Source organism: Aeromonas veronii (assembly GCA_041319085.1).
Taxonomy (GTDB): domain Bacteria; phylum Pseudomonadota; class Gammaproteobacteria; order Enterobacterales; family Aeromonadaceae; genus Aeromonas; species Aeromonas veronii_F.
Genome location: CP101033.1, coordinates 3,418,431 through 3,474,952 on the forward strand (window position 1 = coordinate 3,418,431; position 56,522 = coordinate 3,474,952).

Genomic DNA, 56,522 nt, shown 5'->3' on the forward strand with positions numbered 1-56,522 from the left:
TCCCAAAGAGCCGCTGATGGCGATCCTGCCGGGTGCCGCCCTGCAGGAGCTGTGGAGCCTGATGAGCGTGGCGGAAACGGCCCTCTCGGTCATCGCCGGTTTCGTGGTGGTGGCGGGCCTTATCGGCATGCTGACCACATTGCTGGCGGGACTTAACGAGCGGCGCCGGGAGCTCGCTATTTTGCGCTCCCTCGGCGCGGGCCCTGCCCACCTGTTCCTGCTGCTGGCACTGGAGGCGATGGCACTGACCACGGTCGGCATCGCCCTCGGCATCGCCGTGCTCTATCTGGGGCAGGGGCTTGCCTCGCCCTGGCTGCTCAGCCACTATGGCCTGCAATTAAGCTTGGGGCTGCCGAGCGCCTACGAGTGGCAGTTGCTGGGAGTGGTGTGGCTGGCGGGCATGGTGATTGGCCTGCTCCCTGCCGCCCGCGCTTACCGCTACAGCCTGAGCGATGGCATGAGCATTCGTGTCTAGCGAGACGCCCTAAATAGAAACAGAAGGACAGATGATGAAGTGGAAAATTGTGGCGCTGCTCGCCAGCCTGCTGGTGCTGCCCGCCTTGGCCGCCGATTACAAGACCATCGACTGGGATGTGCTGATCCCGGAAGGGGAAAAACTGCTGCCACCGCCGCAGGTGAGCCACGATGGGGATCTCGCCTCCGTGCCGCAACCGGTGGGCGGGGTGAACCAGAAGCTGGACAACCAGGATGTGCGCATTCCGGGCTTTGTAGTGCCGCTGGAAGGGGATGCCAAGAAGATCACCGCCTTCCTGCTGGTGCCCTACTTCGGTGCCTGCATCCACGTCCCGCCGCCCCCCACCAATCAGGTGGTCTATGTGAGCTACCCCAAGGGGGCGCCGGTGGATGATCTGTGGGATGCCATCTGGGTGAAGGGCAAGATGCGCACGGTCAGCTCCAGCCACGAGATGGCCACCGCCTCCTATTCGATGGAAGCGGTCGAAGTGAGCGTCTACGAGGAGTAATCCTCCCGTTGCAAAAAAAGCGGCCTCCACGGAGGCCGTTTTGTTATCTTGGCATCCCGGTTGGAGTAACATTCAGCTCCAGAACCTGTGCGAATGGAGTCAGCATGGCAGACCTCCCCCCCCCGAAAAAAGAGAGTTCGATCCTGAGCAGCCAGGAGCAGACCCTGCGTCTGGCCCGCAGTCGCGGCATCGACGGCATGCTCACCCGCAACAGCGACAGCACCTTCGAACAGCGCGCCACCTTTCGCCATCTGGCGGATCAGGCCGCACGCCAGCGCAATCTGGAAGCCATCATGGTGATGGCCTCCCGCCACTGCGAAGAGACCGCGGCTGGCGGCGAGATGGACAGCGACTGGCTGACCCGCTTCCTGCAACTGGCGGAAGATATCAGCATGGTGCCGATGCAGCAGCTGTGGGGGCGGATCTTCGCGCTGGAAGTCGCCACCCCGGGCCGCTTCTCCATCCGGGCGCTCGCCACCCTCAAGGAGATGACCCAGCGCGAGGCCCAGCTGTTCCAGCGCATCTGTTCACTGACCTGCCACTACACCGGCAGCGACGAGCAGCGACTGCTGCTGGGGCTGCACAAGGGAGCCAGCTTGCTGAGCCGCGCTAAGGCGACGCGCCTCGGCCTTGGCAAATACCGGCTGCCCTACAACGCCCTGCTGCAACTGTTTGAACTGGGGCTGCTGCATCGCGCGGAGCTGGAATCCGGCCCGCTGCCCGCCGATGGGGTCGAGCTGGAGTTTGGCAACCAGCGCTGGCGGCTGCAGTGCAAGCAGCACAACATCACCCTGCTCTACTACCGCCTCACCCCTGTGGGCAACGAGCTCGCCCAGCTGCTGCAAGAGTCACCGCTGGAGGAGTACCTGCAGGATCTGAAAACCGTGCTGGTGCAGGGGATCCAGATCGAGGTGCAGCTGACCGCCACCGAACCGACCGCAACCGTCGGGGAACAGACCCCCTGACGCACCGGCAAGATGGGCTCACGGGCCCATCTTGGTTATTCCCTCCCTTGCTCCCACCCTGCCCAACATTCCCTTTCACAATCGTCCGAATACGCTGCGCTATGCGAACCTACGAGATGGTTGAATAATTTGTTGATCTTGCTCAGTAAACGACTCGCTTGCGCTTTTCACCGCAACCCCGTTCGGTAACATAGCCGCTTGGCAACCTCTCGCAGGAGTCAGCCATGAGCCAAGCCAGTGCCAAAACGCCGGTAAAAAGCAGCAGACTGGAGGCTGACATTCAGGGGCGGTAGCGTGGTTTTTGCAGGTGGGCACAGCGCGTAGCGAAGCCCAACAGACGAGCATTATTACGCCAACCAGAGCGGGATAATCATGGATTGGGTCGTTCGGTAAAAAGATTTTCAGATACGTTTCTCGGTAAACGTTGGGCTTCACTGCGTTCAGCACCAACCTACGATTTTTAGCCCAACATACGAGATATATATTATTTAATGTCTTAGCAGCCGCTTTATGCTTTGGTGTTGTTGCATTTTTAATTAACATTGCTCTTATATTTTTCACAGAACGGGGTGGAGTGTTTGGTGATTTCCTTGGGGGCGTTTTAAACCCAATCTTTACGTTCCTAACATTATTTGGTTTGATTACTACCATTGTGATTCAACGGAGGGAGTTGAAGCTAGCTAGGGAAGAGTACGAGAAAACTGCCGATGCGTTAGAAATGCAAGCCATTGAAGGTGCTTTTTTTAACATTATAAACCTTCATCATAAAATAGCAGACTCCATTAAACTTGATATTCAAGAGTTTAAGAATGGCACTGATATAAACAATACTATCAAGTTGGCAGTTAAGGCTATTAAAAACCCTTATTTACCACAATTAGCTTCCCCTGTAACAACTTATGAATGCCGTGAAGCCTTCGAGGGCTTACTAAAGTATTTAACACAAGAACTACCAAGCCCCGATGAAATCGTCGAGAAATATAAGCATGTACAGAACAAACACAACCACATATTCGGACATTATTTCCGTAATTTATATCAAGCCCTCAAGTTAATTCATAGTTATGATGACAAAATTTTGCCTCAGGAGCGCAAACGTAAATATGCAAGTATATTACGTGCTCAACTATCTACAATGGAGTTGGCATTGCTTTTTATCAACTGCCTTGATGGTGTTTCAGATGACGGGAAATTCAAAAACCTACTCATCGAGTACCAAATGCTAGAACACCTTCCCATTAAAGAAGTGGATGGTGGTTTTGCCCTGTCTGGTTTCAATTGTTCTATGGCAACTGATGAAATGTTTTTGCAGTACAAAAAACATAAAAATATCGAGGTCAGCATACGTAAATATTTTAGAGGAGCATTTGGTGAAAATGAAAATGTTCCTTACAATTTGAAAGTACTACCTTAACATGGCGTTATATTTATATTCTACCAATTAGTATATGAGTAGATTAAAAATACGTCACCTCTAACTGAGATTTAGTTGTAAAATAAATGAATGATGCACTAATTATAATCAAGCGTCTTAACGAATGGGCGAAAAAGAACCAAGTTCCTATTATTGGCGAACTAAATAAGATTGAATGTAAGCTATCGGAATTTTATCGTAAGTCAGTTGCTGACCAAATTAAAAAACCGACTATAAAAAAGAAACCAAAAAAGGAAAAATTAAACAATGTATCTGTGACTCATTCTGATGTTAAATTCACTGAGCAGATAAACTTTAATGTTAAAAAAATTGTAATTCCCGTCAAAGGTACATGCCATTTTTGTACTCTCAAGGGTATATCCCAAGATGTTTATAAATTGTCCAATAACAAAGAGGTTATTGTTTGTGCGAAATGCGTAAAAAAACAGCGCAAACAGAGCCAAATTAAAAACAAAGTTTTATATGTTGATGCCATGGAGCGTGTAGTTTCTGGAAGTTATGGAAGTGGAAAAAAATCACGCTAAATGAACATAACAAACACCTCAAGAGGGACTGCCAACGTGTGGCGTTTCCAAACTCACGGAGGTTACGATTGTTGTGTTTGAGTTTAGTGTTAATCCATTGCCAGCCCGTAAGTTCGAATAGCGCAGCGTATTCGGACAATCGCGAATAACCCCGCCGCGATATAGGCAAGGAGCGGAAGATCCTTTTGCGGGGTTGCTATTGACCGCCTTGGGGCGGCTCAAGGCTCATCGGTGCCACTATAAGCTGGATTTATGGGTTTTCCGATAATGACCCAATTTTTGCTTATAGTTGCTTCCGCCATCTCACAAGCGCCTGTTATGATGGTCAACTAAATCCGTCAGTTTTCTCTGACTTGGCGAAGGCGTCATTGCCAATGGTGGCACTGTCTTGTGACCTCCATTCGGCTTATACGAGCCAACAATGGCTGGCAGCAAAAAGCCCATCTGAATGAAAATAGTGACAGCCTGAACTTACTACGGATCCAATAACATTAATTATTTATCATGGAACAGATATGATAATTGAATGCCCAAAGTGTTTTAAAAAAAATGATTTACATATAGAGGCAAAAGTAAAATGTGGCCATTGCCAAGAGGAACTAACAGGGCACACTTTCAAAAAAAAGATTATGTCAGGCGGCACGATATTAGCGATTGGAATTATAAGTGGGCAAGTTGCTGACTATGCTTTACTTGATAATCGCTACCCTATGTCAGTCGAGTATTCTATTGTTGATGCATGCACGAATGCAGATCCGGAGTTGGTAAGTAAAACCATTTACCTTCACAGAAAAGATGTTTGTTTATGCGCAATGAAAGATACCATGAATGAAATTTCATACATTAGATACAATGTTGATAAAAAAAGTTTTTTATCAGCTTTTCAAAAAAATACTAATGAGTGTATAAGGCGGGAAGGCTAGCTTCACCGCCCATTTTTATTTTAGAGTTATTTGCCACCTGTTGAAGGGGCGTTTCCTCTTCCTCCCCCAGAGGGGTTCCCAGTCGTTGACGGCCAGTTACCACCGGTCCCAGTGTGTGAAGAAGGACCTCGACTACTACCGCCCTTACCTGAATTACTTGAATTCGAAGCACTACCTTTTGCCATTTTCAACACTCCATATATTAGTTAACATATCCAGAATCAGTCTGGACATGTAAAGGTTAGCGATAATTGGGGGGACATTTGGGGACAAAAATGAAACCAGATAATTTTGCCATAACAATCAAGACGGAAATGTCAAAAATCGGCTGGAGCCTTAATGATTTCGTTATAGAGTACGATAAGTATCACTCATATAAATCAAAGCTGACGGCTGAGTCACTAAAAAAGCAGTTATCAAGAAAAACAACCAACCAGGCTTTACTTAAAAATTATCTTGACTTCATCTACAAACATGAGGCATGGAGGAAATTAGATAATATCAAACCCTCGTTTGTAAATGATTTTCTTGAGACAGAATTTGTATTTGAAATGACTGAGATATCTCAAAGCATTACAAAAAAACTCAAAAAATAACTGATTTTCGCCCCATAGTCCTGGGCGCAATATAGCCCGTAGGTTCGAATAGCGCAGCGTATTCGGACAATCGCGAATAACCCCGCCGAAATATAAGCAGGGATCGGAAGATCCCTTTGTGGGGTTGCTATCGACCGCCTTGGGGTGGCTCAAGACTCGCCGGTGCCACTATAAGCTGGATTAATGGGTTTTCCGACAATCCCCCAACTTTTGCTTATAGTGGCTGCCGCCAGCTAATAAGCGCCTGTGGTGGCCAACTGGCCGGCTGCCGGGCGCTTGTTATAGGTTCTTCCGCTCCAATTACAGATAGTTCCCCTGCCGCAAGGCGGTCAGCAGCTCATCCACCAGCGCAGCGACCGGCTTGCCGGCGTTAAGCAGATGGATTTCCGGCTGCTCCGGTGCCTCATAGGCGGAGTCGATACCGGTAAAATTCGTGATCTCCCCTGCCCGCGCCTTTTTATAGAGCCCCTTGGGGTCGCGCTCTTCACAGATGGCAAGCGGCGCATCGACAAAGACCTCGACAAACTCCCCTTCACCCAAGAGGCTGCGCACCAGCGCCCGCTCGGCACGAAACGGCGAGATAAAGGCGGTGAGCACGATCAGGCCCGCATCCACCATCAGCTTTGCCACCTCGCCGACCCGGCGGATATTCTCCTGCCGCGCGGCATCATCGAAGCCAAGATCGCCACAGAGACCGTGGCGCACATTGTCCCCATCCAGCAGATAGGTGTGCTTGCCTTGTGCCGCCAGCGCCTGCTCCAGCGCCCCCGCCAGGGTCGATTTGCCCGCCCCGGAGAGCCCGGTAAACCAGATCACCAGCGGCTTTTGCCCTTTAAGCTCGGCCCGGCTCTGTTTGTCCACGGCATGTTTGTGCCACACGATATTGCTCATCCAACACTCCTTGCTTGGCGCTCACGCCTCAAAACTTAAACTGTCCGGAACCACGGGGAGCCGCCTCGGGCTATCAGCCGACAACGTGCTGATGCCATGGCATTGCTCACCCAACACGCCTTGATTGGCACTTACGCCTTAAAACGGAAACAGCAGGGGCACCATCACAATCACCCCGATGCTATAGGCCAGCGAGACCGGCAGGGCCAGCTTGAGGTAGTCCGGCATCTTGTAGTTGCCCGCGGCATAGACCATCAGGTTGGTCTGGTAGCCGTAGGGCAGGATAAAGCTGGAGCTGGCCCCGAACAGCACCGCCAGAATAAACGGCATGGTCGAGACATCCATGCTGAGCGCCAGCTGGTAACCCATGGGGAAGGCCAGCGCGGCGGCGGCGTTGTTGCTCATCAGCTCGGTCAGCACCAACGTAAACAGATAGATACCGATAAAGGCGATGATGGGGCTGGCACCATTGAACTCCCCCATCAGCCAGTCGGCGATAAGCTTGGCCAGCCCGCTCTTTTCCAGCTGATCGGCGATGGCGAGCGCCCCGCCCACCACCAGCCAGATATCGAGCGGAAAGCGGCGGCGGATCTCGTCCAGGGTCAGAATACGGGTGAGCAGCAGTGCCACCAGCATCAGCAGCAAGCCCTTGAACAGCGGCACCAGATCGAATACCGAGAGCGCCAGCACCCCGAGAAAGCCCAGCACCACGGCGGCGCTGCGCTTGCCATCGAGACGGGTGGAGGCTTCCAGCCCGCTCACCACCACAAACTCCCGCCCCAGCGACTTGTTGCGGGCAAACTGGGGGCCGGGGGCCAGCAGCAGGGTATCACCGGCGTGCAGCTCAATCTGGCCAAGGCCACCGGTAAGCTGGGTTTCGCCGCGGCGCACCGCCAGTACCACCGCATCGAAGTGGGTGCGAAATTCGGCATCCTTGATGGTCTGACCCACCAGCCGCGAGCTGTGGCTGACGATCACCTCCACCAGATGCTGGCCGTTGAGGCGGTGCTGGCCGTAGAGATCCAGCCCCTTGAGCTCCTGCAACACGCCGACGCTCTCCACATCGCCGCAAAACAGCAGCACGTCCCCTTCGTGCAGCTCGTGTTCCGGCTGCACCGGGCAGATCACCTGCTCGCCGCGAATGATTTCCGCCAGATAGAGGCTTTTCAGGCTGCGCAGGCCGTTCTCCTTGACGCTGCGCCCCGCCAGCGGCGAACCGGCGCCCACCTTGGCTTCGAGAAAATAGCCGGATTCGCGGCTCATCTCGGTATCCTGCTCCGGCAGGTGACGGGCAAACAGCAGCACGGCCACCAGACCGGTCAGCAAGGTGCCCGCCCCCACCATAAAGAAGTCGAACATGCCGAGCGGCGGCGCCCCCATCTTGATCAGGAAGCTGTTGACGATCAGGTTGGTGGAGGTGCCGATCAGCGTCAGCACACCGCCAAAGGTCGCGGCGAAGCACATGGGCAGCAGCAGCCGCGACGGGGAGTGGTTGGGATTGCGTTTGACCGCCCCCAGCATGGAGGCCACCACGGCGGTGTTGTTGACGAAGGCTGACAGGAAGGCAGTGGAGAACCACACCTTCACCAGCACCTTGTTGAATGAACCCGTGCCCACCAGATTGGCGAACCAGCTCATGATGCGGGTCTTCTCCACCGCCAGCGACACCAGCAGCAACAGCACCAGCGTCAGCAGGGCACTGTTGGTGTAGCCCGCCACCACGGCGTTGATATCCGCCAGCCCGCTCAGGTAGGTAATGAGCACGGCGCCCGAGAAGAGCAGCGCCGGGCGGAGTTTGCCCTGGATCAGCAGGGCCACGAGAGCAGCCAGCAGACCCAGCACCAGGGATTGTTGCCAGGTCATGGGCTTACTCCTTGCTTGTGTCGTTACCGATGGCAAGGGCTTGCCAGTGCGGGAAGTGCTTGCGCACCAGCGCGTTGAGCTCGATTTCGAACTCGCTGTAGTGCCCTGCTCTACCCGCAAGATTTGCCACTTTCGCGGCCAAGCCTTCCACTATCATGCCGGCGCCGACGGTGACGTTGCTCAGCCGGTCGATCAGGATAAAGCTGCCGGTATCGCGGATCTCCTGATACGGGTCGAACGCCACCGGGTCGGTGAGGCTCAGCTCGCACAGGCCGATCTCGTTGAGCTTGAGCTCGCTGGCTGGCAGCTCGTCCAGCTTGTTGATCTCGATGCGGTGGCGGATGGCCTCCACCTGACCGCGACTCTTCTTGGTGGCCAGTTTTACGTCGTAGACCCGGCCCGGTTGCAGGGACTCCTCCCCCATCCAGACGATATGGGCCAGCAGGTTCTGGGTCACTTGCGGACGGTTGGCGGCATCCACCAGCAGGTCGCCACGACTGATGTCGATCTCGTCGGCGAAGGTGACCGTGATGGCCTGACCCGGCAGGGCGTACTCCAGATCCCCGTCGAAGGTGACGATGCGGGTCACTGTGCTCTCCTTGCCAGACGGCAACACCGCCAGCTTGTCGCCCACCCGCAGGATGCCGGAGGCCAGCGTGCCCGCGAAGCCGCGAAAATCGAGGTTGGGGCGGTTCACATACTGCACCGGCAGGCGCACCGGGTGGCGCTCCAGCTCGCGCTCAACCTCGGCAGACTCCAGCAGCGCAAGCAGGGTTTCCCCCTGATACCAGGCCAGCTTGTCGCTCTGGTTAACCACGTTGTCACCGTCCAGCGCCGAGACCGGCACGATCTGGATGGTGTCGACACTGAGCTTTTTGGCGAATTCGCGGTACTCGGCACTGATGCGCTCGAACACCTCCTGACTGAACTCCACCAGATCCATCTTGTTGACCGCCACCACGAACTGCTTGATGCCAAGCAGGCTGGCAATAAAGCTGTGGCGGCGAGTCTGATCCAGCACCCCTTTGCGGGCGTCGATCAGAATGATGGCCAGATCGCAGGTGGAGGCGCCGGTCGCCATGTTGCGGGTGTACTGCTCGTGGCCCGGGGTATCCGAGATGATAAATTTGCGCTTGGCGGTGGAGAAATAGCGGTAGGCTACGTCGATGGTGATGCCCTGCTCGCGCTCCGCCTGCAGGCCGTCTACCAGCAGCGCCAGGTCCAGCTTCTCGCCGGTGGTGCCAAGCTTCTGGCTGTCGGACTCCAGCGCTTTGAGCTGATCTTCATAAATCTGCTGGGAGTCGTGCAGCAGGCGACCGATAAGGGTGCTCTTGCCGTCATCCACGCTGCCGCAGGTGAGAAAACGCAGCAGACTCTTGTGCTGCTGGGCGTGCAGATAGGCTTCGATGCCCTGTTCGGTGATGGCGGTCTGAATATGGCTGTTCATGCTGACGACTCCTTAGAAATATCCCTGACGCTTCTTCTGCTCCATGGAGCCGGCCTGATCGTGGTCAATCAGCCGCCCTTGCCGCTCGCTCGAAGTGGTGAGCAACATCTCTTCAATAATTTCCGGCAAGGTGGTGGCATCGGATTCGATGGCCCCGGTCAGCGGGTAGCAGCCGAGGGTGCGGAAGCGCACCAGCTCCTGCTTCACCTCATCCTCGGCGGTCAGCGGCATGCGATCGTCATCCACCATGATCTTGATGCCGTTGCGCTCAACCACCGGACGCATGGCCGCGAAGTAGAGCGGCACTATGTCGATCTTTTCCAGATAGATGTATTGCCAGATATCCAGCTCGGTCCAGTTGGAGAGCGGGAACACCCGGATGCTCTCCCCCTTGTTGACCTGGCTGTTGTAGACGCGCCACAGCTCGGGGCGCTGATTCTTCGGATCCCAGCGGTGAGACTTGTCACGGAAGGAGTAGACCCGCTCCTTGGCGCGGGACTTCTCCTCGTCGCGACGGGCGCCACCGAAGGCGGCATCGAAGCCGTATTTGTTGAGTGCCTGCTTGAGCCCCTCGGTCTTCATGATGTCGGTGTGCTTGCCGCTGCCGTGCACGAAGGGGTTGATGCCCATGGCGAGCCCTTCCGGGTTCTTGTGGACGATGAGATCCAGCCCGTACTTCTTGGCGGTCTCGTCGCGGAACTTGATCATCTCCTTGAACTTCCAGTCGGTATCGACGTGGAGCAAGGGGAACGGGATCTTGCCCGGATAGAAGGCCTTGCGGGCAAGGTGCAGCATGACGGAGGAGTCCTTGCCGATGGAGTACATCATCACCGGGTTTTCAAATTCGGCAGCCACCTCGCGGATGATATGGATGCTCTCGGCTTCCAGCTGCTGCAAGTGCGTCAATCTTTCACGGTCCATGTTGGTCCTCGGGTCATTGCTTATGCGCCTGCTCGGGGCGCTGGGTGGTTCAGTGCGCGGCCGCACCGGCAGCCGCATCAAATATCTCTTTCTCGGTCAGGCCAGCTGCACCAGCTTGAGGTCGCAGCCATCGAGATCCGGGTTAGCGCGCTGCTGCTCGCCGCTTTTTTCTCCAAACCAGGCCAGCCGCTCGCGCAGGGCGACCACTTCGCCGATGACGATAAGCGACGGGCTCACCGCCTGTTTGGCCAGCTCCGCCAAGTCGGCCAGCGTGCCGGTCAGCACTCGCTGGCGGGATGTGGTGCCGCGCTCGATGATGGCGATGGGGGTAGCTTGGCTTCGGCCGTGATCCACCAGCTGCTGCTGGATATGCTCGGAGCGCATCAGCCCCATGTAGATGACCAGGGTCTGACTGGTGGCGGCGAGCTGCTGCCAGTCGGGCTCCTTGCCCTCTTTCTGGCCATTTTGCTTGCAATGGCCAGTGATAAAGACGGCGCTCTGGGCGTAATCACGGTGAGTGAGCGGGATACCGGCATAGGCGGTGGCACCGGCGGCGGCCGTGATGCCGGGCACCACCGAGAAGGGGATACCTTCGTCGGCCAGCACTTCCAGCTCCTCGCCACCCCGGCCAAACATAAAGGGATCGCCCCCTTTCAGCCGCACCACCCGATTGCCCGCCTTGGCGTACTCAACCAGCAGGCGATTGGTCTCCTCCTGCGGCACGCTGTGGGCGCCCGCCTTCTTGCCAACCGACACCAGAGTGGCATCACGGCGCACCAGATCGAGGATCTCAGGCGAGACCAGCTGGTCGTAGAGCACCACTTCAGCCTGTTGAATCTGTTGCAGCGCCTTGAGGGTCAAGAGGCCCGGATCACCGGGGCCCGCACCGACCAATACCACCTCGCCCACTTCGCTTTTCGCCTGGTCGAGCCCATCACTCAGCCACTGCTCGGCTCCTTGCCAATCCTCTTTTTCAATCAGGCTGGCGAGGGTGTTGGAGGCAAAGGCGCGCTCCCAAAAGCGGCGACGATCGGAAATCGATGAGAGCACCCGTTTGGCCTTGTCACGGACCCGGCCGGAGAGCTCGGTCAGCCCGCCAAGATGGCGCGGCAGCAGGCTCTCCAGCCGCTCGCGCAACAGGCGCACCAGCACCGGCGCCTTGCCACCGCTGGAGACCGCCACCATCAGCGGCGAGCGATCGATGATCGAGGGGAAGATAAAACTGGAGCGTTTGGGGTCATCCACCACATTGACGAACAGACCCAGCTGGTTGGCACTTTGATAAACGAGGGCGTTGACTTCGAGATTGTCGGTCGCCGCCACCACCAAAATCTGGCCTGCCAGATGGGCCGGAGTGAAGCACTCCGCCAGATGGGTAAAACGACCGGCAAATTCCGTGAATTCCGGTTCAAGCTCCGGGGAGACCAGGGTCAGCCGGGCACCGGCGGCCAGCAGCAGGCGCGCCTTGCGCAGGGCAACCTCGCCCCCGCCCACCAGCAGTACCGGGCGGCCTTCCAACTTGGCAAACATAGGTAAATAATCCATTTCGGCCCATCCCTCGGAACACGACTAATATGGGGCGACTATAGGCAGGGCAGCTTATCCCTCAAAATAATAAAAAATGCTTTTTAATGCGTTTTGGTAATTAGCAAAGCCCATTCATGACAAAGGCGTACGAAGTCACTTGTGGTACCTGACGCCAGACCATAGGCTAGGGACTGTGTTTCATAAGGAGCTTAATGATGAACGAATCATTGATTGTGCTAGGGATTTTTGTATTTCTGGTCATCGCCACCCTGAGTGCCGGTATCAAGATAGTGCCACAGGGCTTCAACTGGACCGTGGAGCGCTTCGGCCGCTACACCCGCACCCTGACCCCGGGCCTCAACCTGTTGATCCCCTATGTGGATCGGGTCGGCCACAAGATCATCATGATGGAGCAGGTACTGGACATCCCGGCACAAGAGGTGATCTCCCGCGATAACGCCAACGTCACCATCGACGCCATCAGCTTTGTGCAGGTGGTGGATGCTCGCAAAGCGGGTTACGAGGTCAACGATCTCACCAGCGCTATCCGCAACCTCACCATGACCAATATGCGGACCGTGCTCGGCGCCATGGAGCTGGACGAGATGCTCTCCCAGCGTGACACCATCAACGAGAAGCTGCTGCGCACCATGGATGCCGCCACCGCCCCCTGGGGCATCAAGGTGACCCGCATCGAGATTAAAGATGTGCGCCCGCCGCTGGCACTGGTCGAAGCGATGAACGCCCAGATGAAGGCCGAGCGCCAGAAACGGGCCGAGGTTCTGGAAGCCGAAGGGGTGCGCCAGTCCAAGATCCTCAAAGCCGAGGGTGAGAAGCAGTCCCAGATCCTCAAAGCCGAAGGTGAGCGCCAAGCCGCCTTCCTCGCCGCCGAAGCGCGGGAGCGGGCTGCCGAGGCGGAAGCCAAGGCGACCCATATGGTCTCCCAGGCCATCGCCGCCGGGGATCTGCAGGCCATCAACTACTTCGTGGCCCAGAAATACACCGAAGCGCTGGCCCGCATCGGTGAAGGGCCCAACAGCAAGATCATCATGATGCCGCTGGAAGCGGGCAGCCTGATTGGCTCGGTGGCTGGCATGGCCGAGCTGTTCAACAAAGATGGCAAGGGCAGCAAGTCATGACAGCCCTGTTCGAGGGGCTGACCCACTGGCACTGGTTGGGGCTCGGCTTCATTCTGCTGGCCATCGAGGTGCTCGGCTCGGTGGGCTTCTTGCTCTGGACCGGCATCGCCGCGCTGGAAGTGGGCCTGCTGCTGCTGGTTTGGCCCTTTGGCTGGCAGGCGCAGCTGCTGCTGTTTGCGGTGCAATCCCTGCTCACCACCTGGGCCTGGTGGCGCTGGCAGCACCAGCGCGACAACTCGGGTCAGGATGCCGCCAGTACCATCAACGAGCGGATGCAGAGTTATATGGGCCGCGAGCTGACCCTGCTGGATGATGTCGTGCAAGGCACCAGCCGGGTGCATCTGGACGACACGGTCTGGACGGTGCGCTGCGACGAGTCGCTACCAGCGGGCAGCAAGGTCAGGGTGGTGGGAGCCGACTCCCATATCCTGCTGGTTGAACCCCGTCACTGACGCCGCGCTGCCATCGAACCATCAAAAAGCCCGCGATCGCTCGCGGGCTTTTGTCTCTCTGGCTACCACTCAGGTGCGCATCAGGTTGAGCTGGCTGACCAGCCCGGTCAGCAGAAACAGCCCCATGGTCAGGCACAACAACTTGAACTTGAGGAAACGTCGCTTCATGCGACAACGCCTTATGGCCGCGTGACAACGAATGACTGGAGTATATTCGCCCACTTGCACCTCACCGGATTTGTGATGGGTTTGTCGTCGGCTTCTGGTTATAATTTTGGCCTTCCCCAGCGTTGATGGAACAGTCGCAATGAGCAATGCACTGAGCAGTGTCCCGCCGGTAGTCGCGATGGACTACCCCTTTCCGGCCAAACCGCTTCCCCTGAGTGCCGAACAGAGAACGACCTTGACCACAGAAATCAAGGCGCTGCTCAAGGAGCGCAAGGCGGTACTGATTGCCCACTACTACACGGATCCCGAGATCCAGGCACTGGCCGAAGCCACCGGCGGTTTCGTTGGTGACTCACTGGAGATGGCCCGCTTTGGCCGCGATCACGAGGCGCAGACCCTGATCGTTGCCGGGGTGCGCTTCATGGGCGAAACCTCCAAGATCCTGAGCCCTTACAAGCGGGTACTGATGCCGACCCTGGAGGCCGAATGCTCCCTAGATCTGGGCTGCCCCATCGAGCAGTTCTCTGCCTTCTGCGATGCCAACCCGGATCATACCGTGGTGGTCTATGCCAATACCTCGGCCGCGGTCAAAGCGCGGGCTGACTGGGTGGTGACCTCCAGCATCGCGCTGGAGATCGTCGAGCACCTCGACAGCCAGGGTCACAAGATCATCTGGGGCCCGGACCGTCACCTCGGGGCCTATATCGAGAAGAAGACCGGTGCCGAGATGCTGCGCTGGCAGGGCCACTGCATCGTCCACGACGAGTTCAAGGCCCGCGCCCTGCGCGAGCTGAAAGAGCAGAATCCGGATGCCGCTGTGCTAGTTCATCCGGAATCCCCCGCCTCGGTGATCGAGCTGGCCGATGCGGTGGGCTCCACCAGTCAGCTGATCAAAGCGGCCAAGGAGTTGCCCCAACAGAAGCTGATCGTGGCGACCGATCGGGGCATCTTCTACAAGATGCAGCAGGCCTGTCCGGAGAAAGAGATGGTGGAAGCACCGACCGGTGGCGATGGCGCCACCTGCCGCAGCTGCGCCCACTGCCCCTGGATGGCGATGAACGGTCTGGTGGCGATCAAGGAGGCCCTCACCGACGGAGCCGAACGCCACGAGATCCATGTCGACGAAGATCTGCGAGTCAAGGCCCTCATCCCGCTCGACCGGATGCTCAACTTCGCCGCCGAGCTCAAGCTCAAGACCCAGGGCAATGCCTGATTACCGCAGTCACAAGATGCAAAGAGGGCTCCCGCGGGAGCCCTCTTTATTTATCTGAACCGGATCCGGCTCAGATGATCACGGTGGAGAGGCTGTGCTCCTCATCCGGCGCAACGGTCACACCCGCATCACCGGCGATGGCGGCCTCGACGCAGAGCATGGTGCGATAGCCATCGTCGCTCATGTCGGCCATGGCGGTGGCCCCTTCCAGCCAGGGGGTCCAGACCACAGTGCTGTCATGATTGCCGCTCACCACCCGGATCTCGCGCTCGCCATCCTTGATGATTACCAGCGCTTCAGGCTGCCAGTAGATCCGATCCAGCGGCCCGTTCAGGGTCAAAGCACCCTGCTGCTGGCCATTCAGACCGGTCAGCTTGTCGGCATAGGGCTCGCCCAGACCGGTCACGCTCACCGCTTCCGGTGCGCTTATCTGCAAATAGGTATGCAGCGCACCGCTATAAGTCAGCGGCTGGGCGCCGGTGTTGCGAGTGGTCAGCACCAGCGAAAGCTCCTTGCCAACCAGCACATCCAGCTCCAACTCGAAGGGGTGATCCCACAGGGTACGGGTCGCATCGCTGTCGCGCAGAGAGAGATGGACCAGGGTGCCATCGGCGTGATCGGAGACCCCATCCAGCATCCAGAGCGTGGTGCGGGCAAAACCGTGAGCGGGCTTACCGCTACCGACACGGGCTGGCGCCGGGCCAAACCAGGGCCAGCAGATCGGGATACCGCCGCGAACAGGCTTGCTGCCATCCAGCACCGCCTTGTCACTCAACCAGATGGAGGCTGGCTCGCCATGACGCTGATAGCTCAGCACATGGGCGCCAAACAGGCTGATCTCGGCCTTGGCATAGTCGTTGTTGATGGTGATAACCGGCAGACCGGCCGCATTGTTGGCAAGCTTGCAGTTGGCTGTCAGGGGACGAATGGATTGCATGTGGACTCCTGTCATCAGGGGAAACCGAAAAACAAAAAGGCGGCCAATGGCCGCCTTTTTTAAGCTACGCGATTGCGCATCCCAAATTACTTGGAGATGTGAGCGATCAGGTCCAGAACTTTGCTGGAGTAGCCCATTTCGTTGTCGTACCAGGATACAACTTTAACGAATTTGTCGTTCAGCTGGATACCAGCCTTGGCGTCGAATACGGAGGTCTGACGCTCACCCAGGAAGTCGGTAGATACAACTTCGTCTTCGGTGTAGCCCAGAACGCCTTTCATAGCGCCTTGGGAAGCCGCTTTCATCGCTTCGCAGATTTCTGCGTAGGTGGCAGCTTTCTTCAGGTTAACGGTCAGGTCAACAACAGACACGTCCGGAGTCGGAACACGGAATGCCATACCGGTCAGCAGGCCTTTCAGTTCCGGGATAACTACGCCAACAGCTTTGGCTGCACCGGTAGAGGACGGGATGATGTTCTGAGCCGCACCGCGGCCACCGCGCCAGTCTTTGGCAGACGGACCATCAACGGTCTTCTGGGTAGCAGTGGTAGCGTGAACGGTGGTCATCAGGCCAGACTCGATACCGAAGGTATCGTTCAGAACCTTGGCGATCGGTGCCAGGCAGTTGGTGGTGCAGGAAGCGTTGGAAACGATGTCCTGGCCAGCGTAGGTAGCGTCGTTAACACCCATTACGAACATCGGGGTAGCGTCTTTGGACGGGCCAGTCAGAACAACTTTCTTGGCACCAGCAGCGATGTGCTTACGAGCAGTCTCGTCGGTCAGGAACAGACCAGTCGCTTCAGCAACAACGTCAACACCGATTTCGCCCCACTTCAGGTTGGCCGGGTCACGCTCAGCGGTAACACGTACGGTTTTGCCGTTTACAACCAGGTTGCCGTCTTTAACTTCAACGGTACCGTTGAAACGACCGTGAGTTGAATCGTACTTCAGCATGTAAGCCATGTAGTCAACATCGATCAGGTCGTTGATACCAACAACTTCGATGTCAGCGCGCTCAGCAGCCAGACGGAATACGAAACGACCGATACGGCCAAAACCGTTAATACCTACTTTGATAGTCATATTTAGTTACCTAACTGTTCAGTAGTCAAAGAAAATTCCGCTTGTAAATTTACTAGAACTCTCCGGTGAGTCAACCAACATTCTGTCTGAAATTGCGCTATATCATGAAAATCTGTGAAATTAATTTTCTGTTTATGTAACTGATTACCACGTTTTGACGAAAAAAGTGCCAGATCGTGGCATCGCGCAGATATCAACAATAGTGCCTACTCGGTCACACAACCATTCACAGAGATATGTAAAAATGTGCGCGGTTTAGCATGGCCAAAGAGCCACTGTTCAAGTACCACCCCATAAAAAACAAACAAAGAATAGTACAGATAGAATCCACAGCGGGAATTCTCAAACTATGACCACCCTGATTGAACAGCTGGCTGCCGCAAAAGGTATCGCCAGCGAGTATGTCGATGCCTGGGGCCACCCGGCCCAGGTATCTGAAGAGAGCAAGGCCGCCATGCTGGGCGCCATGGGCTACCGCGTCGATGATGAGGCCGCACTGGTGCAGCAACTGGAAGAGGAGCATCGCCAGCACTGGCTGCGGGCGCTGGATCCTGTGATGGTGGTTCGCACCGGCGATGCCGTTACCCTTGAGGTTCGCCTCCCCATCGAATTCGTCAACGATGCCCTCACCTGGCAGCTCCAGCAGGAGCAGGGTGCGGTGCTGTCCGGTCAATTCACCCCCATCGAGGGTGAGCTGGTCGGGGTGGCCGAATTTGAGGAGATGGAGTGCCAGGCCTATCGCGTCACCCTGGAGATGGCCCCGGAGCTGGGTTATCACCAGCTGGTGCTGCTGGAAGAGGGCAATGACGAGCCACTGGCCACCATGCGCCTCATCGTCGCCCCAAAGGCCTGCTACAAACAGCCACCGATTGCCGATGGCCGCAAGGTATGGGGCCCGAGCGTGCAGCTCTACTGCCTGCGCAGCCGCCACAACTGGGGCATCGGTGATTTCAGCGATCTGGGCCAACTGGTCGAGAACGCCGCCGCCTGGGGCGCCCACTTCGTCGGCCTCAACCCCATCCACGCCCTCTATCCGGCCAATCCGGAGAGCGCCAGCCCCTACAGCCCCTCTTCCCGTCGCTGGCTCAACGTGGCCTATATCAATGTGGAAGCGGTGCCCGAATTCCAGCAGAGCGATCGCCTGAAAGCGGACGTGGCGAGCCCTGCCTTCCAGCAACATCTGGCCGATCTCCGCGCCAAGGAGAACGTCGATTACACCGGCGTGATCCAGACCAAACTCGGTATACTGCGTCAGGTGTTCGACGAAGCAAGCCTTGGCGCCGAGCGTCAGGCCGCCTTTGATGCCTTCGTGGCCGCCGGTGGCGACAGCCTGCAACAGCAGGCGGCATTTGATGCCCTGCAGGCCCACTTCTACGCCAAGGGCGAAAACGCCTGGGGCTGGCCGGTATGGCCGCAGGAGCTGCGCGATTACCACAACCCTGCCGTTGCCGCCTGGATGGCCGAGCACCCGCAAGATGTCAACTTCTACCTCTATCTGCAGTTCCTGGCTGACGAGCAGCTGGCGCACGCCGATGCCCGCGCCAAGGCCTCCGGCATGGTGATGGGGATCTACCGCGATCTGGCAGTGGGCGTCTCCGAAGGCTCCACCGAGATCTGGGCCAACCAGGATCTCTACTGCCCGAAAGCCTCGGTCGGTGCGCCGCCCGATATCCTTGGCCCGCTCGGTCAGAATTGGGGCCTGCCCCCGATGAACCCGAACAAGCTGTTTGAAGCGGCCTACCAGCCGATGGTGGACTTGTTCCGTGCCAACATGCGCTCATGCGGCGCACTGCGTATCGACCACGTGATGGCCTTGCTGCGCCTGTGGTGGGTACCGCCAGGAGCCTCCGCCGCCAAGGGCGCCTACATCTACTATCCGGTCAACGATCTGCTGGGCATTCTGGCCCTCGAATCCCACCGTAATCAATGCCTGCTGATCGGCGAGGATCTGGGCACCGTGCCGGAGGGGATCGACGTGACCCTGAAAGAGAACGGCGTCCACTCCTACAAGGTGTTCTTCTTCGAGCGATCCAAGGCGGATGGCGGCTTTATCTCCCCGGCGCACTACACCGAGCAGGCGATGTCGGCCCTGACCACCCACGACATGCCGACCCTCAAGGGCTTCTGGCACTGCGACGATCTGGCGCTCGGCCGTCAACTGGGTCTGTATCCGGATGAAGATGTATTGAAGACTCTGTATGCTGATCGTCACCAGGCTAAACAGCGGATCCTCGACAGCTTGCATGCCCACAAGGTCATCTCTGACAACATCAGTCATGACGTGAACTGGGTCGGCATGAACACCGAACTCAACCACGGTCTGCAGATCCACATGTCCCGCGGCAGCTGCGCCCTGTTCAGTACCCAGCTGGAAGACTGGCTGGAGATGGACAAGCCGGTCAACGTACCGGGAACCAGTTACGAATACCCCAACTGGCGCCGCAAGCTCTCCGCTGATCTGGAAGATATTTTTGCCAATGAGGCACTCAAGGCACTGGCTGGCAAGATGAGCCAGGCCCGTGATGAGGCCAGTCGTTGAGACGCTGTCTCTCACCGCGCTCTCACCTCAATCCACTCCGGCTTCGGCCGGAGTGGATGCTCTGTCATGAAAGGAAATCTCGATGCTCGTTGAACGTTTGGTTGCTGCCCGCTGTTCCGATCCCTTCTCTCACTTAGGCCTCTCGGCCAATCCGGATGGGCCCGGCCTCAAACTGACCGCCTGGTTGCCTGATGCCCTCGAAGTTCGCGTCAAGGATCTCAAGTCGGGCAAAGTCGTTGCCACCCTGGCGCCCACCGATGAATCGGGTCTTTTTGAAACTGTTTTCACCCGCCGTAAAAACACCTTCCCCTACCAGCTGATCGCCAGCTACCGAGATGCCACCACCGAGGTCATCGACCCCTATCAGTTTCAGGATGCCGCCTGGGCAGGCCTGGCCGAACTGACCGCCCAGCCGGAAAACCTCTACCACACCCTTGGCGCCCAGCTGCGCACCGTGGCGTATCTCGGCCAACAGGTGGAAGGGGTGCGTTTTGCGGTCTATGCACCGAGCGCCACCGCCGTGAGCCTCATCGGTGATTTCAACTTCTGGGATGGCCGTCGCCACCCGATGCAGCGCAGCCTCTGCGGCCACTGGGTACTGTTTGTGCCGGGCCTCAAGGCCGGGGATCGCTACAAGTTCGAGCTCAAGGATCTCATGGGCAACCGGCTGCCCCACAAGAGCGATCCGGTCGGCTTCTACTGCGAGCAGTACCCGTCGTTCGCCTCCGTGGTCTATGACCACGCCCAGTACCAGTGGCAGGATGCCGAGTGGATCGCCAGCCAGCACAACGACAAACGCGAGCAGCCGCTCTCCATCTATGAGCTGCACGTCGGATCCTGGAAGCGTCACCCCAATGGCGACAGCCTGAGCTGGCGCGAGCTGGCGCTGGAGCTGGTCGCCTACGTCAAGGAGATGGAGTACACCCACATCGAGCTACTGCCGGTCTCCGAGCACCCGTTCAGCGGCTCCTGGGGCTACCAGCCGGTGGGCATGTTCTCCCCCACCAGCCGCTACGGCACGGCCGATGATTTCAAATACTTCGTCGACCAGTGTCACCAGGCCGGCATCGGCATCATTCTGGACTGGGTCCCCGCCCACTTCCCGTCCGATGCCCACGGGCTGGCACGTTTCGACGGCACCCCGCTCTACGAATATGAAGATCCGCGCCGTGGCTGGCACCCGGACTGGAACTCCTACATCTACGACTTCGGCCGCGACACAGTGCGCCAGTTCCTGGTGGCTAGCGCCCTGTTCTGGCTCGACAAGTTCCACATCGACGGCCTGCGGGTGGATGCGGTCGCCTCCATGCTCTATCTGGATTACTCCCGCAACGCCGGTGAGTGGGTACCGAACGTCGATGGCGGCAACCACAACTACGAGGCGATCAGCCTGCTCAAGTGGACCAACGAGGAGGTCTACGGCAAGTATCCCCACGCCATGACCATCGCCGAAGAGTCCACCGCCTTTGCCGGTGTCTCCCGCCCCACCTTCCTCGGTGGCCTCGGCTTTGGCTTCAAGTGGAATATGGGCTGGATGCACGACACCCTCACCTATATGCAGAAAGAGCCGATCCACCGCCGCTACCACCACAACGACATGACCTTCTCCATGGTTTACCACTATGACGAGAACTTCATCCTGTCGCTCTCTCACGACGAGGTGGTGCACGGCAAGCACTCCATGCTCTACAAGATGCCGGGCGACGAGTGGCAGCAAGCCGCCAACCTGCGCGCCTACATGGGCTTCATGTACGCCCACCCGGGCAAGAAGCTCAACTTCATGGGCACCGAGATCGCTCAGAGCAACGAGTGGAACCACGACGCCCAGCTGCCGTGGCATCTGCTGCAATATCCCAAGCATGCCGGTCAGCAGCGCCTGATCCACGATCTCAACCACCTCTACCGTCATGAGCCAGCCTTGTATCAGGCCGATTATGAGCAGACCGGCTTCCGCTGGCTGGATCACAACGATGCCGACAACAGCATCTTTGCCTGGCTGCGGGCGGACAAAGAGGGCAAGCAGGCCATTGTGGTGGCTTGCAACTTCACCCCGGTGCCCCGTCTCGAGTATCGAGTCGGCGTCCCTGCGGCGGGCCACTATCGGGTGGTGCTCAACACCGACAGCGAGTATTACTGGGGAAGCAACTATGATGTGGGTCTGGTGTTCGCTGCCGAGCCGACCCCCTGGCAGGGGATGGCACACAGCATAGTGCTGGATCTGCCGCCGCTGGCGACCTTGTTCATCAAACAGGAGTCTTGATGCTTGTAATGGAAAAAGGGGTGGGCCACCCGCTGGGGGCCCGCCTTGACGAGAACGGTTGCCACTTCTGTGTCTGGGCCCCCCAGTCGGACAAGGTGGAGCTCTGCCTGTACGACGAGCAGGAGCAGGAGCTGATGCGGCTGGAGTTGCCCGGCCGCCGTGGCCAGTATCGCTTTGGCTATGTGCGCGGCATGCAGGCAGGTCAGCGCTACGGCTATCGGGTCTATGGCGCCCCGCAGGAGGGAATGCTGTTCAGTCCGCAAAAACTGCTGATCGACCCCTACGCCAAGGCGCTCAGCCGTCCCACCTACTGGGATGAAGCCCTCTATCAGGGGGACAGTGCCGGGATGATTGCCAAGTCGGTGGTGGTTGATGACCGTTTTGACTGGCAAGGGGTTGGCAAACCCGGGATCAGCCCGGCCCGCACCATTATCTACGAGACTCACGTCAAGGGCTTTACCAAGCAGCACCCGGGGATCCCCAACGCGCTGCAAGGCACCTACCTTGGCATCTGCCACCCGCTTGTCATCGAGCATATGAAGAGCCTCGGCATCACCTCGGTGCAGCTGATGCCGGTGGCCGCCTTCATGTCGGAACCTCGACTGGAGCAGCTGGGACTGACCAACTACTGGGGCTACAACCCCATCGCCTTCTTCGCCCCGGAGCCACGCTACAGCACCAGGGCGGACGAGGCGGTGACCGAGTTCAAGACCATGGTGCGCGAGTTGCACCGGGCCGGGCTCGAGGTGATTCTGGATGTGGTCTACAACCACACTGCCGCCTCTGGCTTCGACGGTCCCACCCTCTCGTTCAAGGGCTTTGACAACGCCGGTTACTACGCCTTCGAAGCGGGCCCCCACGGCCCGGACTACACCCGTCACGCCAACGTGACCGGCTGTGGCAACAGCGTCAATTTGGATCACCCCAATACCCTGCGGCTGGTGCTTGATGCCCTGCGCTACTGGGTCACCGAGATGCAGGTGGATGGCTTCCGTTTCGATCTGGCGGTGACGCTGGCGCGAGAGGCTGGCGAGTTCGAGCCGATGGGCGCCTTCTTCAAGGCGGTGATGGCCGACCCTGTGCTGTCACAGGTCAAGCTCATCGCCGAACCCTGGGATATCGGCCCCTTCGGCTACCGGCTGGGTCAATTCCCGAGCCAGTGGCAGGAGATCAACGACCGCTACCGCGACACAGTGCGCGCCTTCTGGCGTGGCGATGCGGGCAAGATGGGGGACTTTGCCACCCGGCTGGTGGGGTCGCGGGATATCTTCCCGAAGAACTGGCGCTCCCCCCACACCAGCGTCAACTACCTCTGCTATCACGACGGTTTCACCCTGGAGGATCTGGTCTCTTACAACCAGCGCCACAATCAGGCCAACGGTGAAGACAATCGGGACGGCCACGGCAACAACCTCTCCTATAACCACGGGGTAGAGGGGCCGACTCTGGATCCGCGGGTCAACAGCCTGCGCCAGCAGCAGAAGCGCAATCTGATTGCCACCCTGCTGCTCTCGCAAGGCACTCCCCACTTCCTCGCCGGCGACGAGATGGGCCGCAGCCAGCTTGGCAATAACAATGCCTACTGTCAGGACAACCAGATCAGCTGGGTCAACTGGCAGTGGCGGCCGGAGGACGAGCGGCTGTTCGCCTTCACCCAGCAGATGATGGCGCTGCGGGCGGAGTCGTGCGTCTTCTCCAACCTGCAACTGAGCGACGACAGTTGGAATGGCACCCCGTCCAGCTGCCATCAGGTCAACTGGTATCACCCGGACGGCCACCAGCTCACCGATCAGGATTGGCACGCCCCCATGGGGCAGGCGTTCGCCATGGATATCGGCATGATCAACTGTGTCGGCGAGCGCTGGTACGTGCTGTTCAACGCCAGCGACTACGACATCCAGTTCCGCCTGCCACCGCCGGGTGAAGGGCTGGAATGGATCCAGACCATCGACACCGCGACCAACGATGGCCTCCCCTTCCTGCCCGATGACATCAAGCGGCAGGTGGCAGTCGGCCGGGCCCACTCCCTCAAGCTGCTGGAGCGGGTGGCGCTGGCCAGCACGGCGCAGGATGCCCAACCACCGCAGCAGGCGCTTCTCCCAGCATCCGAAGCGGACATGGTTGCCACCTCGATCACAGATGCGGGCAAAGCATAAGAGGCATGCTGGAGTCCGCTTTACGGAGCCGCTATGCTGGGCCCCGTGATTGATGGCAAGGAGTCGGTATGAGCAGTAACAATCCAGAACAGTGGCGCAGCAAACTGACCGCCGAGCAGTTTCACGTCTGCTGGGAGAAGGGCACCGAGCGCCCCTACAGCGGTGCTCTGCTCCACAATCGCAAGAGCGGTGACTACCTTTGTGTCTGCTGTAAGAGCGTACTGTTTCACTCAGGAGCAAAGTTTGATTCCGGCTGCGGCTGGCCCTCGTTCGACAAGGCCATCGAGGGGACGGTGAACTACACCGAAGACAGCAGCCACGGCATGAAGCGGGTGGAGATCACCTGCCGCCAGTGCGGCTCTCACCTCGGCCACGTCTTCCCCGACGGCCCGACCGAGACTGGCCAGCGCTACTGCGTCAACAGCCTGAGTCTGGATTTCGATCCCGACGCTTAAGCGGCTGACCCATCGCAATAAAAACGGCGCCTCCATCACGGAGGCGCCGTTTTTTATCGGGTTTTCACCGGCATCACGCCAACAAGATGGTGGCCATCACCAGCAGGGCCGCGATGGCCGGCACCGGCAACTTCACCACCCGCAGCAGATAAAAGCCGATGGCCGCTAGCGCCAGATCGGTCGGCACCAGCACCGCGCTCTGCCACACCGGCTGATAGAGCGCCGCCAGCAACAAGCCCACCACGGCGGCATTGATACCGGTGACGGCCCCCGCCAGACGGGGCCGTGCCAGCCACTGTTGCCAGCAGGGGCCCACCGCCCAGAGCAGCAGAAAGCCGGGCGCAAAGAGCGCCAGGGTCGCCAGCAAGGCACCGATCAGCGGCATTTCGGGCAGCAGCTGGGCGCCAAGATAGGTGGCAAGGGTAAACATCGGGCCCGGCACCAACTGGGCCAGACTGTAACCGGTCAGAAACTGCTGCTCGTTGAGGGTGTGGCCCACGCTCTCTTGCAGCAGCGGCAGCACCACATGGCCGCCGCCAAACACCAGGCTACCGGCGCGATAGAAGTCGGCAACCAGCTGGCCAAGCGGGCTGCCGAGCAGCGGCAGGCCAACAAACAGCGCGGCAAACAGCAGCAGGGTTGGCCAGTGAGGATGACGGGTAGAAGCTACAGACGGCTCGGCGCTGGCAACCTCGCGTTGGCTGCGGGCGCAGATCAGCGCCGCTCCCACCAGCATCAGCAGTTGGGTCAGCAAGCCGGGCTGCCACCAAAGCGCGGCCGCGGTCGCCACCATGATCCCTTGCGTCAGCGGCGTGGCGCAGAACTGGCGACTCATGATGAGCACCGCATCGGCCACCACAATAAGCGCCAGCAGCTTGAGGCCGTGCAAGGCTGCATCGAGCCACAGGTTGTTGCCCAGCAAGCCCACTCCGACGGCTGCCGCCAGCAACAACAGAAAGGAGGGCAAGGTAAAGCCGATAAAGGCACAAAGCGCACCGCCCAGACCGGCGCGATGGCGACCGATGGCAAAGCCGAGCTGACTGGAGGCGGGCCCCGGCAGCAATTGGCACAGCGCCAGCAGCCGGGCAAACTCGGCCTGCGTCAGCCAGCCGAGCCGCTCGACGAAGGTGCGCTGGAAAAAGCCGATATGGGCAGCCGGGCCACCAAAACTGATGCATCCCAACCACAAAAACTGAATAAATACCTGCCCCACGCTCTGCTCCCTCACCCCTCTTCCCCCGATGGAGAGGAGATATTATGACAGCACGATGATCGTTTTATGACAGTCAGGCTGATTCGGCCAACACCATTGGCACATCACTCGGCAAGTAGCAGCGTCCCGCCAGCCAGCAGGCGATGGACTGGCGGCTGGCATCGAAGTGGGGCTCGGGCAACTCGCGCGGATCGCACCAGACCCAGCCTTCGCACTTCTCCGGCTCCAGCAGTTGCGGCTCGCCCTCAGCCTGTGCCAGCAAGGTGACCGAGATATAGTGCAGCCCGCTCTCGCGCCAGGTCTCCAGATTATTGGTCACCGCCACCACCTCGGGCGCGCTGATCGCCAGCCCCGTCTCCTCGGCCACCTCGCGGATCGCCGCCGATTCGAAACTCTCCCCCAACTCCAGATGACCACCCGGGATCGACCAGTAGGGGGCATGGCTCCCTTTGCGTTTGCCAAGCAGCACCTGGCCTTGGGTGTTGGTCAGAATGACGCCGACCCCGACGCGGGGATAAGGAGTAGACATAAGAAGAGCTCCTTGCTGGGATGAACTGGCCACTGAAACGGCGGATTGCACCATGAAAAACGGACCCACCTTAGGGCGGATGGGCCCGTCATGCAAGCAGTCTGCGGCATCAGGCGCCAGTGCTGCGGATCACCCCAGCTTGACCAACATCTTGCCGGTGTTGCGCCCCTCGAACAGCCCGATGAAGGCCAGCGGCATACTGGCGAGCCCTTGATAGACTGTCTCCTCGGCCTGCAGAGTGCCGGCGTCAAAGGCCGGGGTCACTTCGGCCAGAAACTCGCCGTAATGCTGCCAGTGATCGAACACAATCAGCCCCTGCATGGTGAGGCGCTTGCGGATCACCTGGGAGAGGTTGCGCGGACCGCTCGCCTCGCTCTGACCGTTGTACTGCTCGATGAGACCGCACATCACGATGCGACCGTGCACCACCATGTGGTTAAGGGCTGCGTCCAGCATGGCGCCCCCCACGTTCTCGAAGTAGACGTGGATCCCGTCCGGCGCCAGCCGGGCCAACTCGGCATCGAGATCCGGGGTTGTACGGTAGTTGATCACTTCGTCGGCCCCCAGGCTCTTGAGGTAGGCCACCTTGTCGGTCGACCCGGTGGAACCGATGACGCGGGCCCCCGCCCGTTTGGCGAGCTGCACCACCATGGAGCCGACGGCGCCGGAGGCGGCCGACACCAGTACGGTTTCCCCGGCCTGCAGTTTGGCGATGCGTTTGAGCCCGGTCCAGGCGGTCATACCCGGCATGCCGAGGGCGCCGAGAAAGAGTTGGGGCGGCAAGCGGGTATCGGGCAGTCTGGTCAGCTGAACTCCGTTGGCGACGAAGCGATCGCGCCATCCCAGCATGCTGCTCACCCGATCGCCCACCGCGAAGTCCGGGTGACGCGAGGCCTCCACCACGCCGATGGCGCCACCATCGAGTGGGCCGTTGAGGGGGAAGGGGGGCACATAGCTCTTGGCTTCGCTCATGCGACCGCGCATGTAGGGATCCACCGACAGCCACTGGTTGGCGACCTGCACCTCTCCTTCTTGCAGCTCGGGCAGAGCCACCTCGGTCAAGGTGAAATCGGCCAGACTGGGCAGGCCGACCGGGCGACGTAGCAGTTGGATCTGATGGCTGGGCTGATTCATGGTTTTTTCTCCACGTTGAGGGGGGTTGGCAACCTGCGAGTCGCCAGCATGGCTATTCCCAAGGGGTTGAGACTGAACTCGTTCACGCTGTCTCATCCAGCGGGGTGCCGTTGAGCAGCAGCCGGGTGACGACATTGCCCCGCATGGCGTTGGAGAAAGGGCAGGTCTGGTGGGCCAGCCGCACTATCTGCTCGGCCTGCGCCGCCTGTTCAGGTTGGGTCGCGGCGAGCGCTACGTCCAGCGTGATGGCGAAGTTGAAGCGGCCATCGTCCAGCGCCAGCAATTCGACCCCGGCGGTGACGGGAGCACTGGAGAGGGGCGCGCCAAGCTTGTGAGCCACGTGGATCAGCGCATTGGAGAAGCAGGCGGCATAACCGGCGGCCAGCAGTTGCTCCGGGTTATTGCCCTTGCCGTTGCCACCGAGGGCGGTCGGCAGGGCCAGTGCCAGCTGCAGGCTGTTGTCGAGGGTGTGAACCTCACCGTTGCGGCCGGCCTGGGCGATGGCTTGAGTGCGATAGAGCGTCTTCATGTCGGGGCCTCTGATTTTGTTTGTGTGCAAACTAAATCCAGACTAATCCCGAAAATGCGGACTGACAACTATTTTGTGTGCAAATTATTCGTCCCCCGTTTTCCTGGGGTATACTGGCCCCAGTCGTCAGCGAGGTGCCCCATGAGTGAATTGAAAAAGCAGGTCTGTTTTGCTCTCTACAGCGCCTCCAACGCGGTGATGCGAGCCTATCGGCCGCTGCTGGACAAGCTGGATCTCACCTACACCCAATATCTGGTGATGCTGTCGCTGTGGGCGCGGGACGAGGTCAGCCTCAAGGAGATCGGTCAGGAGACCGGGCTGGATGCGGGCACCCTGACCCCCATCGTCAAGCGGCTGGAGAGCAAGGGCTGGTTGACCCGTACCGTCTCCAGCGAGGATGAGCGGCAAAAATGCATCGGCCTGACCGAGGCAGGGCGTCAGCTGCAGCAGGAGGTCAAGGAGTGTTGTCTGGCGGACAACTTGCGCAATCAGGTGGATCTGGCCGATGCTGAACTGGCCCAGCTCAAGCAGCTCTGCGATCGCATCTCGGCGCAGCTGGGGCGCTGAGTGCGGCCCATCCACCAGGCTGAGGATCCACCCCATGAAACTCCTGTTGCCCTTGTTTGTCCTGTTGCTGACCGCCTGCAGTTCCGGCTCCCATGCCCCCTCGATGGCCATCGATGATGCCGATGCCTGGCAGGCCATTTGTAAAGATGGCACCCGGGTGCGCGCCGTGGTGGCCGAGGGGCTCTGCCAGGATCATCGCGGGGTAGCAATGTGGACGAATAAACCAAGAGCTGAACGGATAGCAGAAGAAGCCGCCAAATAGTGTTATTCAAACGTCATAAAGTGACACAGCAGGCCGACTGGCCGGTTTTTTTTCGCGATCCCGTCGGCACTTTGCCATCTTGTTCATAGTGCGCTCAGTTTTTTCTTCTCATACTGGCCCTGCAGTTCCAAAAGAGGAGAGAAGAGATGCAATCATCGTTGGTTGGGCTCTCCATTCTGTGGGGGCTAGCCAGTTTTGGTGTACAGGGGGATTTCATCGAGAGCCGTGATTCCATTGCGCCATCCTGGCTAGCCGAGTCCAGAGTGGAGATGGAAGGTTATCTGATTGAATCGCTGGGTGAAGATCGCTGGCTGTTCGATAACGGCAGCGAGAGCCTGCTGGTCTCCCTGCCCGAGGGGCAGTGGGTGCCGACCGGCGAGCGGCTGCGGGTCAGCGGTGAACCGCAGCAAGAACAGGCGGGCTGGCTGCTGCAGGTGGAAGACATCAGCCAGGTCAGCGTCTGACCACGGCTGTTGCCATCCCCCATCACCGCGACAGGTAATCCAGACCGGATAACCACTACCGGATAATAAATACCGCATCACAGAAAGAGGAGGCCACTGGCCTCCTCTTTCTGTTTATATGAGTGGTTTGCGCAGCCTCACCCCAGATGGTTAAGCGGCAGCGCAGTCTTGTGCTTGATGCGGCGCAGCACGAAGCTGGAGCGTACCCCGGTCACCCCCGGAATATGAGTCAGCTTGTCCAGCAGGAAGTGCTGGTAGTGCTCCATGTCGCGCACCACCACCTTAAGCTGGTAATCGGCATCGTTGCCGGTGATGAGGTCACACTCCAGCACTTCCGGCAGCTCGCTGATGGCACGGTCGAAGTTTTCGAACCGCTCCGGCGTGTGTCGGTCCATGGAGATGTGAATGTAGGCGGTGAGAGTGAGACCAAGCTGGCGGGCGTTGAGCAAGGTAACGTGGGTGTCGATGAGACCGGCATCCTCCAGCGCCTTGACCCGGCGGGAGCAGGGGGACGGCGAGAGCCCGACCAGCTCGGCCAGCTCCAGATTGCTGATGCGACCATTCTCCTGCATCAGTTCGAGAATATGTCTGTCTATGCGATCAAGTTTCAGCATTTACCCTTCCTCGTTGCAATGACTAATCCACTTTTCCTAGATTAAGGGTGAACTATTGCAAAAACAACCGAAATAAGTGGTTACTTTGCAACCACTCACCGGCACAGGAGGGATACTATGGTTACATCTTCCGGTGGCAAAGCAGATACCTGACCGGGTCTCTGCGGTGAAGGACCTTACCGGGTCAAGAGCCCCATCAGCCGTCTTACCTTATCGGGAAATGACGGGCTGGAACGAGAGAACCCCCTCCCCGAAGGCAACAAAGCAGGCATCCCGGCGCCTGCTTTGTTGTTTTTGGGCGTTTGGCGCAATCAGAGCGCGGGCGGCGTGATGCGATAGAGGCAGCGATGTGCCCCTCCAGCAGCTTCTGAGCCACGAAGGGATCACAGTTCGGCGCTCCGACCGCGGGCAAGACTTGCATCGGGGCGCCGGGTCTGGGACGGTAAAGCTCTTTGCGGATTTGTTCGATGCTGGAGGAGCTATGAGTGAGTACAAGGCCATCGCGCTCGATATGGATGGTACCCTGCTGACCCGGGATCACCAGATCTCGTCGGCCACCCGGGCAGCCCTGGCGCAGGCCCGCGCCCACGGCATCAAGGTGCTGCTGGTCACGGGGCGCCACTACATGACAGCGCGTCCCTTCCACCACGAGCTGGCCCTCGATACCCCCCTCATCTGCAGCAACGGCGCCTATCTCTATGATCCGGTGCAGAACCGGATCCTCAGCGGTGATCCGCTGGCTGTCGCTCCGCTCAGCGAGCTGCTGGCCGCGGTCGAGGCGCAGCAGATGGGGGCCCTGTTCCACCTGAGCGAGGGGATCGGCTACATCGGCTGCGAGGAGCATGTCACCCGCATCCGCCATTGGTCGGCCAATCAGCCAGCGCATCTCAAGATTGCGATCTACCCGGTCGAGGAGCTGACTGGCTGGCTCGACAACCCGGTCTGGAAGCTGGAGTTGTTCAATCAGGATCCGGCGCGCCTGCACGCCTTTATGGGCGAGGTGGTCGAGCAGATGCCCTTTACCCGCGACTGGGCGGCCCCTTATGCGGTAGAGCTGGTGCAGCCCGGCTGCAGCAAGGGCAACCGACTGGCCCAGTGGGCGGCCAGCGAAGGGATTGCCATGGAGCAGGTGGTGGCGTTTGGTGACAACAATAACGACATCAGCATGTTCGAACAGGTGGGGCTGGCGGTAGCGATGGGCAATGCGGCACCGCAGATCCAGAGTCATGCCGACAAGGTCACCGCCGACCACAACGAAGATGGCATCGCACTGGCGTTGCAGCGCTGGGTACTGCCCTGATCTGACAAGATGCAACATGGCCAGCGCGCTGGCTGGCCATGGAGGGACTTAACCGCCGAAGGAGAACTGGATTACCCGATCCGGGTAACGCAGACGGTTGTATTCGTAGCGCAGGGATTCGTAGTGGCGAATGGCGCGGTTGCGCTTGGCGCGGTAGTAGTCGCGCTGTTCCGTGTTGGTTTCGTTGCGGATGCTGCGTTCAAGCGCATCGATATCCCGCTCGGTACGCTCCAGCTCGTCGCCGATCTCCTGCAGGCGGGCGGCCAGCTTGTACTCTTCATAGCCGCGCTGGTACTGCTTGAGGAAGCTGGCATCATTGGGGCATACTCCCAGATAGTCCTTCCCCTCCTTGCCCTTGCTGTAGGCCAGCTCGGGGATGCAGTAGAGCTCCAGCCCCTTGTCGTAACCCCGTTTCCACTCGGCCTCGTCCACCTTGAGGCCATACTCGCTGCAAGACGACACGTAGTCGCGGGTCGCCTGACGGGGTTTGCCCTCCGATCCATCCTGATAACCCAGGTTGTACCAGCTCATGGTGCGGCACTCATCTTCTGACAGGGCACTGCATCCCGCCAGCAATACCGGCAGGGTCAGCAACAGGATTTTGGGGGACATGAACAGACTCCGGAAAATACAGTGACCGTCATTCTAGAGAGGATAAAAGGCCTTCACAAGGGATGCGATCCCCGCGCGGCATGGCGCTGCCTTTTGGCATCTTTATCACTATCTGAGACCGAGCCAGACGGGGCGACCAACCCGCTTTCCTTGTTATCAGGCGCAAGGTAAACTGCGCCATCTTTTAACTGGCGCGCAACAAAAACAATGAAAGTCCTGACCGTCGATTACCGCTCACCCGATGCGGCCCAACGCTTCACCGAATCCCTGCGAACCACCGGCTTTGGCGTGCTGACCCACCACCCCATCCCGAAAGAGCTGGTGCAATCCATCTACGACAACTGGTATCGCTTCTTCATGAGCGAGCAGAAGCTGGATTTCCTGTTCAACCGCAAGACTCAAGATGGCTACTTCCCGCAGTCGGTGTCCGAGGTGGCCAAGGGCCATAGCCAGAAAGACATCAAGGAGTACTTCCACCTCTACCCCTGGGGCCAGATGCCAGAAGAGCTAAAAGAGCAGGCGATGGAGTACTACCACCTGGCCAACGGTCTGGCCGCCGAGCTGCTGGGCTGGGTCGAGCAGTACACCCCTAGCGACATCTCAGCCCACTACAGCTGCCCCCTCTCCTCAATGATCGAAGAGAGCCAGAAGACCCTGCTGCGGGTGCTGCACTACCCGCCGTTCAACGGCACCGAGGAGCCGGGCGCCATCCGTGCCGCCGCCCACGAAGACATCAACCTGCTCACCATTCTGCCCGCCGCCAACGAGCCGGGGCTGCAGGTGAAGGGTTCCGATGGCGAGTGGATGGACGTGCCGTGCGACTTTGGCACCCTCATCATCAATATCGGCGACATGCTGCAGGAAGCCTCTCGCGGCTACTACCCCTCCACCACCCACCGCGTCATCAACCCGACCGGTGGCAGTGCCAGCAAGTCACGTATCTCCCTGCCGCTGTTCCTCCATCCGCGCCCGGATGTGGTGCTCTCCGAGCGTCATACCGCCCACAGCTACCTGATGGAACGGCTGCGGGAGCTCGGGGTGATCTAGTCCGCCGACGAGCAGTTGTCAGAGACCAAACCGGAGCAATCTCGCTCCGGTTTTTATTTGGTGGCAGGATTGGGCAAAAAACAGAATTAAATTAGCCAATCATGCCAATAAATCGCATTTACACCTGATAACCGTCGTAGTGATTGCGCCGTGACCTCCGTAACATGAGCGCCATTCTGCCCCTGCCCAGGGGCGCTCGATTGGAGTTCTTATGAAGCAGTCCCAATGGTCATCCCGACTCGGCTACATCCTCGCCGCAGCGGGTTCCGCGGTCGGTATCGGCGCAATCTGGAAATTCCCCTACGTCACCGCCGTCAACGGCGGCGGCGCCTTCCTGCTGGTCTTTCTGCTGTTCAGCTTCACCCTGGGGGTTGCGGTACTGATGGGGGAAACCCTGCTCGGCAGCATGAGTCGCCGCGGGGTAGTCGGTGCCTTCTCCGATCTGCTCGGCAAACAGTGGCGATGGGTTGGGGTCATGGGGGTGATCTCTACCCTGCTCATCTACTGCTTCTACAGCGTGGTGGGCGGCTGGACCCTGGGTTATACCGGTATGGCTATCTCCGGTCAGCTCAATCATGGGGATGCGGCCGCCCTCACCGCCCGCTTCAATGACTATGTCAGCGGCGACGTCTGGCCCATTCTCACCCATCTGCTGTTTGCCGCCCTCACCTGGATGGTGGTGCAAGGAGGCATTCAGAAAGGGGTGGAGCGCACCCTGCGCTGGATGATGCCGGCCCTGTTCCTGATGATCCTGATGCTGGTCGCCTTTGGCCTCACACTGCCCAATGCGATGGAGGGGGTGCGTCACTTCCTGATGCCCGACTTCAGCAAGCTGGGGATGTCCGGCGTGCTCGATGCCATGGGACTGGCCTTCTTCTCCCTCTCCATCGGTCTGGGCATCCACACCACCTACGGCGCCTATCTGCCGACCAGCGAAGGGGTTGGTCGCTCCAGCCTCTGGGTGGTGCTGCTGGCCAGCATGGTGGCAGTGCTGGCGGGTTTGATGATCTTCCCGGTGCTGGCCTCGACCGGTATCGACCCGGCCTCCGGCCCCGGTCTCACCTTTATGACCATGCCAGCGGTATTTCAGCTGCTGCCCTTCGGTCAGGTGCTTGAGGTGATCTTCTTCGCCCTGCTGGTCTTTGCGGCGCTCTCCTCGGCCATCTCCCTGCTGGAGCATTTGCAGTGCTTCCTGTGCGAGACCCGGGGTTGGTCCCGCCGCACCGCCTGCAGCGCCATCACGGCGGTGGTGATGCTCAACGGCATTCCGGTCAGCCTGTCGTTTGGCCCGCTGCAACACGCCACCCTGTTTGGCAAAACCATCTTCGAGCTGCTGGACTTTGTCACCTCCAACCTGATGATGCCGCTGTTCGGCCTGATGCTGACGCTGCTGCTGGGCTGGAAGCTGGGACGCAAGGCGTTGCCGCAGGGGATTGCCAGCCACTGGCATCACCTGCTGATGAACTGCTGGCGCTGGATTGCCCCCTTGCTGATCGGCGGGATCTTGTTGCGTGGTCTGGTGTGACGATTACTCTTCACGGGTGGGCCGTTCGGCCCGCCCCTGTGCGTCGCTGACGGCATCCAGAGCTTGTTGCCAGCGGGTGATCTCGGCATCACATTCCTCCCTCTTGGAGACGACGATATAGAGGCCGGTCTGATGGAGCAGCACGCCACTACTGGCCACGCTGCGCCGGGATAACCCCATCTTGTCGATGGGTGGCATCCATCACCAGCTCCGCCATCGGCAAGGCATCGATCTTGTCCAGCATCAGCCGCGCATCATCGGCATTGCCCTGCACCACGCCCACTCGGGTAGGCCGCGTAGCTGCATCAACGAGCTCAGCGGGTGGCAATTCCCCGGTACCTGATAGATAAAGACTCAATGGATGGGGGTGCAATACGCGTCCGCTGGGCAATCTCGACAGAGCAGAATAGAGGAGGGAAGAACAGTGGCGATGTGACGCGATAATAGAGATGAAACTCGGCTCGTTACAATGGCAACGGGAGATACTGGAGAACTGAATTCTGGGTAAAAAAATACCCACCTAAGTGGGTTTTTCTCTGAAACATGGTTACATATTTCAGCTTTTTCTTACGCTTTTTACTACAAAAATGGTGGTCGTTACTGGGATCGAACCAGTGACCCCCTCCTTGTAAGGGAGGTGCTCTCCCAGCTGAGCTAAACGACCTGGGATTCTTGAAATGATGGTGGGTCGTGCTGGATTCGAACCAGCGACCAATTGATTAAAAGTCAACTGCTCTACCGACTGAGCTAACGACCCATCTAAATCATTTTCTTTTACAAACTGGTGGTCGTTACTGGGATCGAACCAGTGACCCCCTCCTTGTAAGGGAGGTGCTCTCCCAGCTGAGCTAAACGACCTGGGATTCTGAAATGATGGTGGGTCGTGCTGGATTCGAACCAGCGACCAATTGATTAAAAGTCAACTGCTCTACCGACTGAGCTAACGACCCATCTAAATCATTTTTTTACAAACTGGTGGTCGTTACTGGGATCGAACCAGTGACCCCCTCCTTGTAAGGGAGGTGCTCTCCCAGCTGAGCTAAACGACCTGGGATTCTTGAAATGATGGTGGGTCGTGCTGGATTCGAACCAGCGACCAATTGATTAAAAGTCAACTGCTCTACCGACTGAGCTAACGACCCATCTAAATCATTTTTTTACAAACTGGTGGTCGTTACTGGGATCGAACCAGTGACCCCCTCCTTGTAAGGGAGGTGCTCTCCCAGCTGAGCTAAACGACCTGGGATTCTGAAATGATGGTGGGTCGTGCTGGATTCGAACCAGCGACCAATTGATTAAAAGTCAACTGCTCTACCGACTGAGCTAACGACCCATCTAAATCATTTTTTTACAAACTGGTGGTCGTTACTGGGATCGAACCAGTGACCCCCTCCTTGTAAGGGAGGTGCTCTCCCAGCTGAGCTAAACGACCTGGGATTCTTGAAATGATGGTGGGTCGTGCTGGATTCGAACCAGCGACCAATTGATTAAAAGTCAACTGCTCTACCGACTGAGCTAACGACCCATCTAAATCATTTTTTTACAAACTGGTGGTCGTTACTGGGATCGAACCAGTGACCCCCTCCTTGTAAGGGAGGTGCTCTCCCAGCTGAGCTAAACGACCTGGGAATTCTGTCTCCACCGAGTGGAAAAAATGGTGGGTCGTGCTGGATTCGAACCAGCGACCAATTGATTAAAAGTCAACTGCTCTACCGACTGAGCTAACGACCCTCACCACGACCAGTTCCGACTGCATTACTGCTTCGGCTCTGACGGCGGCCTATATTACGGATTTAAATCTCTGGTGCAACAGAAAGTTCGCAATTTAAATCCGTTTGCTCACTGTGCGTACAAATACGAGCTGTTTTTACAGTAGTGTTACGAAAACAGTGACATACAGCAATGTTACAGCTTGGCCAGACTCTGTTTGGCCAACTGGGCTGGCGAGGTGTTGGGATAGCCCTTGATCACCTGCTCATAGAAGGATTTGGCTTCCGCCTTCTTGCCATCCAGCTGCGCCAGCATACCTAGCTTCAGCAGGGCATCGGCACGCTTGGGCGACTTGCTGAACTTGGTTGCCACCGTGGTGAACTGGGCAGCAGCGCCGGCTCGGTCACCCTTGTTGAACAGCAACTGGCCGAGCCAATAGTATGCATTGGGCACATAACCCGAATTGGGGTACTGCTTGATGAAACCCTGAAAAGCCGGAATGGCTTTGTCGTAGTTCTTCTCTTTGAGCACCATGTTGACCGCTGCGTCGTAGGCCTGATTCTCATCCTGATTGGTTGAGTAATTGGCTGCGGCGGCCGGTGTAGCAGCAGTTGCAGGGGCCGCGGCAGCCGGAGCAGCCTGCTTGCTGCTGGCAACCTTGTCGAGCTCCTGATAAAGCTGGCGTTGACGCTCTTGCGACTGCTCCATCTGGTAGGTCTGCTGCTCCAGCTGACCACGCAGCTCGGAGACCTCCCCTTGCAGGGAGTCGACCTGCTGTTGCAATTCAGCTTGCAGCCGCAGACGAGCATTGAGGGTGCGCTCCAGCAGGGCAACCCTGTCTTCCAGACTGCCGGTCGGCACGATGGCGCCGTTGTTGCCGCTAAGAACAACACCGCCACCCGAGTCACCGCTCAGATCGCTGACAGGAGCCGCCGCCTGCGCATTCAGAGCAACCAATACGGCCAGCGCAACAACAGCTTGCTTGTACACAGATTTCATTCGGATCAAACCTTAGCGTTTAGGGCAAATAAAACGGCCAGCGCCATCGTCGCTCGCTTAGACAGATTTCATTCGGATCAAACCTTGGCGTTTAGTGCAAATAAAACGGCCATCGAAATGGCCGTTTGCATCTAAACGAACGTCGTTCGGTTCAAACCTTAGTAAACCAGAACCGCACGGCGGTTTTTGGCAAAGGCATCCTCGGTGTGGGACATGTCCAGCGGCTTCTCTTCGCCATAGCTGACGATGGAGAGTTGCTCGGCCTGCACACCCAGGGTTTGCAGATACTTGGCTACAGCCTTGGCACGACGCTCGCCCAGGGCGATGTTGTACTCCGGAGTACCGCGCTCATCGGCGTGACCTTCGATCAGGACTTTTACGCTCGGACGCTCGCGCAGGTAGCTGGCGTGGGCATCCAGCAGATCAGCGTACTGACCCTGGATATCGTAACCGTCATACGGGAAGTAGATCACGTTGTCACGTTGCAGTGCTTCGAACTTCTGACGCATCTGCTCTTCCGGGGACAACATGCCGTTGGCGCCGTCAGTTTGTACACCGCCCATGCCGTCGGTCATACCTGATTCAGCGCCAGCTGCGTCAGAATCAGAAGAAGAGCTACAAGCGGCCAAGGTGAACAGTGGCAGTGCGATGGCCAAACCCTTGAGCAGTTTATTGAGTTGCATGCTTTTTCCTTAAACCTTTATAACAAAACAAAAAACAATTGGATTTTTATCAATTCAAGAAGGGCGACCAAGCTGGTGCACGAATTTCACCGCTACTGGTCGGAAGCACCGCCTTGAAGCGACCATCAGTCGACACCAACGCGAGACTCTTACGACCCTGATAGATGGTGGCATAAATGATCATGCTGCCATTGGGAGCCACACTTGGCGACTCATCCAGAGCACTCTGAGTAAGGACCAGCAGGGCATTGTTTTCCATGTCCTGACGGGCGATACGATACTGTCCCTGAACACGGGTCACCATCACCATGATCTTGCCATCAGGCGTGATGGATGCACCCTGGTTGGATTCACCTTCCCAAGTCATCCGGCGAGTCATACCAGTCGCCAAATTTACGCTATAAATCTGGGGTTTGCCACCACGTTCAGAGGTGAACAACAAATTTTGCCCATCCGGCATCCAGGAGGGTTCGGTGTCGATCACCCGGCTGGTTGTCACCCTTGTCAGCTGCTTGCTCGCGACATCAACCACATAGAGGTTCGGTGAACCATCTTTGGATAGAACGATAGCCAGACGACGACCATCCGGAGACCACTCCGGCGCCCCGTTGATACCACGGTAACTGGTGATCAGGCTGCGCTGCTGGGTGTAGATGTCCTGCACGTAGATTTCGGATTTCTGATTCTCGAAGCTCACATAGGCCAGCTTGCTGCCATCCGGCGACCAAGAGGGTGACATCAGCGGCTCGCGGGAGCGCAGCAGGGTCTTCTCGTTGTAACCATCGTAGTCGGCGATCCGCAGCTGATAGGGGAACTGGGTACCCTGCTGTACGGAGACGTAAGCCAGGCGGGTCAGGAAGGCACCACGTTCACCAGTCAGACGCTCATAGACGATATCGGAGATACGGTGGGCAAACTGGCGCATCTGGGCACCCGGAATGGTCGCCATGCGGCTATCCAGAATGTAACCGTTGCTCTCGCCGCCTTGCGCCTTGGCCAGTTGGCCTTTAAGCACATCGACCAGCTCGAAGTTGATCTTGTAGGTGCCGTCACCAACGGCTGCGATGGAACCGACCACCACGGCCTCAACCCCTTGGGAGGCCCAGGGCGCGAAGTTGATCTCGCTGCTGCTGCTCGGGGTCTGCGGCATCTGGCCACGGGCCAGCGGCTTGAACTTGCCGCTGCGCATCAGGTCGTTGGAGACCACTTCCGCGATGTCCTGCGGCAACTGCCCGTTGCCTTCCCACTTGAAGGGAGCGATGGCGATGGGGCGTGCGCTATCAATACCGCCGGTGATGACGATGTCTAGGGCCGCCTGGGCACTCTGGCCCAACAACAAACAGCCAACCAAAGCAAAAAATACTTTTCTGATCATGGCTTAAATACTCGGTTCCAATAAAAATGAGCGGTTAAATTCCTTTCTCTACGAGACGCTGCCAACCACTTGTAAACAACATCGTTTCATCGCGGTTTTATCGCACTTAGATACTCGGTTCTAACTTCAGGTTAAATTCCTTCAACATCTCGAATGCCGCAGGATCCTTCGGTACCGGCAGTTGATTGGCCTTCAATACGGCCGCCTTGCCTGAACGACATACCGCCGGGTCACCCTGGCCGTTATCTACCGATACGACAAAGCCACTGCTCGCAAGACGCACGCCGATAGTACATGTTTTGCCCCGCATGGTGGGATCCAAAATCATATATCGCTCAACAGTCGCCTTGATGAGTGCCGCGTATTTGTCGACTTCGCCCTGCGCTGCTGCCGATGCTGCCTGACTGCGGGCATTGGCTTCAGCCGACAGTTGCTGCTGCATCATATCTTCCATCTCTTTTTGCAGCTTGGCTTGCTCGGCTGCTTTACGCTTGCGCTCAGCCGCGATCTTGGCCTGCTTGTCGGCCTCTGCCTTGGCTTTCTTCTCGGCGTCAGCTTTTGCCTTTTTCTCAGCCTCTTCCTTGGCCTGCTTTTCAGCCTCGGCTTTGGCTTTTTTCTCAGCGTCTGCCTTGGCTTTCTTCTCGGCTTCGGCTTTGGCCTTCTTGTCCGCCTCCGCTTTCTTGGCCTTGGCTTCTGCCGCCTTGGCCTTCTCTTCGGCCTCTTTCTTCTCTTGTTCCTGTTTCTTCTTCAGCGCCAGCGCCTTGCTCTCGGCTTCCGCCGCTTTACGCTCGGCTTCGGCTTTCTTGGTCTTCTGCTCTTCCAGCTTGCGGGCTTCCTCGGCTTTTTGGGCCTTCTCCTCCGCCTGCTTCTGCTCGGCAACTTTCTTCTGCTTCTCGGCCTCGGCCTTGCGGGTGGCCTCTTCGGCCTGCTTGCGCTTGGTCTCGGCGATGCGAAGCTGCTCCTGTTTCTGAGCCAGCTCGCGCTTGGCGATGTCCGTGTCTTCCTTATCCTTCTCTTTCTCTACCTTCTGCGGCTTGGGCTGAGATTTCTGCTGCTGGATCTGCTTGGCCTGCTCGTTGAGGAAGTTCTCGTCGAGCATGACGGCATTGACGATCTGCCCCTTCGATTCGGGTCGTTTCGGTTTGCTGAAATCGAGCCCGACAAACAGGATGATGCCGATGATCAGGTGCAGCAGAAACGACGCGATGAGATAACCGGAAATACCACGCTTCACATCCATCTCCGTTAGTTCACCGGATCTGTCATCAGGCCAACCTGAGGCACACCCGCTTTCTTGAGGGCCACCATCAACAGGATCACCTCTTCGTAGCGCACGGCCTTATCACCCGCAACCACCACGGGAGCATTCTGGTTGATCGCCAGATAGCCCATGGCTTTTTCGGTGATGTATTGCTGCATCGCCTCTGGCGTGCCGCTCGGCACCGGCTCGTCATCGGCTTCGCCAGCCTTGATGACATACTCGCCTTCGGTATTGACGCTGACGATGAAGGGCGGCTTGGTATCTTCCGGCAACTGCTCGGATTCAGCCTGAGGCAGATCCACCTTGACCCCTTGCGTGATCACCGGCGTGACCGCCATAAAGATGATAAGCAGCACCAGCATGACGTCGATATAGGGAACCACGTTGATCTCGGCCACCTTCTTGCGCCGGATCCGCTGATAGGTTTGCATTACTGATCACCCTGCTGCTGCTGTGCAATTTGACGGTTCAGAATGGTGGTGAACTCATCCATGAAGTTGGCGTAGGCGTTCTCCAGCTTCTCTACCTTATTGGTAAAGCGGTTATAGAAAATAACCGCCGGGATAGCGGCAAACAGGCCCATTGCAGTCGCGATCAGCGCTTCCGCGATACCCGGTGCCACCATCTGCAGGGTGGCCTGCTGAACCTGACCCAGGGCGATAAAGGCGTTCATGATCCCCCAGACGGTACCAAACAGACCAATATAGGGGCTGATGGAGCCGATGGTCGCCAGCACCGGCAGATTGGATTCAAGCTCATCGACTGCACGGGAGAGGGAGACACGCATGGCACGATAAGTACCATCCATCACCGCATCCTGACCACGGGCACCGGCCTTGAGCAAGCGGGCATACTCCTTGAAGCCGGAGTAGAAGATATCCTCCATGCCTTCGATATCATCGCGGCGGGAAGAGGACTCCTGATAGAGGCGATTGAGGTCGACCCCTGACCAGAATCTGTCTTCAAACTGTTCCGATGCGAGATTGGCCGCCTTGATCGCCTTGGAGCGCTGGATAATCAGCGCCCAGGAGACAATAGACATGCTCATCAGGGTCATCATGACCAGTTTTACCAACAGGCTAGCTTGCCAAAACAGGCCAATAAACGAAATTTCAGCGTGCACTTAACAGCACTCCCTTGATTTTTTCAGGTATAGCAACAGGTTTCATTTGCGGATGACTGACACAGGCTATCTGTACCATGGCCTGGGTGATCAGTCGTCCATCAGCCGCCAGGATCTGCTGCGAAAAGCGCAGGGATGCGCGTTTCACTTCAATCACTTGCGTTAATACATTCAATAATTCATTAAAACGGGCCGCCGAGCGGAAATCGATCTCTGTTCGACTCACCACGAAGGCATACCCCTCCTGCAGCCAGACGTCCTGTTCGACCCCTTTGGCACGAAGAAACTCGGTGCGAGCACGTTCCATAAACTTGAGATAATTGGCGTTGTAGACGATGCCCCCGGCGTCGGTGTCTTCGTAGTAGACACGCACCGGAAACTCAAAGACTTCCCCCATAACAATCTGTGATCCATTCGACAGTCAGATGGGGGGCTATCATAACGCAGGGCTGAATAGGAAAGAAGCAGGGGGAGACAGGGAAATCCTGCCTCCCCCCGTTTTTTATGACAGGAAATATGAATGTGTCAGCCAGAGGCCATACAACAAACTGGGCCAGGCGAGCCAGGGGTTGAACAGCACACGTCCGGGCAGGCTTTTCAGATGAAAGCCCAGCCCGTTAAGTACGCCACAACAGACGGCCCACATCAGCCAGGGAGCAAGCCAATGGCCATGCTCGCTGGTGTTGGCGGCGATCAGATTGGGGGCCTGTAAAATAGCGACGGCCAACAAGGCCGCCGCGACTAACATCAACCCCTGCCACGGCTGGCGCTCCAGTGGAGCGGCCAGCCTGGCGAGTCGATCACTTGTTTTCATCGATCTGACGATCCATGTTCTCGGTGTGTTCCAGCCACAGCGCATTGATGATGCCAAATGCACAGGCCAACAACAGCCCCAGGATCCAGGTGAAATACCACATTGTCAGCGCACCTCTTAATAGAGAGATTGTTGGTTATCTTCGATGTGCTTGTTGGTTACCCGGCCAAACATCTTGATGTAAGTCCAGAGGGTGTAACCCAGCACAATCGGTACGAAGATCGCTGCTGCCACCGTCATCACCTGCAAGGTGTTGAAGGAGGCGGTAGCATCCCACATGGTCAGGCTCAGTGACGGCTCAAGGCTTGAGGGCATCACGAACGGGAACATGGAGAAACCGGCAGTGAGGATGACCCCGGCAATCGCCAGCGAGGAGCTGGTAAACGCCAGCCAACCGATGTTCATGCGGGCAAACAGCGCAGTCAGCAGGCTCATGGCCAGACCCAGTACCGGGGCAGCCACCATCCACGGATAGAGGGTGTAGTTGTTCATCCAGGCACCAGCCTGCAGGACAACTTCCTTGTTCATCGGATTGGATACTGCGTCAGTCGCGGCAGCCTTGACGATGACATACCCTTCCATACCGCTTACCCACCAACCCGCGGCAGCAAACAGCACCAGGGTTACCAGTGAGCAGATCATGGCGGCAGTGCGGGAACGCGCCAGCACTTCACCGTCGGTCTTCATCATCAACCAGGTTGCGCCCTGGGTGAGCAGCATGAACAGGCTCACCAGACCAGCCAGAATGCCGAACGGGTTAAGCAGGCCAAAGAAGTTGCCGTGATAGGTCAACATCATGAACTGGTTAAACTCGAACGGAACACCTTGCAGCAGGTTGCCAAAGGCCACACCAAACACGATGGGTGGTACGGCACTACCGGCGAACAAGGCCCAATCCCAGTTACTGCGCCATTTGGCATCAGCACGCAGCGAGCGGTACTTGAAGCCGACCGGACGCAGGAACAGTGCCATCAGCGTCAGGATCATGGCGATGTAGAAGCCGGAGAAGGTCGCGGCATACACCATCGGCCAGGCGGCGAACAAGGCACCACCGGCAGTGACCAGCCAAACCTGGTTTCCTTCCCAGTGCGGCCCCATGGTGTTGAGCATCACGCGGCGCTCGACATCTTTCTTGCCGACGAACGGGAGCAGTGCGCCTACCCCCATATCGAAGCCGTCAGTGATGGCAAAACCGATCAGCAGTACGCCGACCAGAGCCCACCAGATGACACGCAGAGTTTCGTAATCAAACATGGTCGCTCTCCTTATGCCTTGATCTGTTCAAAGTGATACTTGCCAGTCTTCAGGCTGCTGGGGCCAAGACGGGCATACTTGAACATCAGGTACATCTCGATAACCAGCAGTACGGTATAGAACAGGCAGATACCGATCAGAGAGAACCAGATCTCGGCTGCAGGCAAGTTGGATGCAGAGAGGGAAGTCGGCAACACCTCTGCAATGGTCCACGGTTGGCGACCATATTCAGCCACAAACCAGCCAGCTTCGATCGCGATCCACGGCAGCGGGATACCCCACAGCAGACCCTTGAGCAGCCACTTGCGCTCACCGATACGGTGACGAGCACTGTCATAGAAGGCCAGACCGATCAGCACCAGCATCAGCATGCCGGTTGCCACCATGATGCGGAAGGCGAAGAACAGCGGCAGTACCTGCGGGATGGAGTCATCCACCGCGGCCTTGATCTGATCGTCAGTCGCGTCGGTCACGTTGCTGGTGTAACGCTTGAGCAGCAGACCGTAGCCCAGATCCTGCTTCACTTCGTCGAAGCGAGCGCGGGTCTCGTCAGACTTGTCACCGGATTGCAGCTTGGTCAGCAAATCGTAAGCGGTCATACCGTTGCGGACGCGCAGTTCGTGTTCGCTCTTCAGATCCTTCAGACCAGTGACCTGACCGTCCAGAGAACGGGTCGCGATAATGCCCAGGGCATAGGGGATCTTGATGGCGTAGTCGGTGCGCATCTCTTCCTGATTCGGAATACCGAACAGGGTAAAGGCGGCCGGAGCGGGCTCAGTTTCCCACTCGGCTTCGATAGCGGCCAGTTTTACCTTCTGCACTTCACCGGTCTCGTAACCGGATTCGTCACCGAGGATCAGCACGGACACGATGGAAGCCATACCGAACGCAGCGGCAATGGCGAAGGAGCGACGGGCAAACGCCACATCACGATTCTTCAACAGGTAGTAGGAGGAGATACCCAGCACAAACATGGCGCCACAGGTATAGCCAGCCGCCACCGTGTGGACGAACTTGACCTGAGCAACCGGGTTGAGCACCACGTCAGCGAAGCTCATCATCTCCATCCGCATGGATTCGAAGTTGAACTCGGCACCGACCGGGTTCTGCATCCAGCCGTTGGCGACCAGGATCCAGAGGGCGGAGAGGTTGGTACCCAGCGCCATCAACCAGGTGGCGACCAGATGCTGATGCTTGCTCAGACGATCCCAACCAAAGAAGAACATACCGACGAAGGTGGACTCTAGGAAGAAGGCCATCAGCCCTTCGATAGCCAGCGGGGCGCCGAAGATATCACCAACATAATGGGAGTAGTACGCCCAGTTCGTCCCGAACTGGAACTCCATGGCCAGGCCTGTGGTGACCCCCAGGGCAAAGTTGATACCAAACAACTTACCCCAGAATTTGGTCATGTCCCGGTAGATGGTGTTGTTGGTCATCACATAGACGGATTCCATGATCGCCAGGAGAAAGGCCATTCCCAGCGTCAAGGGTACAAACAAAAAGTGATAAAGGGCCGTCGCAGCGAACTGGAACCGCGATAGGTCTACCACATGCTCAGCAATCATGATGTTTCCTCACCGATTATTGGCACGGCTATTTTAAGTTTTAAGCACAAAGCTTCCGTTGGAGGTTATCGAATGAGCCTTATTGTGACGTGTCACAACAAAACGCGTTCAGTAACCACTGACATTAACAACAAGGCAATACAAGAACACAAATAAAGCTAATGTTTAACAATTACAAAACAATCAGCCTAAATTTATTCTCGCCCATGATGACCGGGTTTTTATATCACCTTTATTTGATTGAAATCAATGTAAAAGGGCCCGCCATACATGGCTTTGAAAGGCATCTTTCATTTATTTCACGATTATTGACGCGAGCCAGATCACAAAACACGATAAAGCGTAAAATATTGATTTAAATCAATTTAAAAATTTAACATCCCGCCACTCGGTTTAATTTGAAAAGCGTGGATGACGCGCCTTTTTCCATGTTATCCGGATCAGGCAATCTGATTCGAAAGCTCAATTAAAACGGCAAAGAGTGAATGCTCATACGAACCGTATCTTATCAACAAAGACATTAGATAAACTAATTTCAAGAGTGCAATTTTCCTTGTTTGCCGGGGTCGATTCGAACTCCTACAATGCGCCTCGCAGTGAGGGCATACCCTTGGATACAGACCGGTCAATCCGGGTTCACGGTACGTATTCGACGATCAATTTGAACCTGTCTATTGGAATCGAAGATGAAAAAGTTTGTTGCTAAAACCATCCGTTACTACAAGCTTTCCTGTGTTCAGCTCTATCAAATGAACCGACTCTGAGAGCTCGCGACGGCTCAACTGTTTATTTTCCGGTCTGTGTCCAGACGCACTCACTGTCTGTGAACATCCATCCTGAATTGTCTTTGCCCACCGCATCCGCCGTGGGCTTTTTTTGCCCGGATAATAAAAAACCGCCTTTAACGGCGGTTTCATATTCAAACGACTGTTTTTACTTCTCATCTGGTCGCTGAAGACCGAAATGAGCGTACGCTCGTGTGGTCGCAATCCGTCCTCTGGGTGTACGCTGCAGATACCCCTGCTGGATCAGATAAGGCTCCAGCACATCTTCGATAGTATCTTTCTCTTCCCCGATCGCGGCGGCTAAATTATCGAGACCCACCGGGCCCCCCATAAACTTGTCTATCACAGCCAACAATAACTTGCGGTCCATGAAGTCAAAACCTTCGTTATCGACATCCAGCATGTCCATGGCGCGCGCCGCGATGGGGCCATCGATGCGGCCATCGGATTTCACCTGGGCAAAGTCGCGCACCCGCCTTAACAAACGGTTAGCAATCCGCGGCGTGCCGCGAGAGCGACGGGCGACCTCAATGGCACCATCTTCCGTCATCTCGAGCCCCAGACAACGGGCACTGCGGGAGACGATATCGGTCAGGTCCTTGACGTTGTAGAACTCCAGCCGCTGGACGATGCCGAAACGATCCCGCAGCGGACTGGTGAGTGAACCGGCCCGGGTGGTGGCGCCGATCAGAGTGAAGGGTGGCAGATCCAACTTGATGGAACGAGCCGCTGGCCCCTCCCCGATCATGATGTCGAGCTGGTAATCCTCCATCGCCGGATAGAGCACCTCCTCCACCACCGGACTGAGGCGGTGGATCTCGTCGATGAACAGTACATCGTTCGGTTCGAGGTTGGTGAGCAGCGCCGCCAGATCCCCCGCTTTCTCCAGCACCGGGCCGGAGGTGGTCTTGATATTGACCCCCATCTCGTTGGCAACGATGTTGGCGAGGGTGGTCTTGCCCAAGCCCGGCGGGCCGAAGATCAGCAGGTGATCGAGCGCTTCCCCCCGCTGGCGGGCCGCTTCGATAAAGATCTCCATCTGTTCGCAGACGGTATCCTGACCGGTGTAATCAGCCAGCTTCTTGGGGCGGATAGCCCGGTCAATAATGTCATCCTCACGGGCGGCGCTGGCCGAGATGAGGCGGTCTGCTTCAATCATCAACTACCTCACACCAGGCTACGCAGGGATTCACGGATGATCTCTTCCACCGACATTCCATCGACGGCGATCTTGCTGACAATCTGGCTCGCCTGCTGCGGCTTGTAACCGAGGGCCACCAGCGCACTGGCCGCCTCTTCGGTCACATCCGGTGCCCGCAATTCGGGCTCACTGGCAGGCAAGGTGACCATGGCCGGGGAGAAGAGATCGTGACTGACCCACCCCTTGAGGCGGTCTTTCATCTCCACCACCAGCCGCTCGGCGGTCTTCTTACCGACACCCGGCAGCTTGACCAGGGAGCTTATCTCTTCGCGTTCGACACTCAGCACGAACTGGGTAGCGGTCATGCCGGAGAGAATGGCCAGCGCCAGCTTGGGGCCGACCCCGTTGGTCTTGATCAGCTCGCGGAACAGCGCCCGCTCCTGTTTGTGGTTGAAGCCATAGAGCAGCTGGGCATCTTCGCGCACCACGAAGTGAGTATGGATGGTCGCCTCCTTGCCGATCTCCGGCAAATCATAGAAGCAGCTCATCGGCATCTGCACCTCATAGCCAACCCCGCCCACTTCCAGCAGGACCTCGGGGGGCTGCTTTTCAATGACAATGCCTCGCAAGCGACCAATCACGGCTCTCTCCTCACCAATACAACTATTCGTAAATTGGCTCATAGCATAAAGAATAACTGGATAAGTATCCAGCATAGGGCGGCGACACCCGCATGGTCAGAGAGGCTTTTTATCCCATTCTCCACCATCCTTGATCGGGGGCAGCCAGTGCTAGGGCTGTTTCAGCGCCACACTGGCCCTTGAGCAGAGGATAAACCACGACACTAAACCCGTTCGGAACCGAAACGGGATCCTGTGTCGATACCAAGGAAGGCCATCATATGAAGATTGTTACCACCGCCAATCTGGGCCTCACCATATTGCTCGACTGCACGCTGGGCATAGGCGTCGTGGGCTGGTAGGCAGCCAGCGGCTAGCCAATCTGCTCTCCTATGTGCTGGGGCAGCCTGGCTGACCGCCGAAAGCAGCTAATACGTTGCGTCTTCCTGCGCGGGCATGCAGCGAGTGATGCAGCAGGTGGCCGTGGCCACCGGACAGCTGTCACACACCCTGATCCACTCCCCTGACAAGGTCTCCGGTATCAGTCTCGCCGGAGTGCCTGCAGCTCGCCTCCTCGCTCCATCAGGCCAGCCTGCTGCAACAGCGCCTGCTCTCCCAGTGTCGGGTCTGACTCCCCCGCAATAGCAAAGATGCCACTCATGCGAGTGGCATCTTTTGTTACCGGGCGCTCATTGCTGCCACCTTAACTTCCTCAACTTCCTCTGGCCAGCTGAACAGCCAGCGTCAGCATGATAATGCCGACCAGCAGATCGATCCCCTGTTGCACTCGACTGCGGGCCAACCAGGGCGCCAGCGCCGCGGCCCCCAGCGCCAGCGAATAGAACCACACCAGCGAGGCCAGCATGGCCCCCGCGGCAAAGGCCGGACGCAGGGACTCGCTCACCTGACTGCCCAGTGAGCCGAGCAGCATCAGGGTATCGAGATAGACGTGAGGGTTGAGCAGCGTGACCCCCAGCGTAATCGCCAGCACGCTCTTGGCCCCCATCTGCTGGGCAGAACCGGCAAACCCCTCCCCCCTACCGCGCCAGGCGCTGAGCAGAGAGCGCCCACCGAACCAGCCGAGAAACAGCACGCCGCCCCAGGTCAGCAACGCCATGCCGAGAGGGCTGGCGGCCAGCACATTGGCCCCGCCAAATACCCCCATCGCAATCAGGACAAGATCGCAGAAGCTGCAGAGCGTGGCGCTCAGCAGATGGTGATTGCGATGGATGCCCCGGCTCAGCACAAAGGCATTCTGGGCACCGATGGGGATGATCATGGCCAGGCCAATGGTGAAGCCTTGCAGTGTCGTTGCGAGCATCATAGAGAGTACCGTCGAAGTAATGAATGAGCGGCACTATAGCGAGGGGTGAACATCCAGAGAAATTCATTGATTTACTGATTTATTCATTTTGCTAATGATGACCGACACCGCAATCCGCTATTCAATCCCCTGATTGTAACCCTCGGAGTGCGGCAGGAATATCGGTTATGCCTGTCAGGCTCCGGCCTACTGCAGCACGCTGGGGAAGTTGGTGACCACAACCTGATCCAGATTGGGCAGTAACAGCCCGGTGCTGACCCCTTTGGCAATGGCCTGATAGCGGTTCATAGAGCCGGTTTTGCGGGTGACCTGATTGAGGTGGTAATTGACCGTGCGCTCGGTGATCCCGAGGATGCCGGCGATCTCGCTGGAGGTCTTCCCTTCGCTGGCCCAGAACAGGCACTCGGTCTCACGCGCGGTCAGGGGCTCTTTACCCACACTGTCCATCATGCTGAAACGCACCACCCGGATAGCCGCGTCGAAGATGTAATTGGACATCCAGGAGAGGATCGGCGAGGACTCCAGCAGCAGATCGCTCGAGGCCCGCTCGGAGGTGATAAAGGAGAGGATGCCGTTCTCCCCGGCTGCGCCGTGCAGGGGGAAGGAGATGCCGTTGCGCAATCCGAACTCGGCTGCCAGCCCCATCACATCCATGCTCCCCTCTTGCAGAAAGCTGGCCCGCTCATCGAGGTGATTCCAGTAGATGGGCAGCGTCTGCTTGCGCGCCAGCTGGATCACCGGATCGCATGCCAGCATGTTGTTCTCGGTATAGGCCTGCACCCAAGAGTCGGGGCACTGATTAAACAGCACCACCTTGGGCCTTTGCATCGACATCGGCAGGATCAGGGCGAAGCGGTAGTAGTCGTAGCCCATCCCGAGTGTAAAACGACCAATCAGTTCGGCCAGACGATTGCCATCCGTCACCGAAGTGAAATGTTCGAGGTACTCAAGCAGTTGGTCTTTATTCATATGAAACCCCCTTGACCAGACACGTGATTATAACGGCGAAGAGCAAGATATAAGATCCAAAATGTTGGTTTTCAAAGGAAAATTGAGAAAGCGCTGACGAAATGAGGTGGAGAATGAACGCTATTGCTTTCGAAATCGCCTCTTTTCCGACCGACTGGGATGTGGAGTCACATCGTGGCCTGGAGCGCGACAACTTTGACAGGTCAGCCCCCCATAAGGCTCTCGCGCAGGCGGTCTCCCAACCTCTGCTGGGCCATTATCAAACCCGTCATTATCCACTGCAGCAACCGTCACTGGCGCTGGCAGTCCCCCATAAAAATCCACTCATAAAAAATCCCGGGAAAACAGACCCGGGATAAAGATGTCGCTACGATCTGCGCAGGGCTACCCCATGCAGCACCAGAGAGTATCCTCCCTCAGTGGCCTGACCACTACTGTCAAAAATCACAGCACTGCCCCCTTTTCAGCCACCATTGTTGTCCCGGCCCGGCTGACGTAGAGTCAGCCCTGATACAACGGGAGGGACGCAATGAAAGAGCTGGATTACAAACTGCTGCGGGCACTGGATGCGGTGCTGCAGGAGCAGAACTTCGATCGGGCAGCCAGGTCACTGCATATCACCCAGTCAGCCATCTCTCAGCGGATCAAGCAGTTGGAACAGCAATTTGCCGAGCCGCTGCTCATTCGCAGCCAGCCGCTGCAGGCCACGCCACTCGGCCAGAAACTACTGGCCCACTATCGTCAGGTGCACCAGCTCGAGCTCGAACTGGCGGGGGAGCTGACCCCCGACGAGCCGCAGGGGCCAATCCGGATCAGCATCGCCGTCAACGCCGACAGCCTGGCCACCTGGTTTCTGCCCGCCATCGCCCCCTTGTTGAAACAGCACCCCATCGAACTCAACCTGCTGGTCGATAACGAGAGCCGCACCCTCGACAAGGTGCGCGAGGGTCAGGCCTTTGGCGCCGTCGGCCTGCAGCCCCAGCCGCTGGCAGGTTGCTGTGTCGACGAGCTCGGTGAGATGAACTACCTGCTCACCGCCAGCCCCGCCTTCGTGGCACGCCACTTTCCCCACGGTCTGACCCGGGAGGCGCTGGCCAAGACACCGGCGGTGGCGTTCGATCAGCGCGATGATATGCATATCAGCTTCATGCGCCGTCACTTCGGGCTGGAGCCGGGCGGTTATCCCTGTCATACCGTTCACTCATCGGAGGCCTTCGTCGCCATGGCCGAGCAGGGGCTGGCCTACTGTCTGATCCCCGAATTGCAGATTAGATCGCAGCTGCAAGCCGGCACACTGGTCAACCTCAGCCCCGACCACATCTTGATGGAACGACTCTACTGGCACCGCTGGGTACTGGAAAAAGGGGTGCACAAACAGCTCTCCCTGCGACTCATTGACCACGCCAGATCCCAGTTGAAACCACGCTGAGCAGGCCATTCACCTTGGCTTTGCAGGGGTAAAAACGTATAGTGCTGGGCGATCCTTCATCAGGTCTCCACCCAGGTTTTCCACTTCAGGTTCCTCACTTATGTTCCAAGACAATCCGCTGCTGGCCCAGCTCAAGCAACAAATCCGCGAAAACATCCCGAAGAAAGAGGGTGTGATCCGCGCCTCGGACCGGGGCTTCGGCTTTCTGGAAGTCGATGAGAAGACCAGCTATTTCGTGCCGCCTCCCTACATGAAGAAGGTGATGCACGGTGACCGGGTGACCGCCCTGATCCGCACCGAAAAAGAGAAGGAAGTGGCCGAGCCGGATACCCTGCTGGAGCAGTCCGTTACCCGCTTCGTGGCCCGGGTCAAGATGTTCCGTGACCGCCTCAACGTGGTCGCCGATCACCCGCTGATCAAGGATGCCATCAAGGCCCGCGTCAAGAAGGGTCTGGATGAGAAAGAGTTCAAGGAAGGGGACTGGGTGGTAGCCACCCTCAAGCGCCATGCGCTGGTTGACGGCAACTTCTCTGCCGAGATCATCCAGAAGATCGCGGCACAGGAAGATCACAATGTGCCCTGGTGGGTGGTGCTGGCACGCCACAATCTGGCCCAGATCGAGCCGGCTGACTTGCCGGAGTGGAAGGTCATCGAGGAAGAGGAGCTGCCCCGCACCGATCTGACCGATATCCCCTTCTTCACCATCGACGGTGCCAAGACCAAGGACATGGATGATGCCCTGGCTATCCGCAAGCTGGACAACGGCTGGGAGCTGCTGGTCGCCATCGCCGACCCGACCGCCTATGTGGCCGAAGGCAGCGAGCTGGACAAAGAGGCCGCCCAGCGCGCCTTTACCGTCTACATGCCGGGCCGCAACGTGCCGATGATCCCGCGTACCCTCTCTGACGAGCTCTGCTCCCTGAAAGAGGGCGAGGAGCGCAACACCCTGTGCGCCCGTCTGCACATCGCCGAAGATGGCCTGCTGCTGGAGGAGACCGAGTTCTTCGCCGCCCGCATCTGCTCCCACGCCCGCCTCAGCTATGACGATGTCTCTGACTGGGCCGAACACGGCAAAGCGCTGGCCATCGACGCTGGCGTGCTGGCCCAGCTGCCGCTGATGAAGGCGATGACCGAGGCGCGCATCGCGTGGCGCACCGAGCACGCACTGGTGTTCCCGGATCGTCCCGACTACGACTTCGAGCTGGGCGAGAATGGCGAAGTGCTGGCCATCCACGTCGAGCCACGCCGCATCGCCAACCGCATGGTGGAAGAGTCGATGATCGCCGCCAACATCTGCGCCGGTCGCGTACTAGGCAAGAGCGTCGGTTACGGCATCTTCAACGTTCACACCGGCTTTGACGAAGAGTCCCTCGACGGCGCCATCGACCTGCTGAAAAGCGCCGAGGCCCCGTTCGAGAAGGAAGAGATCGCCAGCCTCTCCGGCTTCTGTGCCCTGCGCCGCTGGATCGACAACCTCGACACCCGCTGGCTGGATGGCAAGATCCGCCGCTTCCAGAGCTATGCGCTGATGTCTTCCGAACCGGGCGCCCACTACGGCCTGGGTCTGGATGCCTACGCCACCTGGACCTCCCCTATTCGCAAATACGGCGATATGGTCAACCATCGCCTGCTGAAAGCCGTTATCGCCGGCAAGACCCCGGGTGAGCGCCCGAGTCAGGAGCTCACCGAGCATCTGACCGAATGCCGTCGTCTGCACCGAAGAGTGGAGCGTGACATCGGCGACTGGCTCTATGTCCGTTACCTGAAAGACGCAGCAGGCACCGATCAGCTGTTCAACGCCGAGATCATCGACGTGATGCGTGCCGGTCTCAAGCTGCGTCTGCAGGAGAACGGCGCAGTAGTCTTCATGCCTGCCCGCCATATCCTCGACAACAAGGATCGGCTGGAGTGCAACTGGGACAACGGCCGCGTCTATCTGGACAAGACCGAAGTGGTCTATGAGCTGGGCCAGATCATCGAGGTCAAGCTGAGCGAAGCGGTGGAAGAGACCCGCTCCCTCATCGCCAAGCCGGCGGTCGCGCTGGTGCCTGGCCCGGCACCGGAAGCGCCGGTGGCCGAGAGTGCGCCAGCCGATAGCAGTGAAACGCCTGCAGAGGCCGCCCCCAAGGCAGAATAAGCAGCGCAGAGTCATCTGAGCCGCCAGGGAGCCCGCCATCGCGCGGGCTCTCTTTTTTGCCCAACATTTTGCCCAACATCCCGCCCTACAATGAACAAGGGACCACGGGGGATCGAGCCGCACCAGCCACCGCCGAAACCCGGCGAAAATGTGGAGCCCACCCAGCCGCAGCTGCGCGTTGGTTTCTCCCTCAAACGCCATATGAAACTGGAAGAGATCACCTATCTGGAGACCTGCCGCCGCATCGACCGGCGCACTCAGCACTTGCTGACGGTATTGATGATCGACGTCGACGAGTTCAAGGCCTACAACGACCACGTCGGCCACACCAAGAGGGATCTCTGCCTGCACAGGTGGCCATGTGCTGCGGGATGCGGAGCGGTGCAGTACCAATCCGGTGACCCGATTAAAACTGCCTCACCCCGCCTAGGGGGTTGCTGATTTCATTGCGATTAGCATAGGATTTAGCTATCTGGTTCCCTCCCGGGACGGAGCATGGCAGACCCTGACCGAACAGGCTGACCAGGCGCTCTACCACGCCAAGTCACAAGGGAGGGCCCGCACTCTGGCCTATCGGTGATCCCATGCTGTTGCGTCGCTATCCCATCTTTAATCGTCGTCTGGCGCTGGTGGCCTACGGCATCGACTATCAACTCAGCTCACCGGCCGAATGGCCCTCACTGGCGCAACATTGCCGCCTGCTGGCGCAGGGGCGTCAATATCTGGTGCCGTTCACCCACGAGCAGCTCGATGAACAGCGCCCGCTGCTGTTTGATCAAGATGTGATCCCGCTGGTTGAAGCGTCGAGCGAACGGCTGCCCAGCTCGTTTCCGGTGCTGGAACAGTGGCGTGACAGTCGGCGCAGACTGGCGGTGCACGGTGCCAACCGGGATCCACGCTGGTTCGGCGCCAGCCGACTGCTGGTGTTCTGGATGGGTGAAGAGGGGATCTGCCAGCCCACCGAGCACAAGCGGATGGCGCTGGATATCGAAACCTGGGCGGATTTTCTCCCGCTGCGAGAGGCGGGTGTCGACTTCTTTGCCGGCGGTTTTCTCGCCCGCCCGGAGCTGGTCAATCAGCGGACCAACCAGCCCGACATGGCGCTGGTACAGCAGATCCTCCAGCTTATCTGCCACGAGGAGTTCTCCTTCGCCCAGGTAGCCCGCCTGCTGGAGCAGGATGCCTCGCTGCCCGGCCTGCTGCTCACCTACGTCAACGCCCCCGGCTTCGATCATGCCAGCCCCATCACCTCGGTGCCCCGCGCTCTCTCCTATCTGGGGGAGCAGGAGATCCGCAAGTTTGTGCTAATCAACGGTCTGGCCCGGGTGAGCCAGCATATGCCGGAGGCCTGCACCCGCATGGCCATCGCCCGCGCACGCTTCTGCGAGCTGATGGCCCTCACCGCGCTGGGCAAAGCGGAGGCAAGCTGGGCCTTTCTGGTTGGGCTGGTCCTCGATGGCTCCATGCTCTCTGCCCCCCTGATGGCCCACCTGCCCAAGAGCGTGCAGCGCGCTATCGAACTGCACGAAGGGCCGCTGTTTCACCTGTTCCAGCTGGTCAACACCTACGAACAGGGCAACTGGGCCCTGCTGGAGCAGCTTGCCCCCACTATCAGCTCGACCCGAGCAGACTCACCCCCGTCTATTTTCAGGCGCAAATGTGGGGGCAAGCGTTTCTCACCAGCTAGGTGATGGCGAGCCGGGGAGCCACTGGCTAGAATGGGCTCCCTTTTTTCAGAGACTGACCCGCACCATGACCCTTTCCGGATTCCAAGGCCTGGTCTTTGACCTTGATGGCACCCTGGTCGACTCCATGCCGCTGCACCTCGCGGCCTGGGAGCACACCGCCCACGAGTTTGGCTTTCGCTTCGATGCCGACTGGTTCTATGAACTGGGTGGCATGCCGAGCCGCAAGATTGCCCTGCTGGTCGCACAGGAGCAGCAGATCCCCCTCGACCCGCTCGAGGTGACCCGCTGCAAGACCGCCCACTATGTGGCTAACCTGCACAAGGCGACCGTATTTCCCGCCATGCAGGCGCTGGTCGATCGCTATCACGGCGTCATCCCGATGGGGATCGGCACTGGCTCGCCCCGCGTCAACGCCGAGGCAGTGCTGCGCAATACCGGGCTGGATCGCTACTTCTCCGTGGTGGTCACCGCCGATGATGTGGAGCTGCACAAGCCCAATCCGGATACCTTCCTGCTGGTCGCCAGCAAGCTGGGGGTCGAGCCGTCAGGCTGTCTGGTGTTTGAAGATACCGGTATCGGGGTACAGGCCGGAAAAGCGGCAGGTATGCAGACCTGTATGGTCAAAGAGGGGAAACCGGTCGGCATAGCGGAGTAATGCAGAAAAAATATCGCCCTGCAAGGGGCGATAACCGGAACCGGCTCTCATACGGGACATGAATGACAATGAAAGCAAGTTCCGTCAGCCGCTGACGCAGGGCGCGTCAACGGAGATTACGGGGCAGACGATTACTCGTTGTTGCCGCCGCCCTGATTGTCGTCATAACGACCCGGCGCACCGTGGGGGCGTGGCGCCATGGAGACACGCGGCTTGCGAGCGCGCTGGATGTTCACCTGCGGACGGCCGGTGTGCATGGCGATGGTGGAGATTTTGGCCTTGTAGACCAGTTGCTGGTTACCATGGGCATCAGTCAGCAGCACGCTGTACTGGTCGAACCCGCTGATGGTGCCTTCCAGCTTGATGCCGCTCACCAGAAAAATAGCGACCTGACTGCGGTTCTTGCGCAACCAGTTGAGGGCAGAATCTTGCCCGTTCCCGAGGGAGAAGGCTTGCTCGATGGTGGAGTAGCTTGGGGATTCAGTTGTCATAAATTATTGTCCCGCGGAAAAAAAGTGGCGTTTGATTGTGCTAAATGGGCACTGGCTTGTCAAAGTCATTCTCACCCCCGCCAGCAATAGCGGCCTCCGGGGGCTGGTCGCTGACCAGCACAACTGCGATAATCGCCAGCTCTGGCTCTACCACGGGCCTTATCTGGGGTTTTATCTTGCATCCGGCTTCACACCAACACCACACCACCTATGTCCATGATGCC

54 protein-coding genes, 12 tRNA genes and 3 pseudogenes (2 of these 69 cut by a window edge) are annotated in these 56,522 nt (G+C 58.1%); 27 read left to right on the plus strand and 42 right to left on the minus strand.

Annotated elements, in window-relative coordinates; translation table 11 throughout:
* The 7 genes from NMD14_16185 to NMD14_16215 all read left to right on the plus strand — a co-directional run.
* Window positions 1-475, plus strand: the final stretch of a protein-coding gene (locus tag NMD14_16185; protein XEI32265.1) for an ABC transporter permease. 773 nt of this gene lie to the left of the window's left edge; the window shows 475 of its 1,248 coding nt (coding positions 774-1,248); the start codon falls outside the window, past its left edge; its stop codon occupies window positions 473-475.
* A 31-nt stretch (window positions 476-506) separates the two neighbouring features.
* Window positions 507-983: a DUF3299 domain-containing protein gene (locus NMD14_16190; protein ID XEI32266.1), complete on the plus strand. Its 477-nt coding sequence runs from the start codon at window positions 507-509 to the stop codon at window positions 981-983.
* A 104-nt stretch (window positions 984-1,087) separates the two neighbouring features.
* The gene (locus NMD14_16195; protein ID XEI32267.1) at window positions 1,088-1,948 is read left to right on the plus strand and encodes a TIGR03899 family protein; all 861 of its coding nucleotides are present in this window, start codon (window positions 1,088-1,090) and stop codon (window positions 1,946-1,948) included.
* Between the two features lie 424 nt (window positions 1,949-2,372).
* Window positions 2,373-3,362, plus strand: a complete 990-nt coding sequence (locus NMD14_16200) for a hypothetical protein (protein ID XEI32268.1) — start codon at window positions 2,373-2,375, stop codon at window positions 3,360-3,362.
* A gap of 86 nt (window positions 3,363-3,448) precedes the next feature.
* Entirely contained in the window at window positions 3,449-3,907 is a 459-nt protein-coding gene (locus NMD14_16205) for a hypothetical protein (GenBank protein ID XEI32269.1), read from the plus strand.
* Window positions 3,908-4,422: 515 nt separating this feature from the next.
* Window positions 4,423-4,830: a hypothetical protein gene (locus NMD14_16210; GenBank protein ID XEI32270.1), complete on the plus strand. Its 408-nt coding sequence runs from the start codon at window positions 4,423-4,425 to the stop codon at window positions 4,828-4,830.
* Window positions 4,831-5,105: 275 nt separating this feature from the next.
* Entirely contained in the window at window positions 5,106-5,426 is a 321-nt protein-coding gene (locus NMD14_16215; GenBank protein XEI32271.1) for a hypothetical protein, read from the plus strand.
* Between the two features lie 300 nt (window positions 5,427-5,726).
* Here the strand turns inward: NMD14_16215 and cysC are convergent, their stop codons facing one another.
* The 5 genes from cysC to cysG form a co-directional block, all read right to left on the minus strand.
* Entirely contained in the window at window positions 5,727-6,317 is a 591-nt protein-coding gene (gene cysC, locus NMD14_16220; protein XEI32272.1) for an adenylyl-sulfate kinase, read from the minus strand.
* 138 nt (window positions 6,318-6,455) lie between these two features.
* Window positions 6,456-8,180, minus strand: coding sequence for an SLC13 family permease (locus tag NMD14_16225; GenBank protein XEI32273.1), 1,725 nt, complete (start codon window positions 8,178-8,180; stop codon window positions 6,456-6,458).
* A 4-nt stretch (window positions 8,181-8,184) separates the two neighbouring features.
* Window positions 8,185-9,627 (minus strand): sulfate adenylyltransferase subunit CysN, encoded by a 1,443-nt coding sequence (cysN, locus tag NMD14_16230; GenBank protein XEI32274.1) that lies wholly within the window; start codon window positions 9,625-9,627, stop codon window positions 8,185-8,187.
* Window positions 9,628-9,639: 12 nt separating this feature from the next.
* A complete protein-coding gene (gene cysD, locus NMD14_16235) occupies window positions 9,640-10,548 on the minus strand; it encodes a sulfate adenylyltransferase subunit CysD (protein ID XEI32275.1) in 909 nt (302 codons plus the stop codon).
* A gap of 96 nt (window positions 10,549-10,644) precedes the next feature.
* Window positions 10,645-12,093 carry a siroheme synthase CysG gene (gene cysG / locus NMD14_16240; GenBank protein XEI32276.1) on the minus strand — a complete coding sequence of 483 codons (1,449 nt, stop codon included), beginning with the start codon at window positions 12,091-12,093 and terminating at the stop codon, window positions 10,645-10,647.
* 197 nt (window positions 12,094-12,290) lie between these two features.
* Between cysG and NMD14_16245 the strand changes: the two genes are divergently transcribed.
* The 3 genes from NMD14_16245 (at window position 12,291) to nadA (ending at window position 15,047) form a co-directional block, all read left to right on the plus strand.
* Window positions 12,291-13,214 carry an SPFH/Band 7/PHB domain protein gene (locus NMD14_16245; GenBank protein XEI32277.1) on the plus strand — a complete coding sequence of 308 codons (924 nt, stop codon included), beginning with the start codon at window positions 12,291-12,293 and terminating at the stop codon, window positions 13,212-13,214.
* Window positions 13,211-13,666: an NfeD family protein gene (locus tag NMD14_16250; GenBank protein ID XEI32278.1), complete on the plus strand. Its 456-nt coding sequence runs from the start codon at window positions 13,211-13,213 to the stop codon at window positions 13,664-13,666. Before NMD14_16245 ends, NMD14_16250 begins: the two co-directional genes overlap by 4 nt.
* A 307-nt stretch (window positions 13,667-13,973) precedes the next feature.
* Window positions 13,974-15,047, plus strand: a complete 1,074-nt coding sequence (nadA, locus tag NMD14_16255; protein ID XEI32279.1) for a quinolinate synthase NadA — start codon at window positions 13,974-13,976, stop codon at window positions 15,045-15,047.
* 70 nt (window positions 15,048-15,117) lie between these two features.
* Here the strand turns inward: nadA and NMD14_16260 are convergent, their stop codons facing one another.
* Window positions 15,118-15,984, minus strand: a complete 867-nt coding sequence (locus NMD14_16260) for a D-hexose-6-phosphate mutarotase (protein XEI32280.1) — start codon at window positions 15,982-15,984, stop codon at window positions 15,118-15,120.
* An 86-nt stretch (window positions 15,985-16,070) separates the two neighbouring features.
* Window positions 16,071-17,066, minus strand: coding sequence for a type I glyceraldehyde-3-phosphate dehydrogenase (gap, locus tag NMD14_16265; protein XEI32281.1), 996 nt, complete (start codon window positions 17,064-17,066; stop codon window positions 16,071-16,073).
* A gap of 349 nt (window positions 17,067-17,415) precedes the next feature.
* Between gap and malQ the strand changes: the two genes are divergently transcribed.
* The 4 genes from malQ to msrB all read left to right on the plus strand — a co-directional run bounded on the left by malQ (window position 17,416) and on the right by msrB (window position 24,476).
* The gene (malQ, locus tag NMD14_16270; GenBank protein ID XEI32282.1) at window positions 17,416-19,605 is read left to right on the plus strand and encodes a 4-alpha-glucanotransferase; all 2,190 of its coding nucleotides are present in this window, start codon (window positions 17,416-17,418) and stop codon (window positions 19,603-19,605) included.
* Window positions 19,606-19,687: 82 nt separating this feature from the next.
* Window positions 19,688-21,865, plus strand: coding sequence for a 1,4-alpha-glucan branching protein GlgB (gene glgB, locus NMD14_16275; protein XEI32283.1), 2,178 nt, complete (start codon window positions 19,688-19,690; stop codon window positions 21,863-21,865).
* Entirely contained in the window at window positions 21,865-24,021 is a 2,157-nt protein-coding gene (glgX, locus tag NMD14_16280) for a glycogen debranching protein GlgX (protein XEI32284.1), read from the plus strand. Before glgB ends, glgX begins: the two co-directional genes overlap by 1 nt.
* Window positions 24,022-24,089: 68 nt before the next feature.
* Window positions 24,090-24,476 carry a peptide-methionine (R)-S-oxide reductase MsrB gene (gene msrB, locus NMD14_16285; protein ID XEI32285.1) on the plus strand — a complete coding sequence of 129 codons (387 nt, stop codon included), beginning with the start codon at window positions 24,090-24,092 and terminating at the stop codon, window positions 24,474-24,476.
* Window positions 24,477-24,549: 73 nt separating this feature from the next.
* Here msrB and chrA read toward each other — a convergent pair whose 3' ends face one another.
* From chrA to NMD14_16305, 4 genes are all read right to left on the minus strand, one after another.
* The gene (gene chrA, locus NMD14_16290) at window positions 24,550-25,689 is read right to left on the minus strand and encodes a chromate efflux transporter (GenBank protein ID XEI32286.1); all 1,140 of its coding nucleotides are present in this window, start codon (window positions 25,687-25,689) and stop codon (window positions 24,550-24,552) included.
* Window positions 25,690-25,762: 73 nt separating this feature from the next.
* A complete protein-coding gene (locus NMD14_16295; GenBank protein ID XEI32287.1) occupies window positions 25,763-26,218 on the minus strand; it encodes an NUDIX hydrolase in 456 nt (151 codons plus the stop codon).
* 129 nt (window positions 26,219-26,347) lie between these two features.
* Window positions 26,348-27,352 carry an NADP-dependent oxidoreductase gene (locus tag NMD14_16300; protein ID XEI32288.1) on the minus strand — a complete coding sequence of 335 codons (1,005 nt, stop codon included), beginning with the start codon at window positions 27,350-27,352 and terminating at the stop codon, window positions 26,348-26,350.
* Window positions 27,353-27,434: 82 nt separating this feature from the next.
* Window positions 27,435-27,881, minus strand: a complete 447-nt coding sequence (locus NMD14_16305) for an organic hydroperoxide resistance protein (GenBank protein ID XEI32289.1) — start codon at window positions 27,879-27,881, stop codon at window positions 27,435-27,437.
* Between the two features lie 141 nt (window positions 27,882-28,022).
* On the opposite strand from NMD14_16305, the gene NMD14_16310 reads away from it, so the two are divergent.
* From NMD14_16310 to NMD14_16320, 3 genes are all read left to right on the plus strand, one after another.
* Window positions 28,023-28,448: a MarR family transcriptional regulator gene (locus NMD14_16310; GenBank protein XEI32290.1), complete on the plus strand. Its 426-nt coding sequence runs from the start codon at window positions 28,023-28,025 to the stop codon at window positions 28,446-28,448.
* A 34-nt stretch (window positions 28,449-28,482) separates the two neighbouring features.
* On the plus strand, window positions 28,483-28,710 hold the full coding sequence (locus NMD14_16315) for a hypothetical protein (protein XEI32291.1): 228 nt from the start codon (window positions 28,483-28,485) through the stop codon (window positions 28,708-28,710).
* 146 nt (window positions 28,711-28,856) lie between these two features.
* Window positions 28,857-29,174, plus strand: coding sequence for a hypothetical protein (locus tag NMD14_16320; GenBank protein ID XEI32292.1), 318 nt, complete (start codon window positions 28,857-28,859; stop codon window positions 29,172-29,174).
* 137 nt (window positions 29,175-29,311) lie between these two features.
* Here NMD14_16320 and NMD14_16325 read toward each other — a convergent pair whose 3' ends face one another.
* Window positions 29,312-29,788, minus strand: a complete 477-nt coding sequence (locus NMD14_16325; GenBank protein XEI32293.1) for an Lrp/AsnC family transcriptional regulator — start codon at window positions 29,786-29,788, stop codon at window positions 29,312-29,314.
* A 481-nt stretch (window positions 29,789-30,269) separates the two neighbouring features.
* Here NMD14_16325 and NMD14_16330 point away from each other — a divergent pair, with 481 nt between their 5' ends.
* Window positions 30,270-31,088 (plus strand): Cof-type HAD-IIB family hydrolase, encoded by an 819-nt coding sequence (locus NMD14_16330; GenBank protein ID XEI32294.1) that lies wholly within the window; start codon window positions 30,270-30,272, stop codon window positions 31,086-31,088.
* A 48-nt stretch (window positions 31,089-31,136) separates the two neighbouring features.
* On the opposite strand, the gene NMD14_16335 is transcribed toward NMD14_16330, so the two are convergent.
* Window positions 31,137-31,700, minus strand: coding sequence for a DUF2799 domain-containing protein (locus tag NMD14_16335; protein ID XEI32295.1), 564 nt, complete (start codon window positions 31,698-31,700; stop codon window positions 31,137-31,139).
* A gap of 207 nt (window positions 31,701-31,907) precedes the next feature.
* On the opposite strand from NMD14_16335, the gene NMD14_16340 reads away from it, so the two are divergent.
* Window positions 31,908-32,747, plus strand: a complete 840-nt coding sequence (locus NMD14_16340) for an isopenicillin N synthase family oxygenase (protein ID XEI32296.1) — start codon at window positions 31,908-31,910, stop codon at window positions 32,745-32,747.
* 211 nt (window positions 32,748-32,958) lie between these two features.
* Window positions 32,959-34,272: a sodium-dependent transporter gene (locus NMD14_16345; GenBank protein ID XEI32297.1), complete on the plus strand. Its 1,314-nt coding sequence runs from the start codon at window positions 32,959-32,961 to the stop codon at window positions 34,270-34,272.
* 3 nt (window positions 34,273-34,275) lie between these two features.
* On the opposite strand, the gene NMD14_16350 is transcribed toward NMD14_16345, so the two are convergent.
* The 28 genes from NMD14_16350 to NMD14_16485 form a co-directional block, all read right to left on the minus strand.
* Complete coding sequence (locus tag NMD14_16350; protein ID XEI32298.1) at window positions 34,276-34,431, minus strand: hypothetical protein; 156 nt, start codon at window positions 34,429-34,431, stop codon at window positions 34,276-34,278.
* Between the two features lie 429 nt (window positions 34,432-34,860).
* Window positions 34,861-34,936, minus strand: a tRNA-Val gene (locus NMD14_16355).
* A gap of 17 nt (window positions 34,937-34,953) precedes the next feature.
* A tRNA-Lys gene (locus tag NMD14_16360) sits at window positions 34,954-35,029 on the minus strand.
* 25 nt (window positions 35,030-35,054) lie between these two features.
* Window positions 35,055-35,130 (minus strand) — tRNA-Val (locus tag NMD14_16365).
* Window positions 35,131-35,146: 16 nt separating this feature from the next.
* Window positions 35,147-35,222: transfer RNA gene (locus NMD14_16370), tRNA-Lys, on the minus strand.
* 23 nt (window positions 35,223-35,245) lie between these two features.
* A tRNA-Val gene (locus NMD14_16375) sits at window positions 35,246-35,321 on the minus strand.
* Between the two features lie 17 nt (window positions 35,322-35,338).
* A tRNA-Lys gene (locus NMD14_16380) sits at window positions 35,339-35,414 on the minus strand.
* Between the two features lie 23 nt (window positions 35,415-35,437).
* Window positions 35,438-35,513, minus strand: a tRNA-Val gene (locus NMD14_16385).
* Between the two features lie 16 nt (window positions 35,514-35,529).
* A tRNA-Lys gene (locus tag NMD14_16390) sits at window positions 35,530-35,605 on the minus strand.
* Between the two features lie 23 nt (window positions 35,606-35,628).
* Window positions 35,629-35,704: transfer RNA gene (locus NMD14_16395), tRNA-Val, on the minus strand.
* A 17-nt stretch (window positions 35,705-35,721) separates the two neighbouring features.
* Window positions 35,722-35,797 (minus strand) — tRNA-Lys (locus NMD14_16400).
* 23 nt (window positions 35,798-35,820) lie between these two features.
* Window positions 35,821-35,896: transfer RNA gene (locus NMD14_16405), tRNA-Val, on the minus strand.
* A gap of 31 nt (window positions 35,897-35,927) precedes the next feature.
* A tRNA-Lys gene (locus tag NMD14_16410) sits at window positions 35,928-36,003 on the minus strand.
* A gap of 174 nt (window positions 36,004-36,177) precedes the next feature.
* Window positions 36,178-36,981, minus strand: a complete 804-nt coding sequence (gene ybgF / locus NMD14_16415) for a tol-pal system protein YbgF (protein XEI32299.1) — start codon at window positions 36,979-36,981, stop codon at window positions 36,178-36,180.
* 158 nt (window positions 36,982-37,139) lie between these two features.
* Window positions 37,140-37,664 carry a peptidoglycan-associated lipoprotein Pal gene (gene pal, locus NMD14_16420; GenBank protein ID XEI32300.1) on the minus strand — a complete coding sequence of 175 codons (525 nt, stop codon included), beginning with the start codon at window positions 37,662-37,664 and terminating at the stop codon, window positions 37,140-37,142.
* A 49-nt stretch (window positions 37,665-37,713) separates the two neighbouring features.
* Window positions 37,714-39,039 (minus strand): Tol-Pal system beta propeller repeat protein TolB, encoded by a 1,326-nt coding sequence (tolB, locus tag NMD14_16425; protein XEI32301.1) that lies wholly within the window; start codon window positions 39,037-39,039, stop codon window positions 37,714-37,716.
* 106 nt (window positions 39,040-39,145) lie between these two features.
* Window positions 39,146-40,279 (minus strand): cell envelope integrity protein TolA, encoded by a 1,134-nt coding sequence (tolA, locus tag NMD14_16430; protein XEI32302.1) that lies wholly within the window; start codon window positions 40,277-40,279, stop codon window positions 39,146-39,148.
* Window positions 40,280-40,284: 5 nt separating this feature from the next.
* Window positions 40,285-40,731, minus strand: coding sequence for a protein TolR (tolR, locus tag NMD14_16435; GenBank protein XEI32303.1), 447 nt, complete (start codon window positions 40,729-40,731; stop codon window positions 40,285-40,287).
* Window positions 40,731-41,423: a protein TolQ gene (tolQ, locus tag NMD14_16440; GenBank protein ID XEI32304.1), complete on the minus strand. Its 693-nt coding sequence runs from the start codon at window positions 41,421-41,423 to the stop codon at window positions 40,731-40,733. The genes tolR and tolQ overlap by 1 nt, the downstream gene beginning before the upstream one ends.
* Complete coding sequence (ybgC, locus tag NMD14_16445; GenBank protein XEI32305.1) at window positions 41,413-41,820, minus strand: tol-pal system-associated acyl-CoA thioesterase; 408 nt, start codon at window positions 41,818-41,820, stop codon at window positions 41,413-41,415. The genes tolQ and ybgC overlap by 11 nt, the downstream gene beginning before the upstream one ends.
* Before the next feature lie 105 nt (window positions 41,821-41,925).
* On the minus strand, window positions 41,926-42,237 hold the full coding sequence (locus NMD14_16450; protein XEI32306.1) for a cyd operon YbgE family protein: 312 nt from the start codon (window positions 42,235-42,237) through the stop codon (window positions 41,926-41,928).
* Window positions 42,224-42,340: a cytochrome bd-I oxidase subunit CydX gene (gene cydX, locus NMD14_16455; GenBank protein ID XEI32307.1), complete on the minus strand. Its 117-nt coding sequence runs from the start codon at window positions 42,338-42,340 to the stop codon at window positions 42,224-42,226. The genes NMD14_16450 and cydX overlap by 14 nt, the downstream gene beginning before the upstream one ends.
* A 14-nt stretch (window positions 42,341-42,354) precedes the next feature.
* Window positions 42,355-43,491, minus strand: a complete 1,137-nt coding sequence (gene cydB, locus NMD14_16460; GenBank protein ID XEI32308.1) for a cytochrome d ubiquinol oxidase subunit II — start codon at window positions 43,489-43,491, stop codon at window positions 42,355-42,357.
* Window positions 43,492-43,502: 11 nt separating this feature from the next.
* Window positions 43,503-45,059, minus strand: coding sequence for a cytochrome ubiquinol oxidase subunit I (locus NMD14_16465; GenBank protein ID XEI32309.1), 1,557 nt, complete (start codon window positions 45,057-45,059; stop codon window positions 43,503-43,505).
* 933 nt (window positions 45,060-45,992) lie between these two features.
* On the minus strand, window positions 45,993-47,003 hold the full coding sequence (ruvB, locus tag NMD14_16470) for a Holliday junction branch migration DNA helicase RuvB (GenBank protein ID XEI32310.1): 1,011 nt from the start codon (window positions 47,001-47,003) through the stop codon (window positions 45,993-45,995).
* An 8-nt stretch (window positions 47,004-47,011) separates the two neighbouring features.
* Entirely contained in the window at window positions 47,012-47,626 is a 615-nt protein-coding gene (gene ruvA / locus NMD14_16475) for a Holliday junction branch migration protein RuvA (protein ID XEI32311.1), read from the minus strand.
* Between the two features lie 691 nt (window positions 47,627-48,317).
* Window positions 48,318-48,926: an L-lysine exporter gene (gene lysE / locus NMD14_16480; protein XEI34787.1), complete on the minus strand. Its 609-nt coding sequence runs from the start codon at window positions 48,924-48,926 to the stop codon at window positions 48,318-48,320.
* A 189-nt stretch (window positions 48,927-49,115) separates the two neighbouring features.
* On the minus strand, window positions 49,116-49,898 hold the full coding sequence (locus NMD14_16485; GenBank protein XEI32312.1) for a LuxR family transcriptional regulator: 783 nt from the start codon (window positions 49,896-49,898) through the stop codon (window positions 49,116-49,118).
* 106 nt (window positions 49,899-50,004) lie between these two features.
* Between NMD14_16485 and NMD14_16490 the strand changes: the two are divergent.
* The 6 genes and pseudogenes from NMD14_16490 (at window position 50,005) to NMD14_16515 (ending at window position 55,807) form a co-directional block, all read left to right on the plus strand.
* A pseudogene (locus NMD14_16490) lies at window positions 50,005-50,098 on the plus strand (acyl-homoserine-lactone synthase).
* 329 nt (window positions 50,099-50,427) lie between these two features.
* Complete coding sequence (locus tag NMD14_16495) at window positions 50,428-51,327, plus strand: LysR family transcriptional regulator ArgP (GenBank protein XEI32313.1); 900 nt, start codon at window positions 50,428-50,430, stop codon at window positions 51,325-51,327.
* 100 nt (window positions 51,328-51,427) lie between these two features.
* Window positions 51,428-53,464: an exoribonuclease II gene (locus NMD14_16500; protein ID XEI32314.1), complete on the plus strand. Its 2,037-nt coding sequence runs from the start codon at window positions 51,428-51,430 to the stop codon at window positions 53,462-53,464.
* A 249-nt stretch (window positions 53,465-53,713) separates the two neighbouring features.
* Window positions 53,714-54,044 (plus strand): annotated as a pseudogene (locus NMD14_16505) (GGDEF domain-containing protein).
* A 4-nt stretch (window positions 54,045-54,048) separates the two neighbouring features.
* Window positions 54,049-55,151, plus strand: a pseudogene (locus tag NMD14_16510) (HDOD domain-containing protein).
* A gap of 65 nt (window positions 55,152-55,216) precedes the next feature.
* Window positions 55,217-55,807: a beta-phosphoglucomutase family hydrolase gene (locus tag NMD14_16515; GenBank protein ID XEI32315.1), complete on the plus strand. Its 591-nt coding sequence runs from the start codon at window positions 55,217-55,219 to the stop codon at window positions 55,805-55,807.
* Window positions 55,808-55,938: 131 nt separating this feature from the next.
* On the opposite strand, the gene hfq is transcribed toward NMD14_16515, so the two are convergent.
* Window positions 55,939-56,298 (minus strand): RNA chaperone Hfq, encoded by a 360-nt coding sequence (hfq, locus tag NMD14_16520; protein XEI32316.1) that lies wholly within the window; start codon window positions 56,296-56,298, stop codon window positions 55,939-55,941.
* Between the two features lie 176 nt (window positions 56,299-56,474).
* Here hfq and NMD14_16525 point away from each other — a divergent pair, with 176 nt between their 5' ends.
* Window positions 56,475-56,522, plus strand: partial view of a paraquat-inducible protein A gene (locus tag NMD14_16525; protein ID XEI32317.1) — the beginning only. Its footprint extends 1,224 nt past the window's final position; the window shows 48 of its 1,272 coding nt (coding positions 1-48); it begins with the start codon at window positions 56,475-56,477; its stop codon lies beyond the right edge, outside the window.

Excerpts from the sequence above, each read along its gene's own strand:
- NMD14_16450 (XEI32306.1), bottom strand. The coding sequence starts at position 42,237 with ATGAAAACAAGTGATCGACTCGCCAGGCTGGCCGCTCCACTGGAGCGC.
- hfq (XEI32316.1), bottom strand. The coding sequence starts at position 56,298 with ATGACAACTGAATCCCCAAGCTACTCCACCATCGAGCAAGCCTTCTCC.
- tolB (XEI32301.1), bottom strand. The coding sequence starts at position 39,039 with ATGATCAGAAAAGTATTTTTTGCTTTGGTTGGCTGTTTGTTGTTGGGC.
- cysG (XEI32276.1), bottom strand. The coding sequence starts at position 12,093 with ATGGATTATTTACCTATGTTTGCCAAGTTGGAAGGCCGCCCGGTACTG.
- NMD14_16315 (XEI32291.1), top strand. The coding sequence starts at position 28,483 with ATGAAACTCCTGTTGCCCTTGTTTGTCCTGTTGCTGACCGCCTGCAGT.
- NMD14_16305 (XEI32289.1), bottom strand. The coding sequence starts at position 27,881 with ATGAAGACGCTCTATCGCACTCAAGCCATCGCCCAGGCCGGCCGCAAC.
- msrB (XEI32285.1), top strand. The coding sequence starts at position 24,090 with ATGAGCAGTAACAATCCAGAACAGTGGCGCAGCAAACTGACCGCCGAG.
- lysE (XEI34787.1), bottom strand. The coding sequence starts at position 48,926 with ATGCTCGCAACGACACTGCAAGGCTTCACCATTGGCCTGGCCATGATC.
- NMD14_16330 (XEI32294.1), top strand. The coding sequence starts at position 30,270 with ATGAGTGAGTACAAGGCCATCGCGCTCGATATGGATGGTACCCTGCTG.
- nadA (XEI32279.1), top strand. The coding sequence starts at position 13,974 with ATGAGCAATGCACTGAGCAGTGTCCCGCCGGTAGTCGCGATGGACTAC.
- NMD14_16250 (XEI32278.1), top strand. The coding sequence starts at position 13,211 with ATGACAGCCCTGTTCGAGGGGCTGACCCACTGGCACTGGTTGGGGCTC.
- NMD14_16225 (XEI32273.1), bottom strand. The coding sequence starts at position 8,180 with ATGACCTGGCAACAATCCCTGGTGCTGGGTCTGCTGGCTGCTCTCGTG.
- NMD14_16485 (XEI32312.1), bottom strand. The coding sequence starts at position 49,898 with ATGAATAAAGACCAACTGCTTGAGTACCTCGAACATTTCACTTCGGTG.
- NMD14_16340 (XEI32296.1), top strand. The coding sequence starts at position 31,908 with ATGAAAGTCCTGACCGTCGATTACCGCTCACCCGATGCGGCCCAACGC.
- NMD14_16210 (XEI32270.1), top strand. The coding sequence starts at position 4,423 with ATGATAATTGAATGCCCAAAGTGTTTTAAAAAAAATGATTTACATATA.
- NMD14_16515 (XEI32315.1), top strand. The coding sequence starts at position 55,217 with ATGACCCTTTCCGGATTCCAAGGCCTGGTCTTTGACCTTGATGGCACC.
- NMD14_16295 (XEI32287.1), bottom strand. The coding sequence starts at position 26,218 with ATGTCTACTCCTTATCCCCGCGTCGGGGTCGGCGTCATTCTGACCAAC.
- NMD14_16215 (XEI32271.1), top strand. The coding sequence starts at position 5,106 with ATGAAACCAGATAATTTTGCCATAACAATCAAGACGGAAATGTCAAAA.
- NMD14_16300 (XEI32288.1), bottom strand. The coding sequence starts at position 27,352 with ATGAATCAGCCCAGCCATCAGATCCAACTGCTACGTCGCCCGGTCGGC.
- ruvB (XEI32310.1), bottom strand. The coding sequence starts at position 47,003 with ATGATTGAAGCAGACCGCCTCATCTCGGCCAGCGCCGCCCGTGAGGAT.
- NMD14_16320 (XEI32292.1), top strand. The coding sequence starts at position 28,857 with ATGCAATCATCGTTGGTTGGGCTCTCCATTCTGTGGGGGCTAGCCAGT.
- NMD14_16335 (XEI32295.1), bottom strand. The coding sequence starts at position 31,700 with ATGTCCCCCAAAATCCTGTTGCTGACCCTGCCGGTATTGCTGGCGGGA.
- NMD14_16495 (XEI32313.1), top strand. The coding sequence starts at position 50,428 with ATGAAAGAGCTGGATTACAAACTGCTGCGGGCACTGGATGCGGTGCTG.
- glgX (XEI32284.1), top strand. The coding sequence starts at position 21,865 with ATGCTTGTAATGGAAAAAGGGGTGGGCCACCCGCTGGGGGCCCGCCTT.
- NMD14_16500 (XEI32314.1), top strand. The coding sequence starts at position 51,428 with ATGTTCCAAGACAATCCGCTGCTGGCCCAGCTCAAGCAACAAATCCGC.
- NMD14_16205 (XEI32269.1), top strand. The coding sequence starts at position 3,449 with ATGAATGATGCACTAATTATAATCAAGCGTCTTAACGAATGGGCGAAA.
- pal (XEI32300.1), bottom strand. The coding sequence starts at position 37,664 with ATGCAACTCAATAAACTGCTCAAGGGTTTGGCCATCGCACTGCCACTG.
- cydB (XEI32308.1), bottom strand. The coding sequence starts at position 43,491 with ATGTTTGATTACGAAACTCTGCGTGTCATCTGGTGGGCTCTGGTCGGC.
- NMD14_16260 (XEI32280.1), bottom strand. The coding sequence starts at position 15,984 with ATGCAATCCATTCGTCCCCTGACAGCCAACTGCAAGCTTGCCAACAAT.
- gap (XEI32281.1), bottom strand. The coding sequence starts at position 17,066 with ATGACTATCAAAGTAGGTATTAACGGTTTTGGCCGTATCGGTCGTTTC.
- NMD14_16325 (XEI32293.1), bottom strand. The coding sequence starts at position 29,788 with ATGCTGAAACTTGATCGCATAGACAGACATATTCTCGAACTGATGCAG.
- cysN (XEI32274.1), bottom strand. The coding sequence starts at position 9,627 with ATGAACAGCCATATTCAGACCGCCATCACCGAACAGGGCATCGAAGCC.
- cysC (XEI32272.1), bottom strand. The coding sequence starts at position 6,317 with ATGAGCAATATCGTGTGGCACAAACATGCCGTGGACAAACAGAGCCGG.
- glgB (XEI32283.1), top strand. The coding sequence starts at position 19,688 with ATGCTCGTTGAACGTTTGGTTGCTGCCCGCTGTTCCGATCCCTTCTCT.
- NMD14_16345 (XEI32297.1), top strand. The coding sequence starts at position 32,959 with ATGAAGCAGTCCCAATGGTCATCCCGACTCGGCTACATCCTCGCCGCA.
- tolA (XEI32302.1), bottom strand. The coding sequence starts at position 40,279 with ATGGATGTGAAGCGTGGTATTTCCGGTTATCTCATCGCGTCGTTTCTG.
- cysD (XEI32275.1), bottom strand. The coding sequence starts at position 10,548 with ATGGACCGTGAAAGATTGACGCACTTGCAGCAGCTGGAAGCCGAGAGC.
- NMD14_16245 (XEI32277.1), top strand. The coding sequence starts at position 12,291 with ATGAACGAATCATTGATTGTGCTAGGGATTTTTGTATTTCTGGTCATC.
- NMD14_16195 (XEI32267.1), top strand. The coding sequence starts at position 1,088 with ATGGCAGACCTCCCCCCCCCGAAAAAAGAGAGTTCGATCCTGAGCAGC.
- NMD14_16190 (XEI32266.1), top strand. The coding sequence starts at position 507 with ATGATGAAGTGGAAAATTGTGGCGCTGCTCGCCAGCCTGCTGGTGCTG.
- NMD14_16310 (XEI32290.1), top strand. The coding sequence starts at position 28,023 with ATGAGTGAATTGAAAAAGCAGGTCTGTTTTGCTCTCTACAGCGCCTCC.
- ybgC (XEI32305.1), bottom strand. The coding sequence starts at position 41,820 with ATGGGGGAAGTCTTTGAGTTTCCGGTGCGTGTCTACTACGAAGACACC.
- tolR (XEI32303.1), bottom strand. The coding sequence starts at position 40,731 with ATGCAAACCTATCAGCGGATCCGGCGCAAGAAGGTGGCCGAGATCAAC.
- malQ (XEI32282.1), top strand. The coding sequence starts at position 17,416 with ATGACCACCCTGATTGAACAGCTGGCTGCCGCAAAAGGTATCGCCAGC.
- cydX (XEI32307.1), bottom strand. The coding sequence starts at position 42,340 with ATGTGGTATTTCACCTGGATCCTGGGGCTGTTGTTGGCCTGTGCATTT.
- NMD14_16465 (XEI32309.1), bottom strand. The coding sequence starts at position 45,059 with ATGATTGCTGAGCATGTGGTAGACCTATCGCGGTTCCAGTTCGCTGCG.
- ybgF (XEI32299.1), bottom strand. The coding sequence starts at position 36,981 with ATGAAATCTGTGTACAAGCAAGCTGTTGTTGCGCTGGCCGTATTGGTT.